Raw genomic sequence first — 57,671 nt, 5'->3', positions numbered from 1 at the left:
AATATGCTTGAGTTAGCCGGCATAAATAGCTCAATTTGGAACATATCTCGATCTGATGGTGGGAAGAATTGTTCCGTCAATGTGCCCGCGGCCCAAAATCCGAAAAGCGGTAATAACATTACCGTTAACATCACTGATTTAGCATGGCGAAGACTAAACTGTAGGCTCGCCTCAAAATAGCGACCAAGAGTAGGCAATGAAATGCCGTTGTTATACCAGGTCGATTTTTGCTGATTTTGGCGTTGTAAAAAACGACCGCCTAAACCTGCGACAATCGTGTGCGAAATTAGGTATGAAGCAATCAACGAAAAAATAACGCTTAGCGCAATACCACTGATAAATTCACCGGCAGGACCAGGCATTAATACGATTGGCATAAAAGCCAAGATGGTAGTAATTGTTGAACCTAATAACGGTAACCATAAATGCTTGACAGCATAACTAACAGAATCTAAACGCCCTGCGCCTTGTTGACGCTTTTGCTGGATGGTATCTGTCATCACAATCGCATTATCAACCATGATACCTAAGGCAACAACTAAACCGGTCACTGACATTTGGTGAATCGGTAGGCCATAGAAGTTCATAAACGCGAGCGTGAATAGCACTGATAATGGCAAAGAGAACGCAACGATAATAGCGGCTCGCCAACCAAGGGTAACCATTAACACTGCTGTGATCAGTGTGAAACCTATAATGATATTGGTGACTAAATCAGATAGTCGTTCGCTGGTATAAGCATTTTGATCAAAAAGTAATTCTAGCGAGACATTTGAAGGTAACAGTTGCTCAAATAAAGCGACTTCTTTGGCTACTTTTTCTGACCATTGGTCGATACGTACTTCTGGCAACATCCGACTACCGACAACAACAGCTCGTTGATTATTGACAAGTGCGACCTCATTAGCTGGCCATTGCAACCCCTTTTCTACCGTTGCAATGTCACCTAACCTTAAAATGCTGCCGTTTTGAGCTTCTTTGATAGGAATATTTCGAATACGCTCAACATCATTAAATGCACCGTTTAGCTCAACCTGCATCTGAGTCGCATGATTAACTAATTCACCGGCTGATACCTTGGCATCAGCGCCTAACAGGCGTTGAGAAACCTGTAAGCTTGTTAAACCGACTTGACTGGTCAATTCATGATCTAATGTTACTTGAATTTCTTCTTGGCCACGTCCATAAATACTGACGATATCTGTACCGGTAATGTTACGTAAACGGTTTTGCAATTCATTAGCATAACGGCCTAACGCCGCCAAATCGACATCACCGTTGCCTTGCCAATTAAGCGCAAAAAGTTGTGTATAGGCATAACCACGATCGTCTATCAAGGTCGAGGGGAATGAACCATTTGGCAGTTCAGGCTTTACATCATTTAATAAATCGCGCACCCGAGACCAAATAGGCTTAGTGTCAACAACTTCATCATGAAGCTGAATTTTTACCACAGAGATATTCGCTCTAGATACTGATGTTATGAGTTTAACTTCAGGTAATTTGCGTAATTTTTGTTCAATCTTTTCGGTGACGAGTACTTCAACTCGTTCGGCACTTGCGCCTGGAAATTCTGTAATTGCGCTGGCAACGCGGTTGGTAATTCTTGGATCTTCAGTTCTCGGAAGGGTCGATAAAGCACCTAAACCCGCAACAACAATGAGGGCAATAGCAAGGCTCATTAAACGCCCATTTTTTACAAATGAACGTATCATGATTGGTTCTCCGCAAGTAACGATGTGTGTTTTTCTACCACTTGATTGGGGACGAATTTATGAACGCCTTGAGCAACATAAAGTGTTGAATCTGAGTCAAAACCGGTGATAAAAGCACGTGTTTGCGTTGTAAACTCAACTTTTACCGCAACAAGTTCCAATTGATATTGCTGGCTTTTAGGGGTTGCGATTAATAAATTCCATTGCCCTCTGACGCCATCAGTTAATGCACTCATCGGAACCCAATAGCCGGGCTTGCTAATTGTTTGATTAATAATGACTTTAGCTATTTGATCGTTGTAGGCATTGACATTGCTACTTAATGCAACACGTAAATTTACCGTGCGATTGCTAGCATTAATTTGTTTGCCAATACGTAAGATGGTGCCTTGATGCAACTGATTACTAATTTGAACGTCGACCGGTTGGCCGGGTTTTAGGGTAGACGCTAACTCTGACGAGATACCTACTTTAACTTCTTGATCGTTTTGTTTGATGATTTGTAACACCGGCGCACCAGCTCGTACATTAGCACCTTGTGCCAGTTGTCGATTCGAAATAACACCGTCAAAAGGAGCAATTAATTGACTGCGATTAAGTTGGTACGCTAATGCATTGATATTTGCTGATAGTTGCTGTTTATTTGCCTCAAGAATAGCTTGCTCTGCAACTAGCTCATCGTAAGTTTGTGCGGAAGCATAGTTATCTTCTTTTAATTTATTGATACGTTTCAAATTACTTTTGTTTAAAACAACTTGAGCACTATTTTGCGCCAATTGCGCATTTAGCTCTGCGAGTTTTATTTTTGTTAATTGTGTGTTGAGTAGCGCGAGGGTGTCGCCTTTCTTAACGTGATCGCCATTATCAACCAACAGGCTGTCTAAGGTTCCGTTGTATTCAAAACTAAGCGGTGTAAATTGGTTCGTTGAAATACGGCCAATGTATGCGCGAGGGATTTGGTAACTGCTTGCTGGCTCAAGTGTAACGAGATCTGCTTTTGCATAGGTTTGCTTGCTTGGCTGTTCAGGTGAAGGTTTAGAACAACCTGTAATGACTAAGAAAGAGATAAAAATAAGACTGCGCTTTAACATGGGAGACAATTCCTAATCGCGTTTGTTAATAGTAAGTAATGTATGTTTATCAAAAGTTACTCGTAAGCTAGACTGAGAAGTCTAGTTTAATCAAACTAGACTGTCTAGTTTAATTTGATAGAATGCGTTAAATAGATAATAAATTTAGGTGAACAATGAGCCGTATACGCCCTAAAAATGAAGTGAAACGCCAGCAAATACTTGATGCGGCAACAACATTATTTACCGATAATGGTTTTGCAGAAACGAGTATGGATAACATTGCTAAGTTAGCTAATGTTTCAAAACAAACGGTATATAGCCATTTTGGCAATAAAGAAGAATTATTTTCTGCTTCTATCGAACAAAAGTGTATCGCTTATGATTTAAGCCAAATGGTTTTTCAACCTAATGATGATTTATCTAATTTTCTGCTCGACCTAGCAATACGCTTCTTCGAACTGATTAGTTCAAAAGAAGCGATGGCGGTTCACAAAATATGTGCCTTTGAATCTGAATCACATCCCCAGCTATCTGAGCTTTTCTATAAAGCTGGCCCTGAACCGTTCATCCTAGAAGTGACAGAGTTAATGGACAACATTGGTCAGTCTGGTGCGCTAGCGATAAAAGATGCTCGCGCCGCTGCGGTACAGTTTTTGTCTGTGATGAGAGGAGAAGCGTGGTTGAGACTAGAGTTCAACCTCAAAGATCAATTATCAGATGAAGAAATTCGTCGCTATTTGGAAAACAGTGTCCAGTTTTTCATTAAAGGTTACAGTGCTTAGTGGTAATTAGTGCCGCTAAATAAAAAGGGTCAGTGTTTTGAATTACACTGACCCTTTTTATTTTCTAGCTTTGTTATGCGATTACAGTTTATAAATCGCAAAACTCAGTGCTGGTAACTGTGTTGTGACATTACCTTGTTCAACCGTTGCTGTCGCTGCTTGTTCGCTTGCATAAACTGGCGTCAATGCCTTAGCTGTAAGAGCAAATGATGCATCACTTGTTGCGTTAGATGTATTAAATACCACTAAGTACTGTTCATCTTTAAGTGTGCGAGTGAATGCGAAAATTCCCGGTGTTGCTTGCGCATAAGCTGTTTTTTGCTGACCTTTTCTTAAGGCTGCGTGACTAAAGTAAACCGAGCCGTACTCAGCAAATGCTTGGTAAAATGGATGTGACTGATCAAAGTTATCATCAGCTGTAGTCTTATCGGTAGCCAACAAGTCATCGTCATTATAGCTATCAACAAAAGATGGCATCATGTCTTGGCGAGATGCCTTATCACCGCCGTCACCGACAAAACCTTGCTCATCACCATAGTAAACTACTGGAATCCCACGAGCGAAGTATAAAAGGGCATGAGCCAATTTCACACGTTGTGCGATTTCTATCATTGAATAGTTTTTATCAGAATCTTTTAGCATCCATGAGAAACGTCCCATGTCGTGGTTAGATACAAATGTCAGTAATTGGTTGGCGTCAGAATCGTCGTCTAGGTAATGACTATCTTTTGCAAATAACTCAGCTAATACATCGGTACCACTTTGGTCAACGAGTGCCGCACGCAAGCTGCCTTGCAGTGCAAAGTCTAATACTGATTGCATCTTACCGTCTGTTGTAAACACACTCAGATTTTTAGGTGAGAAGTCATATACTTCACCAAACATAAAGAAGTTAGGTATACCTTCCTTTTGACCGTGTTCAACAATCGCAGGTGCAAACGCTTGCCAAAATTCTAGGTTTACGTGTTTAACGGTATCAATTCTAAACCCGTCTGGCTTAAATTGCGTCACTAAGTTTTTGAAGATATCAATCATACCGCTTACAACTTCAGGATCATCTGTATTGACATCATCTAATCCAGCGAAGTCACCATAAACTGAGTCTTCACCTTTGAATGTCGTTTCACCTTGGTTGTGATAGTACTTAGGATCATTTAGCCATGCAGGCACTTTGACGTTCTCACTACCTGCAGGAATAACTGGCGTATACGTGCCTTTTTCTTCTACTTCAGCAAGTGTGCGGTATGTACAACTTGGGTTAGATGTTAAACCATCTTGACCATGACATTCTGTAAACTTAATCACGTCAGCAGTGTGGTTGGTTATGATATCGAAATACACTTTGATATTTTCTTTATGAGCCGTATCAATGAAGTTTTTTAAATCATCGTTAGTACCTAAATGTGGGTCAATTTCTGTAAAATCGAGTACCCAGTATCCGTGGTAGCCTGACCCGTCAGCTTGTAATGCTTGGTTTCGCAAAATTGGCGTTAACCAAATTGCGCTTATGCCCATCGCTTTTAAGTAGGGGATTTTTTCGATTAAGCCCGGTACGTCACCGCCGTGGTACATACCGTAATCGGTTTTATCGAAACCACCTTGGGAAATTAACTTTGTTTTAGAGCCGTTATCGTTGCTGGTATCACCATTGTGAAAACGATCTGGTAGCACAAAGTAGAATACTTCTTCATGCACTGTGCGTTTTAAGTAGTGGGGTAAATCACTAGCCGTTAATTTAGTAGGAGCTTGTTGCGCTTTTGTTGTTGTAACTTCTTGTTGTGATTTAGGTGCTTCTTGGCAACCTAAAAGCGCTAAAGCAATAGCGCTACAAGCGAGTGTTTTTAATGTTGTTTTAATCATTATTTACCTGCTTTTATTATTCGTTATGTTTTGGACGTGCTTCTTGCATTGCTCGACAGATGTCAGTCATCGCGTCGTTTTCCCATAGATTTTCTAGCACTACCGGTATGCGTTGTAACCAGTTAGGGTGTTCGTCTATTGTGCCTGGAATATTAACTTGCTCGACATTCTCTAAGGCGTCTTCCAGCGGAATAAGCTGAATTCTACTTGGCGCTAAAGCCATGTATTTTTGCACGGCTACGCTTAATTCACGGTTCATTATTGCAGGTGAAGTTTGCGGTGCGTTGTTTACATCGATTACTTGCATATCGCTCAATGCCGCTAATAAGTTATCTCTGTCTTGAACGCGAGAGTTTCTGTCATCTATGCCCATTTGTTCATTTGGATATAGGTTAAGCTTTTGTCGCCACTCTAAATCTCGGCCTGTCCACCAACCAGCAAGTGTTGGTAGGTCATGAGTAGACACTGTTACCATTGATTGCTCAGGGTATTGTTCTGGACGCATAAATAAGCCTGATTCCCATGTTTCAAAGAATAGAACTTTGTATGACAATAGACCAGCCGAAGCCATAATTTCGCCAAAGCCATCAGGTACAGTACCTAAATCTTCACCGATAACCACACATTTGCTGCGACGAGATTCAAGGGCAATAATGCGTAAAATGTCTTCTAGTGGGTAGGTAATAAACACACCTTCATCAGCCTTCATGCCTGGAGCAACCCAATATTGACGCATTAATCCTAGAATATGGTCAATACGCAGTGCACCGGCATATTGCATATTTGAACGCAGTGCTCGCACAAGTGGTTGATAGCCTTGTTTTTGCAGTGCAACTGGGTTAATTGGTGTTAAGCCCCAGTCTTGGCCTAATGTATTAAGTAAGTCAGGCGGCGCGCCTACCGATGCACCAGCAACGTATACGTCTTTATCTGACCAAACATCGACACCTGAACCGTCACAACCTACAGCTAAATCAAGATATAAACCAACCGGCATGCCTGATGCTTTTGCTTTGTGCTGAGCAGTCAGCAATTGGCGGTGTGCTAGCCATTGTAGGTACATGAAATAGTCAATACGCGATTGATTTTGAACTTTAAATTCTTCTACTTCTGCTGAATGAGGATTCTGATATGCTTCGGGCCACTTTGTCCAACCATAAGCATGAAAATCCAGTTTTCTAAAGTGCTCATATAATGCTTCAAAGGTTGCGTGTCTTAATAGCGCGTCACCATTTTTAGCTTTAAAGGCTGAAAATTCGGCGATTAACGCAGCATCATTGTTCTCAATAAATGCTGGGTATAACAATTCGAGGGCTTGATACTTAACATCCGCAACTGCAGGGTAGTCAATCAATGTGGTTGAACGAGCAAAATTGATTTTATCTTTAAATGCTTTCGACGTAACAAGCGTTTGAACTGCTTTAGTTTCTTGGTAAAACGGCGCTGCACTAACATCAATGTATTGCGTATTTAAAAAGCAACGACTTGTCGGCGAATAAGGGCTGCGGTGTGCTGGATTGTTTTGGTACAACGGGTGTAATGGGTTTAATCCGATAGCAGAAGCACCTTTACTTGCTGCACCTTTAACAAGCTTAGTGAGATCGGAATAATCACCCATGCCCCAGTTATTCTCACTTTGTAAAGAATATAACTGTGCGGCAAAGCCCCACATTTTGAAGTCAGCGGCTTCATTTGGGCTGAAACATTTTTGCGGTGCAAAAATGAGATGACAGGTATCGGTTTGCTCACCGTAAGTTAATGATAGTTGATGATAGCCATCTTCTATACGAGGCAGCCCTAAAAAGTATTGCGTAAATGTCGTGCCTTCAAATTGGGCACTGTCGCCCTGAGGTAAGTCGGCAAGTGCTACTTGTGCACTGTGTTGTTCACCAGACTCAGTGGTAATAAGCCAAGAAAAGTTATCAGCTAAGCCGTTAGCTAAACTTAAGGTAATTTGGTGATGGTGCTGTTCTGATTTAGCTATATGAACTTGTGGCAGTATTTTACGCCAAGCCTGTTGCTCAAGTTCAGCAATGCTTTGTTCGATTGCTTCGTCTTGATCTATGTTATATCCCATGGCCTTTAATAAAGCTTGGCGCGCTTCATCCTTGGCGTGTACCTGATTGCCAAAAGCGTCGATGTAGTTGCGATGAAAGCCAACTAAATCTGCTAGTTTCTCAATTAAGTTCATAAGTCTCGTTCTCTTTTGTAAATTCTGCAGGAGATTGGCTAAAACTCAATAATAGGCAGCTATGAGGGCTAACCTTTAACTGAGTTCTATCAATGTTCTCATTTTGTCTTGTTATTGTTTCTGCGGTATTAAAAATTACTTGCCAGTAGCCGTTTAACTGTGGCAATTGGTATTGAATGTCATGATCGTGTGCATTAAAAATGACGAGTAGAGCATCATCTTGATAAAAGTCATCACAACTAAGTTCATGCTCTGTATTAGCAAGCAACATGGCAAAACACTTAATATGGTGATCGTGCCATTGTGCTTCTTGCATTAATTCACCACGACAATTTAGCCAACTAATATCCGGTAGCCCGGTTTTCGCTGAAATCATGTTGCCGTGGTGGTAGTGGGTTCTATTGAGTAAAGGGTGTGCTTTACGTAGCGCTATAAGTGCCTGAACAAAGCCAAGCAGTTCGCTATTTTCTGATTGCTGCCAATTGAGCCAAGACGTTTTGTTATCCTGACAATAGGCGTTGTTATTACCTTGTTGTGAGTGGCTAAACTCATCACCACTTAATAGCATTGGTGTGCCTTGAGAAATAAACAAGGTTGTTAATATATTCTTCTGCTGTTGCAGGCGCAGGCTATTAATTAATTCGTCTTTAGTTTCACCTTCAACACCAAAGTTACAGCTGTAATTTGCATTGTGACCATCTTGGTTGTTTTCACCATTAGCCTGATTATGTTTGTTGTTATAACTGACAAGGTCGCGTAGCGTGTAACCGTCATGGGAGGTGATAAAGTTAACACTTGAACTAGGGCGGCGGCTTCGGTTTTCAAATAGGTCACTCGAGCCGTGAATTCGGTTAGCAAAGTCGGCAAGCATGCCTTTATCGCCGCGCCAAAATCGACGTACTGTATCGCGATAGCGATCATTCCATTCCATCCACGCATTAGGGAATCGCCCGAGCTGGTAACCGTCTTCACCAATGTCCCATGGTTCAGCAATAAGTTTGACACCTGCCAATATTGGATCTTGCTTGATGGTATTAAAGAAGTGGTTAAACTGATTAAAGTGAGGCGTTTCACGGCCTAAAATTGTCGCTAAATCGAACCTAAAGCCATCAACACCCATGGTTTCTACCCAATATCTTAGGCTATCCATGACCAGTTGCAATACGCGCGGGTGATCAATATTAAAGGTATTGCCGCAGCCAGAGAAATTTTCATAAAAGCGCTTGTCATGCTTGGCTAAACGATAATAGCTGGCATTATCAATACCCTTAAAACTGTAGGTTGGTCCTAGTTCATTGCCTTCTGCACTATGGTTATAGACGACGTCTAAGATAACCTCGATGCCTCGGTTATGTAACGTATCTACCATGGTGCGAAATTCTTCTCTGCCGTCTGTGAGTGCATATCTTGCGTCAGGTACAAAGAAGTTGATTGAGTTATAACCCCAATAGTTTGCTAAGCCTTTTTCTTTAGTAAATGGCTCATCAATAAATTGATGAATAGGCAATAACTCAACACTTGTTACACCTAAAGATGATAAGTACGCTAGGCTACTTTCTTCCATCAAAGCGGCGTATGTACCACGTACCTTTTTACGAATTTTTTTATTTAATTTACTGAAACCTTTTACGTGCATTTCATAAATAATGGTATCGCGACGTCGAATCTGTGGTTTGTTTGTTAACGCACCTAAGGAGTTAGTGACCACACATTTAGGCATGAATGTGGCGTTATCTTGGTAATCTAACGTCAGATCTTTTTGGCAGGAATTTAAGTCATAACTATAGTGTGACGGGTGATCGACAAACTCACCTTTTAACGCTTTAGCGTAAGGATCTAAAAGTAATTTTGCCGCGTTAAAGCGATGACCATTATGCGGTTCGAATGGTCCATGAACACGGTAGCCATAAAGTGCACCATCATCAATGCCTTCAATAAGAACATGCCAAACATCATCAGTAAATTCCGGCATTTCTATTTTTACAAGTTCACTCTTACCTTGGCGATCAAACAGGCATAACTCCACTTTTTCAGCATTGGCTGAAAATAGCGCAAAGTTAACCCCCTCGGGCGTAATGGTTGCACCAAGTGGGTAAGGGAAGCCTGCAGACACCTTGATATTCATATTAGCAAGCCAAGGTAAAGATTAAGGTTGCTAACGGCGGTACGGTTATATCAATACTGTTAGCTTGGTTATGCATTGATTTTTCGCTACTTGAAACTCCACCAAAATTGCCTTGGTTACTGCCACCATAAATGCCGGCATCGGTATTTAATGTTTCATGATAGTGACCGGCCTGAGGTACACCGACACAAAAATTATGGTAAACCTGATTAGAGAAGTTACATACAACAACGACTGGCGGCTGACCGTCGTTACCATAACGAATAAAGCTGTAAACGCTTTGCTCGGCATTCTCATAATCAAGCCATGCAAAGCCTTGGTGTTCGCAGTCATGTTGATAGAATGCTGGCGTTGATTGATAAACGTTATTAAGATCTTTTACCAGCTGTTTCACTTGGCTATGCCAGTGAATATCAAGCTGATGCCATTCAAGGGCTTTTTCAAAGTTCCATTCTGGACCTTGAGCAAATTCACACCCCATAAAGAGTAATTTTTTACCAGGATGTGCCCACATAAAGCCATAATATGCGCGTAAATTGGCGAATTTTTGCCAAGCATCACCAGGCATACGGTCGATCATTGAGCCTTTTCCGTGAACAACTTCGTCATGGCTTATTGGCAGAATAAAATTTTCGTCGAATGCGTAAACTAAACCAAAACTAACGTCATTATGATGATGCTGGCGATGAATAGGATCACGCTTCATATATTCCAACGTGTCGTTCATCCAACCCATGTTCCACTTATATCCAAAACCTAAACCACCTTCACTGGTTGGCTTAGACACGCCCGGCCAAGAGGTTGATTCTTCAGCAACTGAAAATGTGCCTGGGTATTCTCGATAAAGCTCTTCATTGAAGCGTTGTAAAAATGCTACCGCTTCTAAGTTTTCACGACCACCATGTTCGTTAGGAATCCATTCACCTTCTTTTCGACTGTAATCTAAATACAGCATCGAGGCGACAGCATCTACGCGAATACCATCAACGTGAAATCGATCAAGCCAATGGAGTGCGCTTGCACGCAGGAAGTTAGCAACTTCGGTTCGGCCGTAATTATAAATTAAGGTGTTCCAATCTGGATGGAAGCCTTGACGAGGATCAGCATGTTCAAAAAGGTGTGTGCCATCGAACTGAGCTAAGCCGTGCTGATCAACAGGGAAATGACCAGGCACCCAATCAATCAATACACCAAGGTTGGCTTGATGACATTGGTCAATAAAGTATTTAAAGTCGTCGGCATCGCCAAAACGGGCGGTTGGCGCGAATAAACCGACCGGTTGATAACCCCATGAACCGTCATAAGGAAATTCACTAACCGGCATCAGTTGAATATGGGTAAATCCCATATCTAAAGTGTAGGGAATAAGTTGGTCTGCAAGTTCTCGGTAATTAAGAAATTCGTTATTCTCGTCGCGTTGCCATGACCCTAAATGCACTTCATAGATGCTAATGGGGGCGTGGCGGCTATTGCGTGCTGCTCGCGCTTTTAACCAGGTTTGGTCTTGCCACTTGTAGTCTTTTTCGCTATTAACAATGGACGCAGTATCAGGGCGAAATTGTGCTTGAATGCCGTAAGGGTCTGCCTTTAATGACAATAAATTATTGTCTGAATCAACCAGTTCAAATTTGTATAAGCTGCCCGCTTCGATATTGGGCAAAAATAGCGACCAGTAACCACTGTGTGATTGGTTACTTAACGGGTGACATCTGCCATCCCATTGATTAAATTCACCAATCACTGAAACGCGTTTAGCGTTAGGTGCCCAAACAGCAAAGCTGACTCCTGACACGCCATTAATCGTCTTTTGGTGTGCACCCAAAATATTATAAGGGTGTAGGTGGTTGCCTTCGCTGAGCAAGTGAATATCGAGTTCACCTAACGTAGGTGAAAACGCGTATGGATCTTCAATACGAGATGTCGAACCGTTGATTGTGACTTCTAACAGGTATTCAAAGTGTTTTTTACGACGAAGCTTTTTACTGAAAAAACCCGAATCATCAACTTTATTAAGTTTCGCAATAACCTTTTTAGTATTTTTAGCGTAAATAGAAACCTGCTGTGCAGAAGGCATAAAGCAGCTTACTGTTAGGTAGCCTGATTCATCTGCAGATACACCAAGCACTTGATGTGGTTGGTCATGTATCGCATTTTTAATCGCTTTTACAGCGTTAGAATCTGTCATTATTTTTCCTATTGCAAAAAACACCAACGCCCCAATAAAGGGGCGTATCTAATTACATTACTTTACGCAGGGTTTTATTTGCCAAATACGATTGACATAATCATTAATTGAGCGGTCTGAGTTAAACTTGCCCATTAATGCTGTGTTGAGAATGGCCATACGTGCCCAGCGTTTTTTATCACGGTATGCTTCATCAAGTGCTTGATGTGCATCGCTGTACGATTGGTAATCTGCTAGCACTAAATACGGGTCACCCCCATCGAGTAAACTATGCTTTATCGCTGATAATTCATAAGGTTTACCTGGTGTGAAGTAATCCGTATCTAACCAATCTAATACGGCTTTAATTTCAGCATGTTGCTCGTAGTAGGTGTAAGGGTTATATCCTTGCGCTTTTAGTGCTTTTACTTGTTCAACGGTATTACCGAAAATAAAGATATTGTCGTCGCCAACTTCTTCAGCAATTTCTATGTTAGCGCCATCTAAAGTACCAATGGTTAGGGCGCCATTAAGTGCTAGCTTCATGTTACCTGTACCAGAAGCTTCTTTACCTGCAGTGGAGATTTGCTCAGATACATCAGCCGCAGGAATCATTTTCTCAGCAAGACTTACGCGGTAGTTTGGTAAGAAGACAACTTTTAGTTTGTCTTGAATGCGCGTGTCATTGTTAATTTTGTCGGCAACTTTATTAATTGCGTAAATAATTTCTTTCGCTAAATGGTAACCCGGTGCAGCTTTCGCGCCGAAAATGAAGACACGTGGGTGCATTTCTAAAGACGGGTTTTCTAATAAGCGACGGTATAAGGCAACAATATGTATAAAGTTCAAATGCTGACGCTTATATTCATGTAAACGCTTAATTTGAATATCAAAAATAGCTTCAGGGTTTACTCTAACACCTGTGCTCTCTTGAATTTCTTGCGCAAGCGCAACCTTGTTCTCTAATTTGATGTCCATAAACGCTTTTTGGAGCTTGGCATCATCGGCAAGTTTTTCTAATCCAGCAAGGCTGTCTAGATCCTTTGCCCAATCTTCTTTGATATGTTTGCTAAGCAAAGCAGAAAGCTTAGGGTTACACGCTTTTAACCAACGACGCGGTGTTATACCGTTTGTCACGTTTGTTAATTTACCAGGATAAAGCGCGTCAAATTCTGGGAATAAATCTTGTTTAACCAGCTTAGAATGAATTTCTGCAACGCCATTTACTTTATGAGCAGCGACAACACACAAGTGTGCCATACGTACTTTTCTCTCACCACCTTCTTCAATCAGTGATAACTTTGCACGCATTGCATTGTCATTTGGCCATTTAACAGCGACTTCATTATTCAGGAAATCTTCGTTTATGATGTACAAAATTTCTAAATGGCGTGGCAGCACACGTTCAAATAATGGAAGTGACCATTTTTCTAAAGCTTCTGGCAATAACGTGTGGTTTGTGTAGGCGAATACTTCACGACACAGTGTCCATGCATCAGTATAGCTAAACTGATATTCATCCATTAACACACGCATAAATTCAAGGATTGCGATAGTAGGGTGAGTATCGTTTAATTGGATAGCGGTATCTTTTGCAAATGCCTGCCAATCAACGCCATTAATTGTTTGATGGCGAGCAATGATGTCTTTAATTGAACATGCGCAGAAGAAATATTGCTGGATGAAGCGTAACTCTTTACCTGCATCATGTTCATCATTTGGGTATAAAACTTTCGATACTGTTTCAGCTTGAATGTTTTTACCGTGTGCATTTAAGAAGTCACCTTTATTGAAAAGATCCCAATCAAATGCTTGGTCAGCGCGAGACTCCCATAAACGAAGTACATTTACTGTTTCTGAGTTGTAGCCAACGATTGGAATATCCCATGGAACACCTTTTAAGGTGACGCTTGGTTGCCATTTTGAACTTGTACTGCCATCGGCGTTAGCTGCGTGTTCAATATGACCATATAAAGGAATTAATTGTGCTGATTCTGGTCGACACACTTCCCAAGGGCTACCAAATTCACGCCATAAATCAGGTGTTTCAACTTGACGACCATCAGCAAAGCTTTGTTTAAATAAACCGTGTTGGTAATGAATACCGTAACCTGTTGCCGGGTAATCTAGTGTAGCTAATGAATCGAGGAAACACGCCGCTAAACGTCCTAAACCACCATTACCTAATGCTAAATCAGCACCTTGTTCACATAAGTCTGTTAATTCAAAACCTAAATCTTTTACTGCTTTTTCAGCCTCTTGGTAAATAGAAAGGTTGTGAAGGTTGTTTGATAACAAGCGTCCCATTAAGTATTCAAGAGATAGGTAGTTAACCGTTTTAACACCAGGCTTGTCTTGACGTTCGCGAGTGGCTGTTAGTTTATCGACAACGATATCGTTAATCGCCAAACTTGTGGCTTTCCAGAAAGCTTCAGGATTCTTATCCTTGCTATGAGCTAGCGTAAATTTTAAATGGTGCTCAATAGCTTTTTTAATTGAAGAACGTTTAGTCATAAGGGAAGACTCATCCTGTTTTTTTAGAGTTTAGTCGATAAATAGTTATCTATACTGCCGAACAATTGCTAATGCGCAGTTTCGTACTCTATGTGTAATTAGTTGTAAATGATTATGCCGATGTCATTTGCTAGAGCAATAATCTACATACGTATGCATCAGGTTATGCATCAATTAAATATGGTGCATACGTATGCACCTAAGCTGAGATGCATAGCAGCCATCTAATTGTTGAAAGGACGGAATAATGAAAACGCCTCGATTGACATTTTCTTCATAGAATTTCTTTTTACGTAAAGAATAGCTAACACTTGTGTTAATGAGTTGTTAAAAATTAATTTAATAAGAAATTTTTTTATTTTTAGATGAAAAAAAATCATCTACCTTATTACGAAAATCTTCATAGTTTATTTTTGGTGTTGAAATCATTGTGTTGTATGGGTTTAAAGGGTTTGGTGCTAATTTTAAAAGTGAAATAACTATGTAATTATTTCGTACGAATTAGATCTGGTACGATCAGTTGATGGAATTCTGTGCTTTTTTTGACCGCTATTGGCTTGTAAACAGTTTGTAGCTGTTTTATAAAAGATATGTCAACAAAGACAATTACTGCTGTTCAGTAATAAAAATTTATAAAAATTAACTAGTTTAAAGCTAGTGATAATAAGAAATAATATAGGGAAGGAAACATGTCTAAAACATTTCGCACAGGCAGCTTAGCTATTGCTGTAGGCTTAGCGCTTGGCACTGTTCCAGCGTTTGCTGATGAAGCAGATGCTGCAGCAGCCAAAGATGTAGAAAAAATTGTAGTGGTAGGTTCTCGTGCCGCTCCTCGTTCAATCGCTGATTCAGCGGTTCCTGTAGATATTGTAGGCGGAGACGAACTAGGGCGCTCAGGCTCTTCTGATATGCTAGATCAATTAGCAACATCAGTACCATCGTTCAACGTACGTGCTCAGCCAATCTCTGATGCTGCAACACTTATTCGCCCGGTAAACTTACGTGGTTTATCATCGGATTCAACGTTAGTGCTATTAAACGGTAAACGTCGTCATCGTGCTTCTGTTATCGCTTTCCAAGGTGGTGGTGTTAACGATGGTGCACAAGGTCCTGATATTTCAGTGATTCCTAGTGTTGCATTGAAGCAAGTAGAAGTATTACGTGATGGTGCTGCGGCACAATACGGTTCAGATGCTATTGCTGGCGTAATGAACTTCGTATTGAAAGATGATTCTGATGGTGGTTCATTGTCAGTTAAAGCGGGTCAGTTTTATGAAGGTGACGGCGATACGGTAACGGTTGACGGTAACATTGGTTTACCATTAAGCGATGACGGTTTTGCTAACTTAAGCTTCCAATACAAAAACGCTGATGCAACTTCTCGCTCAGTTCAACGCCCTGACGCTCAAGGTTTAATTGATGCGGGTAATACTGCGGTAGGCGATCCTGCTCAAATTTGGGGTAACCCGGAAATTTCTGACGATATTACGATTTTTGGTAACTTCGGCTTAGATTTAGGCAATGATAAAGAAGCCTACATGTTTGGTAACTACTCTGAGCGTGATGTTGTAGGTGGTTTCTATTATCGTAACCCACACAACCGTAGCAACGTGTATTCAATTGATGGCGGTGAAACGTTGTTAGTAGGTGATATTGCGCAAGCAGGCGGCGCAGCGCGCACATGTGCTGTTGTTCCGGCAAATGTACCAAATGTTCTTGATACACAGGCTTATCAAGATATGGTTGCAGATCCTAACTGTTTCTCAATGAACCAAATCTTCCCTGGCGGCTATACGCCGGCATTTGGTGGTAACATTGTTGATACGTCATTAACCATGGGGACACGTGGTGATATTCATAGTGGCTTCTTAAAAGAATGGCATTACGATATTTCAGGTACTGTTGGTCGCAATGCATCTGATTTCAACTTATCAAACACATTAAACCCTTCTTTAGGTTTAGAGACACCAACATCGTTTGATACAGGTAAGTACATTCAACTTGAGAAAATGTTTAACCTTGATTTAGTTCGTGGTATCGAAATTGACTCGCTTGCTGAACCATTAAACTTAGCAATGGGTTTAGAGTGGCGTGAAGAGTCATTTGAAATTGTCGCTGGTGAAGAAGCTTCATGGAAAGCAGGTGATTTTGCTGACCAAGGTTTCAACATTGGTTCTCACGGTTTTAAAGGTTTTGGTCCAGAAGCTCAAGGTATTAATGAGCGTCGTTCTGTAGCTGCTTATATTGATACAGAAGCATACTTAACTGAAGACTTCATGGTTGGTGCTGCTATTCGTTTTGAAGATTACAGCACATTTGGTAACACAACTGACTACAAGTTAACGTTCCAATACTCTTTAACGGATGATTTATCATTACGTGGTTCAACAAGCACAGGTTTCCGTGCACCAACTGTTGGTCAAGCAAGTGTTGTTAATACGGCAACCTCGTTAGTCAATGGTGAGTTAATTCAAAGTTTCTTAGCGCCACCAACTGATCCACTTTCAGCGTTTTACGGTGGTAAAGAGTTAACACCAGAAGAGTCTACGTCTTACGCCTTTGGTGGTGTATACACAAGCGGTGATTTCTTCTTAACAGTTGATTACTACAACATTGAAGTAACTGACCGTATTGCGCAGTCTAGCCAAATCGATGTATTAGCTGAAGATTACGCTGAACTAGAAGCGTTAGGTGTACAAAACCCTGAGTTAATTTCAGCAGTAACTTACTTTGCCAATGACTTTGATACAACAACACAAGGTATCGATGTTGTAGCAAACTACTCTATGCAGTTATTTGACGGTGACACGCAATTTAGTTTTGCTTACAACTGGAATGAAACTGAAGTTGATAGCTTTAACCCTGATACTACAACATTAGGTAAAGTTCGTCGTTTAGAAGAAGGTATGCCAAATCACCGCGGTACATTAACGATGTCTCAACAGTGGGATAACGTTCAAATGTTTGTTCGCGCGAACTATTTCGGTGAGTACTTTGCAGTACATGCTGATGATGCGGAAGCTGGTGGTTGGAATGAAACAGCAGATGCTGCTGTAACATTTGATGCTGAAGTTAGCTATTTCTTCAACGAAGAATTCAGCGTAGCACTTGGTGCTAACAACTTGTTTGATCAAGAAGCACATAAGTTACCATCTAGTTCATATGGTGTGTTAGGTGCACAGTACTACGAAAGTGGTCCATTTGATTACAACGGTGGTTACTACTACGCAAAAGTTACATACAACTTCTAATTGAGTTGTTTAGATAACCTATTAAAAAGCCACTCAATTGAGTGGCTTTTTTATTGGCGTTGTTCGGCGTTTAGTTGTCTTGATAGGTTAGCGCAATGTCATTGAATTGCTCGGCAACCTCTAAAAAGCAGTCGACCATTGTTGGATCGAAATGACTACCACGACCTTCTTGAATAATAGCGACCGCCTTTTCATGAGGAAACGGTGGCTTATAAACACGTTTACTTATCAGTGCATCGTATACGTCTGCAATAGCCATTAATCTCGCTGAAAAGGGGATATCTTCGCCTGATAGACCTTCAGGATATCCACTTCCATCCCACTTTTCATGATGTGAATAGGCTATTTCTTTAGCAAAAATAAGAAAGTTGTCGGCACTGTCCATGGTTTCTTCTGCGGCAACAATCGCATCTCGACCGTAAGTTGTATGACGTTTCATGGTTTCAAACTCTTCATCAGTTAACTTGCCGGGTTTTAGCAATATACTGTCTTCAATGCCAACTTTACCAATGTCGTGTAATGGTGCTGATTTATATAAAGAAGTTATGACGTCGGGCTGCAAAAATGCTTGGTATTGCGCTAATTTTGAAATCGCTTTTGCCAGCGCTTTGACATAATACTGTGTTCGCCTAATATGATTACCTGTTTCTGGATCGCGAGACTCTGCTAACGCACCCATAGCAACCATAGCGACATCTTGTAACTCACTAAGTTGCGAGGTTCGTTTAATAACTTGTTGTTCAAGTACTTCGTTTTGACGTTCGAGGAAATCTTTTGACTGTTTAAGAATCAAATGGTTTTTAACGCGCTCTTTTAAAATAGGGGGGCTTATTGGTTTGGTAATGTAATCAACAGCGCCAAGTGATAAACCCTTAGTTTCATCATCAACCTGTGCTTTAGCCGTAAGAAAAATAACAGGAATATCTTTAGTTTCAGGTTGAGACTTTAAGCGCTGACAAACCTCATAACCATCCATTTCAGGCATCATAATATCAAGCAAGATGAGATCGGGCTGTCGTTTATCAACAATTTTAAGCGCTACCTCTCCTTTTAACGCAACTTGTACCGTATAATCTGATGACAATACGCCTTTTACAACTTCAATGTTGGCTAATGTATCATCTACAACTAGTATCGTTGCATTGTTTGCGGTGTTCATGTGTTTCTCCTTAATATTGTAACCTTCAACATATATAGATTAGTTAAGAAGCCTTAGTTATTAAAAGATTGAGTTGTTCACTTGCAGTTTCAAAGTCGTATTGACTAACCACCTCATAGATATTCTTAAGTTCATTGTTAATCTCAGTAGGTACAGCCATGCTCATAATGTATTCTAAGTCGTCAATCGCACTTGAGTCAAAACTATCTAATTTCTCATGAATAGCTAACAGTGATTCACGCAATGCATCTTCAGAAATGGCTTCTTTAGGCTTAGCCTTAAGTTGATTAACTGTTTTCGATTTGACAAGCCAGAGATTGATCGTCTCAATCATTTGATGGTGTTGACTTGAACATTGCTCTAGAAGTTTTTTAACTTGTTGTTCATCATACGGTTGACCTTTATCTTCAACGTTACACAGCAATATTTCTATTTTTTCTGCATTTTCGAGGATAAAGTTTGCACCAATGTTTGCAGCGACCCCTCTTAGGGTATGTATCGCTATAATTGCTTGTTTTAGATTATTCTCTGACAGCGCTTGGTTTGTTTTAATCAATGCGTCTTTTTGTGATTCAGCTACTCGTTCAAGGGTTCTTTGGTACAGTTTTTTGTTGCCAGCCATCCGCATTATGGCATTGCTGACATCAAAGCCAGGTAAATCAAAACTGAGTTCTTCATCGCTTGTCAGTTGTTCGTTTTCAGGTGTTGGTAATAAAGCATCATCAACGTGATTTGTCTTACCTTTAACCCACTTACTTAAGACTGAAAACACCTGCTTAGGATCGATAGGTTTAGGAAGGTGGTCGTTCATACCGACTGCGAGGCATTTATCACGATCTCCTTCCATGGCATTTGCTGTCATGGCAATAATGATAAGGCCTGCATGGTTTGGGTTTTCGCGCAATAATTCAGTAGCGGTATACCCGTCCATAACTGGCATTTGTATATCCATTAATACTGCATCGTAGGTGTTTTGATTAATTTTTTCGATTGCTTCTTCGCCGTTCCAAGCAGTGTCGACGTTAATTTTTGCCATACTTAGAAGCTCAACAGCAATTTGTTGGTTGATGTCGTTATCTTCTACAAGCAGCAAGTGTGCGCCAGCAAGACCGTAAGTTAAGTTTTCGTTGACAGGCGTAATACTTTTACGTTGTTTATGAAAAGCATTGCTCCCCATTACTGTCATAATGCTATCTAGTAACGTTGATGCATTTACTGGTTTCGTTAAAGAGCCGTCAATGTGTAAACCATCTGCTTCTGCTAACATGTCATCACGGTCATAGGCTGTGACCATTATATATTTTGGTTTATTAATTATTTCATTATTACCCTCAATAGCTTTACCTAGCTCAATGCCATTCATTTCAGGCATTTTCCAGTCGGCTAAGACAAGTGAAAAAGGCGTGTCATTTTGTTCTGCGGTAATTAACATGCTTAAAGCTTCTTGCCCACTGCTTGCCACTTCTGGCTTGTAGCTTAAGCTTGTTGCTAACGTCGCTAGAATCTGACGTGCAGCTTTTGAGTCATCAACAATTAATAGGGGTAAATGCTCTAAACTTTCAGGCGTAGCCAGGGTTTTACTTGAGGTTATCGGACTGACAGGAAAAACGGCGGTAAAAAAGAAAATGCTGCCATGACCATACTTGCTTTCTACCCATATTTTGCCGCCCATCATTTCCGTCAGCGTTTTACTAATGGTTAACCCTAAACCTGTACCACCATACTTTCTGGTTGTTGATGCATCTGCTTGGCTAAATGACTGGAATAAGCTATCAACTTGCGCTTCTGTCATACCAATGCCTGAATCTTCTACCGAAAATTCAATTAACACATCGCCTGTGTCGTGACGCTCTTTAAGTTTTGCTCTAACAATTATCTCGCCTTGCTCGGTAAATTTAACGGCATTATTGGTCAAGTTGATTAAAATTTGCCCTAAACGCAGCGGGTCACCAATCAAATTAATGGGGAGTTGAGGGTCAATATCTATGAGTAGTTCCAATTTCTTTTGTTGGCTTTTGTGAGAGGAGATTTGTACGAGATGGCCAATCGTTTCGTTTAAATCAAACGGAGTATTCTCTATCGACATTTTACCCGCTTCAATTTTTGAAAAGTCTAAAATGTCATTAATAATGCCTAGCAGTGCTTCAGCCGAGCTGTGTATTTTATTAACGTAGTCTTCTTGTTTTGTTGATAACTCTGTTTGTAGTGCTAAATAACTCATGCCGATAATCGCATTCATTGGCGTGCGAATTTCATGACTCATGTTGGCGAGAAAGTCACTTTTAGCTTGTGTTGCTTCTTCTGCTTTTGCTTTGGCTTTTTTCAGTTCTCTTTCCGCTTCTTTACGCATGGTGGTATTACGGATAAAGCCGGTATAAAAGACGTTGCCATCATTGTGAGTTTCGCTAACAGCAACTTCTATATCAATAAGGCTTTGATCATGGCGTACACCAATTAGCTCAATAAGCTTAGTTTCTTCGTTATTTTTGTTCTCTATGTATTTATGATGAAAAGGCGTGTTCATTAGTTGATAGATGTTCATCTCTAGAGCATCACTTGCTCGGTAGCCAAAAATCGCTTCGCAGGCAGGACTAAACTCAATGATTTGTCCATTGTCATCAACAACGACTATGCCATCTGACGCATTATCAATGATGCTTTGCGTACGCTCCATATTGGTTTGAAGCGCTTGAGTGCGTTCGTCGACTATTTTTTCTAATTGAGCATGTGAGCGTGCCAGTGTTTTTGTTGCGCGAGTACCCACTCGTAGCGTAAATAATGTTGAGCCAAACAATAACAACAATGTGATGAACATTACCGTCCAAATCGTGTTTTTAAAGGTGGTTAGCAAAGCAAATGACTCTTCGGCATCAATTTCAGCAACAAGGCCCATATTAATGGTTTGATCCCAAAGCCAACTACCAACAACGGTCACGCCGCGGTAGTCGTTATAACCTTCAAAGTTTTCACCCGATTTTTCTAGGGCTATTTGGTTAGCCATATAAGTAAGTGGCCAATTTGCAGCCGCTTGGGTTAGGGTACCTTTTTCTATAAGATTTTCACCAGGGTTGGCTATTCTCAGGTTCAACGAAGCACGCTGTTTTGGGTGAATCAATCCTATTTTTTTCAGATCATTTTCAAACCGAACGCTCGATAATAAAATGCCTGATTTATTTATCGCATAGGTTTCACCACTTTTGCCAATAAAGCCCGCTGAGAGAATTGATGAGAATGGCCCGTCAAAATCAATACGTTTGGCTAGAATTGCAATCACACGGTTTCTATTATTTACAATAGGTACACTGAAAAACATTGTGGGAGAATCTGCAGCGTGATGATCTTCATCGCGTAATTTTACATCTGAAGGGATGGGTGGAATAAAAACTAACTCACCTTTCTTTACTTGATTGAGTAGTGCAGGGTAGTGTTGATAAATGAGATTTTCACTACCAATATTTTCATCACGACGTGACTATAGACTTAGGTTATCGAGTGAAATGATGAAAAAACCTTTACCTTGGTTTTCTCCTTCTTTATAACGAATATGTTGCCTAATTTGTGTTTGGATAGGACTACTCGTTAACGCTTGTTTGTTATTTGGTAGTAATAAAAGCTCTTCAACCAACTCAACTAGCTGCTTATCTTTACTTAAACTATGTACATGGTTTAACTCGTATCTAGACCACTGCATCAGTCGTTGGTGTGTCGTGGTTAGCAGGGAATTTAAACTGTATTGTAACGATTGATTCGTTTGATTTTCGGCATGTTTGGTAACGAGAAAAGCTGTTAAAATCAATACGTTTGACAGTATGAGTAAACCACCCAATATTGAACGCCTAAAAAGTGGCGAACTAAACTTATTGGCAAGCTCTTTATCATTAGCTCTTAGTACAAGTGAACTGGTGATACTACCGATGATCAGTAATATGGTTAATGCACCTAGCGATAACCAGAGCATGTTTTTAGTATCATTTTGCTGCTTTATCTTAAGGGGGGCTTCTTGAGTAATCCATTTTCTTTGATTCGGGACAATATCGCTCATTTTAAGCGATTCTAGCCCTTTGACCATTATGCTGTGTAATATTGGGTGTTTATTAGTTGTTAATATATGCAGAGAATTGGGATAAATGACGTCTTCATCTATTTCTCTTAACCCACTAATATTATTGCCTTTAATATAGTCATTAACAGCAACTTTTGAATCAAGCAAAGCGTCGACTTTACCTGTTAAGACAAGCTGAATAGACGTTTCTAAGTTTGGGGTTTTAACCACGTTGATTGCTGGGAATAATTCATTCACTTTGTCTATTGTGGTGTAACCTTCAGGGATGGCGACAGTTGCATTGGTTAAATCAGTATTTGCATGAAAACTTCGGTTATCATCTTTTACGAAAAACAATTCGCGTACTAAGAAATAAGGCTTTGAAAATTGCCCATACTCTTTCCTATATTCCTGCATATAAGAATTTGGGATAACATCAATTTCGCCGGCCTTAAATTTAGAAAATATCTCATGCCAAGTGCCGACAACGATTTCAAGTTCTAATCCTGCTTTGTTGGCAATACGATTAATCAGCTCACCGCTTAAACCACTTAATTGACCGTTTTCTATCGATAGAATAGGAGGCGATAACTCAACACCTACTTTGATTTTGTTGTTAGCCGCCCAATTGGCTTCTTCTAGCGATAAGACAAAATCTGTTTCATCTTCACTAATGTTATTTTTATAAAGAGATCTATGGCTGATGCTTTCAATGAACGCGGATAACATCGACATGTAATCAGCTTTGAGCAAGTGATAATGATCGCTATTAATGAGTGCCATTGCCGACTGGCGCTGTTGCTTTTGTACAAGAGCAATCGCTTCAGTCTCGATCGCGACTAACTGTTGATTTGTTTTCTCGATACTACTAATCAGAGTGAAATCTTCGATAGACTTCTGATTTAGTAGCTGTTCAATCAGGCTTGTTAATTTTGGCTCATTTTCTTGATAGCGTGTTAACCATTTTTCGTCGCCGGAAAAAATGTAGCTTAATACTGATGAGGTGAGTACTTCGTCAATGTATTTTAATTCACCAGAAATGCGTTGAAGATCATCGTTTGAAAGCTCAGCACTTTTTTCACTAATAATATTCTCATCAGCTGATTGAGCATATGACGGCTGAATAGCAATCAATGAAATGAGATAAGTGATACACACTAATACTTTAAATAAAGCCAGCCAACTAGCTTTCATGAACTAAAATCCTTGTTATTCTTTTTACTTAAACCATATTAAATAAAGACGTGAATTTTTTGCGAGATTAATATTTAGTTAATTAAATATAACTGATGAAATCAATACTAGCTATCTGATTGTTAGAAAAATAATTAAGTAAATTAGAATTTTAGTCATAAAAAAACCACTCTTTTAGAGTGGTTTTCAATCAACATAAATTGTTGATTTAAATCGCTGGCTTTAGACCGCCTTGAATGGCAGCAATGTCAGCATCAGTGATAGTACCAGCAGCACGTTTTAACGCTAAAATTGCGTTAATGTATGCATAACGTGTTGACGATAGATTACGCTTAGCGTTGTAAAGATTACGTGTGCTATCTAGTACGTCAACGATAGTACGTGTACCTACTTCAAAACCTGCTTCTGTTGCTTTTAATGCACTTTCTGCAGAAACAACTGATTGCTCTAATGCTTTAATTGCTGAAACTGTCGCAATAACCGTGTTGTATGCGTTACGTGTGTTACGTACCACACCACGCTGCGTTGATTGTAAGCCTTGGCTTGCTGCTACATAGTTACTTTGTGCTTGACGAACAGCACTTGAAATAGCACCACCAGAGTAGATTGGTACATTAAGTTGTACACCAATAGACGACGTGTTTAGCCAAGGTTGATTTGTTTCAATATCGTTTGTTTTAATTGTACTATCAGAATCTTGGTAGCTTGCTTGTAAATCTACCGTTGGGTAATGACCTGAACGAGCAATATTGATGTTTTCTTTCGAAATATCAACAGAAACCTTTTGACCTAAAATTTCTAAATTTTTCGTTTCTGCTACTTGTTGCCATTCATCAGCACTTGCTGGTGCTGGCGCTGATGCGCTAAAACGGTTTGTATCTAAAGTGTCTAAATCGCGAGGATAAACATTGGTAATCTCACGTAATGTTTCATTAGCATTAGCGAGAGAGTTTTCAGCACGAATTACATCTGCTACAGCACTATCGTATTGAGCTTGTGCTTCGTGTACGTCGGTAATGGCTGTTAAACCAACAGAGAAACGTTGTTTAGTTTGCTCTAATTGACGTTCAATTGCTTTTTGTTCTGCATTAGCAAACTCTAAATCGTCTTGTGAACTCAAGACGCCGAAGTAAGCATCAGCAACACGTACAATTAAGTCTTGCTTTACCGATTGGTAAGCTAAATCGCTACGATGCGCCGCTTTTTTAGCATTATCAAGTGTTAACCATGTGTCGTGATGGTATAACTGCATTGAAAGGCTGGCACCCCAAGTCGTATTGTCAACATCACTTTCAATCACGTTACCGGCTAAAAATGATTCACTACTACCTGCGCTAACGCTCGCAAATGCATTGATTTGTGGTAGTAATACAGCACGTGCTTGTGTAATACCTTCTTTTGATGCTTCAAACTCTGCTTGAGCTTTTAAGATCACCGGATCGTTGGCAAGTGCTAATTGATAGTTTTCTAAAATGTCAGAAGACTGAGCTGAGAAGCCAATACTTGCACTTGCTAGACCAATCATAACTGATAGCAATTTGGTTTTCATATTTAACCTTTTCCCTTGTAGCTGATTGCTAATTAACTTTTAACGGCTATGGTAAAGTGTTTACGGCACTAACCAAAACTAATAACTGTTTAATATCTAACTGTAGTGTAACAAATTATTTTTTTTTTACATTTTTAAATCTAGGATAAAACGTATCATGTCTAAAACTAAAAGTCTTTTATTTCAATACGATAGTAATGAGTTTGAAGTGAAATCCATTACAACTTGTTACAAAGGCTTCTTCTCAATTAACAAATACGCATTAACACATCGTAATTTTGATGGTCAAAACAGTGGTTTGATCGAACGCGAGATCTTTGAACGCGGCGATGCGGTTATTCTATTGCCTTATGATCCGATAAGAGATGTTGTTGTTTTTAATGAACAATTTAGAGCTGGTGCCTTAAATCGTAGTTACTCCCCGTGGCTGTTAGAATTTGTTGCAGGCATGTTTGGTGAAAATGAAGATCCTGTTGATGTCGCAATAAGGGAAGCCAAAGAGGAAGCGAATCTCGATATTGAAAAAAACGACATCTTTCATATTATGAATTATTTATCGAGCCCTGGCGGAACGACAGAGCAATTGCATTTATATGGGGCGATTGTTGATAGTGAGGGGGTAGGTGGTGTTTATGGTTTACCAGAAGAAGGCGAAGATATAAAAGTTCATGTCATAGACAGAGAAGAGGCTATGGCATTGCTTCATACAGGCAAAATCAATAACGCTGCTACCATTATTGCGCTACAATGGCTCGCCTTAAATGTTGATGATTTGCAGGCTAAGTATGCTCGCGATAGATAGCAACAATAGGTGATTTTGTGACGTTTTTTAAAAAATATCGACCAAACCTCGTTAGTTTAATGCAACTGAGTGAAGCGAACTACATGTTAATGCTAAAACTATTAGCGGATAAACGTGTTGTGGGTGAGGTGCGTGAATTTTTTATCAATGAACATTTATCCTACCAACTGACTGTGCAAGAGGTTACAACATACACCTCAATGGTGTCTTTTATGCAGGTCAGTGATTTTGCTTCATCAGTAAGTCATCATTTTCAGCCACATATGCAAATAAGGCTTTATCATGATGCTCGTATGAGCGAAGTGATTCATAGTCAGCATATGCACAGAATTAAACCGAGATATGATTATCCTAACAAGAGGATGCATTTGCCGGATGAAAAAAGGCAAATTATGTTGTTTTTGAAAGAGTGGCTACAAATCTGTTTAAGCCAAGGAAAAACAACCTTGCATCAAACATCGCAAATATCTAAAAGTTAATTATGACAACATTTGCTCAAATCAGTGATTGCCATTTGTTTGCAACGGACACTGGAAAACACTTCGACGCGTTAGTATACCCACAGTTAATCAGCGTACTTCAACAGATAAAATGTCAGCCAGAAATTGAATTTATTATTTTCACCGGCGACTTGAGTCAAGATCATAGTGCACAGTCATATCAATGGTTTAATCAAGCTTTTGTTGATACTGGCATCACTTGCCCTGTTTATTATCTTGCTGGTAATCATGATGAGCCGAAACTTTTTAGTCGCTATCTTACTCACTCGGTGTTTGAGCCAAACAAAACGATTGAAGTAGGTCGTTGGCAACTTCAGCTACTTGATAGTAAAAGTGAAACACCAGCTGGCGTTTTATCTGATACACAGCTCGACAGAATAGCTTCTTCCAACAAGACTAAATTTCAATTCTTGTTGATGCATCATCATCCTATTGATGTGGGGTATTTTATCGACAGACATGGCCTAAAAAATCAAGAGCAACTTTGGCTGGAACTAGCTGAACTGCCCCATGTTAAAGCCATTAGTTGTGGTCACGTGCATCGCGCTATGTCACTTTCAATACCAGACGGGCATTGTCACCCATTGAAACTTTTCTCGTGCCCTGCTACTTCCATTACCTTTGGTATGCACGATAGTGAGCTCATCGCGCAATATGATCAAATTGGCTATCGTCGCTTTACCTTATATAGCGATGGCAACCTAACATCTTCAACGCACTATATCGAAGCGATTACGTCATAAAAATGAACAAACATATACTCTATATCCACGGCTTTATTTCATCTCCTCAATCTCATAAGGCGCAATTAACCAAAGCATACTTTGCTCAACACTTTCCTAGCGTTCGTTTTCATTGCCCTCAAGTAGCGTCCACACCCAAAGCAGCGATAAAGCAGCTAACTAAGATTGTTGAAGAATGTCCTGATGACGATTGGTATTTTATCGGCTCTTCATTGGGCGGTTATTTTTCGACATACTTTGCTGAAAACTTTCAGCGGCCAGCGGTATTGATAAACCCTGCTATTAAGCCTTACGAGCTGTTGATTGATTATCTTGGTGAGCAAACCAATCCCTATACACAAGAAACATTTCATGTCACGAGAAGCTTTGTTGATGATCTAAAATGTTTGGAACAGCAGCAAATTACAGAAAAAAATTATCTTGTCATGGTACAAACCCACGATGAAGTGTTAAATTATCAAGAAGCAGTAGAGAAGTTCGACAACAGCCAGTTAATTGTCCAACAAGGTGGTGATCATAGCTTTGTTGAGTTCGAGAAAATGCTCCCAACTATTGTTAATTTTTTTCAATTACCGTAAAACTATAAGTTAAGTGTGTAAACACCGCATTTAGCTTTTAGTAAACAATAACTATAACGATTAGATACCACTCATGAGTGAACAATATAATTCAGATTCTATCGAGGTACTAAGTGGTTTAGAACCAGTACGTCGACGCCCGGGTATGTATACCGATACCAACCGACCAAACCATTTAGGTCAAGAGGTTATCGATAACTCTGTTGATGAGGCATTAGCAGGCCACGCCCAAAACATTACGGTTATTTTAGATAAAGATCAGTCGCTTGAAGTGCTTGATGACGGTCGAGGCATGCCAACCGATATTCATCCTGAAGAAGGAGTGTCTGGCGTTGAGCTTATTTTTAGCAAACTGCACGCTGGTGGCAAGTTTTCCAATAAAAACTACCAATTCTCTGGTGGTTTACACGGTGTCGGTATTTCTGTTGTTAACGCGCTGTCAACTCGTGTTGAAGTGACGGTAAAACGTGACAGTAAAGTTTTTGAAATGGCCTTTGAAAGCGGCGAAAAAGTTGAAGAGCTCAAAGAAGTTGGGTCAGTAGGAAAGCGCAATACCGGGACGCGAGTAAAATTTTGGCCGGATGCCAGTTACTTTGATTCTTACAAATTTTCCGTGCTTAAACTAAAGCATTTATTAAAAGCTAAAGCGGTACTTTGTCCCGGCTTAACGATTAAATTTCAAGATAAAAACGACGGTTCTAAAGAGCAGTGGTGTTATGAAGATGGCTTGCGTGATTATTTAAAAGAGTCGGTTAAAAGTTATGTTAGTTTACCTGAAGAACCTTTTATCGGCAGTTTCTCATCTCAAAATGAAGCCGCAGATTGGGCGGTAACCTGGTTACCTGAAGGTGGTGAAGCAATTGGCGAAAGCTATGTGAATCTAATACCAACGATTCAAGGCGGTACCCATGTAAATGGTTTAAGACAAGGTTTACTTGAGTCAATGCGTGAGTTCTGTGAATTCAGAAACATGTTGCCGCGTGGGGTTAAGTTAACACCTGACGATATCTGGGATAAGTGTAGCTACATCTTGTCGGTAAAAATGCAAGATCCTCAATTTGCCGGACAGACAAAAGAACGTTTATCGTCTAGGCAATGTGCAGCGTTTGTCACTGGTGTTGTTAAAGATTCATTTAGCTTATGGCTCAATGAGCATACTGAAATTGCAGAGAGCTTAGCTGAATTCTGTATCACCAATGCACAAAAACGCTTACGCGCAAGTAAAAAGGTTGTTCGTAAGAAAGTAACTCAAGGGCCAGCGTTACCTGGTAAGTTAACCGATTGTGGTAGCCAAGATCCTACTCGCTCTGAACTGTTTTTAGTAGAGGGTGATTCAGCTGGTGGTAGTGCCAAGCAAGCGCGAGACCGCGAAATTCAAGCGGTGATGCCGTTGCGTGGTAAAATTCTTAACACCTGGGAAGTTGATTCTGGGCAAATTCTAGCCTCGCAAGAAGTACATGATATTTCAGTGGCTTTAGGCATTGACCCCGATAGCGAAGATTTAACGAACTTGCGCTATGGCAAAATTTGTATTCTTGCAGATGCCGACTCAGATGGTCTTCACATTGCAACCTTATTATGTGCATTGTTTACTCAACACTTTTTACCTTTAGTACAAGCTGGCCATGTTTATGTAGCTATGCCACCGCTTTATCGTATCGATGTTGGTAAAGAAGTATTTTATGCGCTAGATGAAGCCGAAAAAGACGGTGTTCTTGACCGCATTGAAGCAGAGAAAAAACGTGGCAAGGTCAATGTTCAACGCTTCAAAGGCTTGGGTGAGATGAACCCGATGCAATTACGAGAAACAACGATGGACCCGAATACTCGTCGCCTTGTTCAATTAACAGTAGATGAGTTTGATGAAACCATGGAAACCATGGATATGTTGTTATCGAAAAAGCGTAGTGGCGATCGTAAAGACTGGTTGCAACGCCATGGTGATATGGCGCAAATCTAGCTAATCTGTAAAGCTAGTTTGTCGGGCAAATTTAAGAAGAATAACCGGGAATTAGACACCGAATTCGCAGGCTGTAAAGGTTATTTTGTGAATAGCCATAAACTTAAATTTCAATTAGGTGCTTATTAAACAGTTACGCAAGATTCAGCGCATGATGGCGGTGAATTTAGTGGCTTAACGATTACTGCTGGTATGCGAGCTTAATGGTAATTTAAACCCGTTTATTTAGGAAGGGAGTATTTTTAATACTCCCTTTTTTCTTGGTAGCGAGCAAAACTTGCCGTTGTATAAGGCAATCAGTACACTGACTAAAACTCTAAAAACGCAGTGTATTTATGAAGCTTATACAATCTTTTATCGCTTTTATGTTCTTATTCAGTTGCTCCTCGATAGCTGATACAAATAGTCAATTAAACGCCAAACTTGCGTCCTTAAGAGGACAAGTCGTTTATGTTGATTTTTGGGCGTCTTGGTGTGGTCCATGTCGAGAATCGTTTCCTTGGTTAAATGAGATGCAAGCGATTTATAAAGATCAAGGATTTAGCGTAGTAAGTGTCAATGTCGATGCACAAAAGTCGTTTGCATTAGAGTTTTTAGCAACATTCCCTGCCGATTTCGAGGTAATCTATGATCCTAAAGGTAAAATCGCTAGAAAATATGATTTGAGGGGGATGCCGAGTAGTTTCATCGTTGATCGCCAAGGACAAGTCGTTGCAACACATGTGGGATTTAACGACACCAAAAAACAACAATATCAGCAAGAAATACTCTCTCTTTTAGCATTGGCAGAGGACAAGTAATGAGTATTGAAAATAGACTTCATCGCAGTATTTGTCATGCATCACTCGGCACCAATCAACTAGACAAAGCTATTGCATTTTATCAACAGGTACTGGCAACACTTGATATTGAAAAAGTTGCGCATTACGAACATGCGGCAGCCTTTGGTAAAGGTTACCCTGAATTTTGGATTCAATTACCTTTTAATCAGCAGCAAGCGAACGTTGGCAATGGCACCCACTTGGGTTTTGTTGCAGTAAGTAAATCGCAAGTTGATGAATTTTATGCTTTGGCTATTGAACTGGGGGCAAAATGTAATGGCAAACCGGGTCCTCGCGCCGACTATGGTGACCCGTATTACGGTTGTTTTGTTTATGACTTAGATGGCAATAGAATTGAGGCTAGTTACTGGGCTTTGACGTCTTGATTGTTAATGAAGTGTTAGCTTTTAAATCGCTGATTCATTAGTTGTTTTTGGTAATGATCGCTTTATACTAGCTAGTAATGAACAAGTATATTTAGGAATAAATGTGAGCAAAAATAAGACGATGTTTAGCGCTCTTAAAAGTATTGTATTTACGTGCACGTTTATTTTGCCTATTACCCTAACTCACCTTGTTTATGCGAACAATTCTGCGAGCTACGCTGAGTTTGAATCGCAAATTAAAGAATTAGAGAAAACTGCGCCCCAACAAGTTCCTGCACTTCTAGATGAGCTTAAAGATGATATCGAGCAATACAGCTTATCAGATCAAATTAAGTACTATTTATTGTCCGCTGATTTTTTCAATAATCGGGGCAACTTTACTACAGCTAACACGCTAGCTAACAAAGGGTTAGAGCTTGCAAAGCAGCAAATGAGTCCAAGTGCGATTATTTCTGAGTTACTGTATTCACGAGGTTTTGCGCTAGAGAATTTGGGCGATAGCAAAAGCGCAATGAGAGATTATCAGCGAGGTACACAACTTGCTGAATCGTTAAATCATAAAGTTTATACCGCATACGGCTATATCAATATTGGTGCCATGAAATATTTAGCACGCCAATATCAAGAATCGTTGCAAACCTTAAATAAAGCCAGAAACATTGCTGAACAAGCCGATGATTCCGAGTTACTGGGTTACCTTTATTCCGAGTTAGGTATTTTACATAGTTATATCAATGACGTAGAAGCATCTTTAGATTTTTATGAAATGAGCTTTAATAACTATGTTAAAGCTGGCCAAACGGTTTTTGCCTCAAATGCACGTTTGAATACGGCAAGTGCTCTAATGGAGTTAAACCGTTACGACGAAGCCATCATTGTTTTAAAAGATGTCTTAGGAAAATATGAAAATGAAATGAGTCAACGACTTGCTTATTATTTTTATACGCGCCTAGCGACTTGTTACAGTGAATTGGAAGAGCCTAATTACGAGTTAGCGTATCAATACTTAATGACTGCTGGTAAGTATATTCAAGGTACAGACGCTCATGATGTACCTGTATTTTATTTGTTAGAACGTGGCGAATTGCTACACCAACTTGATCGACATGTCGAAGTTGATGAGGTATTAGCGCAAGCTAGCGAAATGATTCCATCAATGAGTAACGTCAATCAGCTGTATTCTAATACCCACTTTTATAGCTTAAAAGCACGCTCATTGTATAAACAAGAGCAATTCGAAGATGCTTTAGCAAATCGCAAGGTTTTGCATCAACTTTTGCTTGATCGTTATGAAAAAGAGCAACAAGATGAAGTCGATGAGATGAGAATGCGCTTTGAAAGTGAGCAGGCTGATGTTGTTGAACAAATTTTACAAGAACAAAAAGCAATAAATAATATTGCTTTAGAAAAAGCTAAAACGCTTTCTCAATTTCACTGGCGTGTGGCTTTAGGTACTTGTGTCATTGCATTATTAGTTGCTTGGGGGTTTATAAAGTTAGTGCGTAAGCAAGAAGTACTTAAGCACGCTTCAGTTACCGATCCTTTAACGGGGGTGGCAAATCGATATCAGTTACTACGTGAGGCCGATAAACTCATTGATACCAATACGCCGTTTAGCATACTAATTTTAGATATTGATCATTTTAAGGTGGTCAATGATACGTTAGGTCATAGTGTGGGTGATAAAGTCATTAAAAAAGTCGCGCAACTAGGAGGAGACTCCATGCGTCAAAAAGACACCTTTGTTCGTTTAGGCGGTGAAGAATTTGTTGTGCTATTGCCTAGTGTTAACCTTAAACAAGCGCAAGAAACAGCTGAACGTTTACGCATTCTCGTTAGTCAATTCCCATGGCAAGACAAGCTCAATACACCACCAATTACTATTAGCTTAGGTGTTGCAGATTCAACAGTTGTAGAGTCAAATGTTATTGAAGAAATACTTAAGGTAGCTGATGAAAAGCTTTATGAAGCGAAGTCTCTAGGTCGAAATAGGGTGTGTAGCTAATGAGGTATTTAACCGGTATCGTGATGCTAGTTTTGCTGACTATAAGCACGTTCTTGTCAGCTAATACTTTCACAAATCTAAATGTTAAAGCCAGTAAACATCCGTTATTAGATAGCACGGTAACCTTTGTATTGCGCGATGACATTACGGCGCTTTTTGATGCTGACAATAGGTTTGTCGGTGACTTACCTCAAGTTAATGCAATGATGACGCAAAATTCGGGATTAAATGATGCCGAGTGGTACTTACTGTATTTAGGTCAGGCAATTAGTTATCAAGCCAATGGTCAAAGTGATCTTGCTCATCAAGCTTATGAAAAAGCGACAGACTATGAAGCAAATATCAGTGAGAGTCAGTCGGCGTTGCCCTTATTTAATCAACGTTACTTATTACAGTCTGAACTCTATGAGCAACAAGAGCAGTTCCAGTTGGCCTATGATCAACGCGATGAATATTTTGACCGAATGATAATTTATTACAAAGGGTTAAATAAAGCACGTGTTGAAGAGCTTAAGTTAAAGTATCGAACCGAAACAAAACAAAATAATAACGAGCTTTTGAAAAACCAAAATGCGTTAAAAGAATTACAGCTACAAAAGCTTGCACAGCGTAAGCAGCAACGTTTTTACTTAACCATTGTCATTTCGTTAATTATCTTAGTGTTCATCGTGTTGATTGTTAGGCAAGTGCAGGTTAGAAAAAAACTAAAAGTGTACGCAGAAACCGATCCGTTAACTGGGCTGTCGAACAGAAAGGTATTATTTGAGAAAGGTGCTAGAGCAGTTGAAATCGCAAAACAAGAGCAAAAACCTTTGTCAGTTATGCTCTTCGACCTAGATCATTTTAAAATGATAAACGATGAGTACGGCCATCAGCTTGGTGATGACGCGTTAAAGGTGATAACCAAGTTAGCGCAAGAAACTGTGCGTTCGAGGGATTTACTAATTCGTTTTGGTGGTGAAGAATTTATCGCTGTGTTGCCAGATGCAACGATAGAGCAAGCTAAAGCAATGGCTGAACGTTTACGTGAAAAGCTTGCTCAATATACGCCTCAGGCACCATTGAAGAATAACAGTATTACAGCCAGTATTGGTGTTGCAACACTTAAAGCCGATATGACCCTAGATCAGTTAATTCATCATGCCGATATTGCGATGTATGAAGCGAAGTTATCGGGTCGCAACCAAGTATTGATATTTAATAGTGAAATGCAGGATAAATCGATTAATTGTCGTCGAAATAACTAAATAATCCGGCTTTGCTATTTTTTCTATTTTGAGAATCATATAAGCTAACTACTGAATATGATTTTTTAATTCATACCATAATAACGATATTAAATTCAGACCAATGATTTGTTGGTTTTCTTTTGGGTGGAACTATTTTTTATGTCTGACGCGCTCGACTATAGCCTTGATGGGGTAGAACAACTGCCATTAAGACGATTTACCGAAGATGCCTATTTAAACTATTCAATGTACGTCATTATGGACCGTGCATTACCGCATATTGGTGACGGACTGAAGCCAGTTCAACGACGCATTATTTATGCGATGTCGGAGCTCGGTTTATCAGCGATGGCAAAGTATAAAAAATCTGCCAGAACGGTAGGTGATGTACTTGGTAAATTCCATCCTCATGGCGACTCAGCGTGTTATGAAGCAATGGTGTTGATGGCACAACCGTTTTCTTATCGTTACCCATTGGTTGATGGTCAAGGAAACTGGGGCGCACCTGATGACCCTAAATCCTTCGCAGCGATGCGTTATACCGAGGCGAGACTTTCTCGTTTCAGTGAAGTTTTATTGGCTGAGCTAGGTCAAGGAACAGCAGATTGGGTGCCGAACTTTGATGGCACCATGAAAGAGCCTAAAACGTTACCGGCGCGCTTACCGCATATTTTACTGAACGGTATAACTGGTATTGCCGTAGGTATGGCCACAGATATTCCACCGCACAATGCCAGAGAGATTGCCAACGCTTGTGTGCAGTTGATTGAGCAACCTAAAACTGAATTAGCCGATCTGTTGCCACTTGTTAAAGGGCCAGATTATCCAACGGATGCAGAAATTATTACGCCTGCTGCTGATATTGAAAAAATATATCAAACCGGTCGAGGCAGCATCAAAATGCGTGCCGTTTACGATATGGAGCATGGTGAAATTGTTATTACGGCGCTGCCGCATCAAGCATCGGGTAGTAAAGTTTTAGAGCAAATTGCCAGCCAAATGCAGGCGAAAAAATTGCCTATGGTTGTTGACTTGCGCGATGAGTCAGATCACGAAAACCCGATTCGAATTGTTATTGTGCCGCGCTCGAACCGCGTAGACACAGAGCAAGTTATGCAGCATTTATTTGCGACCACTGATTTAGAGAAAAACTACCGTGTTAACTTAAACATGATAGGTTTAGACGGTAGGCCAGCCGTTAAAAATTTACGTGATATTTTATCTGAATGGATAGAGTTTCGTCGTGAAGTTGTTCGCCGTCGATTACAGTACCGTTTAGATAAGGTACTTGCTCGCCTACATATTTTAGACGGCCTCTTAATTGCGTATTTAAATATTGATGAAGTTATCGAAATTATTCGTAACTTTGACGATCCAAAGGCTGAATTAATAACACGATTTAATTTATCTGAGCGCCAAGCCGACGCTATCTTAGAGATTAAATTACGCCAGTTAGCAAAGCTTGAAGAAATTAAGATTCGTGGTGAGCAAGAAGAATTAAGTAAAGAGCGCGATAAGCTTGAAAAAATCCTTAATTCAAAAGCACGCATGAATACATTGATTAAAAAAGAAATTCTTGAAGCGGCTGAAAAATACGGTGATGACCGTCGTTCAAAACTCGTTGAGCGTAGTGAGGCGAAAGCGCTTTCTGAGAAAGATTTAATGCCAAGCGAAGCTGTCACCGTTGTGCTATCAGAAAAAGGCTGGGCACGATGTGCTAAAGGCCATAACGTCGATGCGCAAGCGCTTAGTTATAAAGCAGGTGATAACTTCTTAGCAAGTGCAAATGGCCGCAGTAATCGACCGGTGGTGTTTATTGACTCATCGGGTAGGTCGTTTGCAACCGATGCTCACTCTTTGCCTACGGCACGTAGCCAAGGTGAACCGTTGTCAGGTCGTTTTAATATTGCTACTGGTGTCATGATAGAGAAAACATTGATGGCCGATGATGAGCAAAAATACTTATTATCAAGTGACGCCGGTTATGGCTTTATTGGCAGTTTTAGCGATATGGTCAGTCGTAATAAAAATGGTAAAGCATTACTGAGCTTGCCTGCTAATGCCAAAGTTGCAACGCCAATGAAGGTTGATGATCTTGAAAATGATCTTGTTTTAACCATTACCACTGAAGGGCGCATGCTAGTGTTTCCGTTAAAAGATTTGCCAATTTTAAGTAAAGGTAAAGGCAACAAAATCATTAACATACCGTCAGCTCGTGCGAAAACAAGAGAAGAGTTAGTAAAGCTAATTGAGATTGTTAAGCCAGAGCAAGCTATTACGCTGCACGCAGGTAAACGCAAGCTTACGCTTAAAGCAAGTGATGTAGAGCACTACCGTGGTGAGCGAGGGCGTCGAGGTAATAAGCTGCCAAGAGGATTGCAACGTGTAGATCGTATTGAGGTAGAATCGGTAAATGTTACCGAAGTCGCTGAAAATAACGAAGAAAGTGATGGCTAAAAACTGAATACGTATGCATGAGTTGAGTTGGCAAGCTAAACTAGCATAGTATGGACTGTTAACAGCAGATAGCTTATAGAAAGCATATTAGCCTGGCTAATATGCTTTTTTGTTATCTAGGCAATAATAAATAAATTGTTTGGCTACTTGATAGCCAAGGTTGGGGACAATAATGAAAACAAAACCACAATTAAGTTTTTGGCAGTTATGGACAGTCAGTTTTGGCTTTTTGGGGGTGCAATTTGGCTTTGCACTGCAAAATGCCAACGTAAGTCGCATATTGTCAGACCTAGGCGCTGATCTTCACTCGCTGTCTTTATTTTGGTTGGTAGCGCCAATCATGGGCTTAATTATTCAGCCAATCGTTGGTGCAGCTTCAGACCGCACTTGGACCAAACTTGGTCGAAGAAGCCCATATATTCTCGCTGGTGCAGTAGCTGCAACAGTGGGTATGTTACTCATGCCAAATGCCCCATTATTTGTCGCTTTTATGGCGCCAATGGTATTCGGTGCCTTGATGCTTGCGTTGATGGATGCATCTTTCAATGTTGCTTTCCAACCGTTTCGTTCATTGGTCTCTGATATGGTGCCTGAAGAGCAACGTAATGCCGGCTATTCAATTCAGTCGTTACTGATTAATATTGGTGCGGTTATCGGTTCTATTTTACCTTTTGTTTTGACCAATGTTGTTGGTTTAGAAAACACGGCAAAAGCAGGCGAAGTAGCACCTTCAGTTGTCTGGGCATTCTACATTGGTGCGACGGTATTACTTGGTAGTGTGCTTTGGACAGTATTTAAAACGAAAGAATATGAACCGGAAGAGTTTTACCAATACCAAGGTATGACAGCGCAAGAAGCAAAAGAGCAACTTGCTAAAGAACAAGCTAAAAGCGCTTCTTTAGGTGAGAAATTAAGTGAATTTTGGCAATTAATGAAAACAATGCCAACAACAATGCGTCAACTAGCGGTTGTACAGTTTTTCTCATGGTTTGCGTTATTCATCATGTGGGTTTATACCATGCCTGCAATTGCACAACATATTTGGGGTGTCGATGCGCGTTGGTTTGATCCTACCTATATTGAACAAATGGGTGGCGTGCCAGCCGATATAGCTGCTGCTAAAGGCGCAGCCGGAGACTGGGTTGGTATTATTTTCGCGGCCTATTCATTATTTGCAGCAATATTCTCAGTTTTTCTTTCAAAACTTGCTGATACCCTAGGTAGAAAGGCGGTGTACAGTTTATCGTTACTCGCAGGTGGCTTAGGCTATATCAGTTTTATGTTTATTCAGGCGCCGGAAATTACTACCGTAAACCTACTGATTACGACGATTGATGTGCCGCAAGGTGCCGTATCGTTATTTGTCCCTATGATTGGGGTCGGGATTGCATGGGCGGCAATTTTAGCTATGCCTTATGCGATTTTAGCGGGCTCATTACCACCGAGCAAAACTGGTGTATATATGGGGATCTTTAACTTTACTATCGCAGCACCTCAAATAGTTTCTGGTATATTTGCGGGTTGGATTTTAAGTAGCGTATTTAACAATGAAGCTATCAACATCATTATGCTAGCAGGTGGTGCAATGATCTGTGGTTCAGTAGCTGTGTTCTTTGTTAACGAGAAACAAGAATAACGTTTGATAAATACAAAAGGGCCGTGTAAAAATTACAAGGCCCTTTTTTATATTCAATATATTAGGTGTTGTTACCGCACGACTGCCTGATCACGACTGACGTAGGCATCAAGGTTGTGGAAACTTCTTCTTCTTCTTTTATTAGCTTTAAAATGCTATCAACTAATAATTCACCAGCTAATTTAGTATTTTGCCTTGCCGTAGTTAGTGGTGGATAGGTAAAGGCTGCTGTTTGAATATCATCAAAACCAGTAACCGCTACTTGCTCTGGTACTTTAATGTTGTACTCTTGCAGAGCTTGAAGTACACCAATGGCAATTAAATCACTCGCCGTGCAAATTGCATCAAAGGTTTTACCGGATGCAATTAAATCACAGGTTGCTTTATAGCCGGCTTCTTCAGTACTGATCGCTGAAAATTGCATGGCTTCGTCAATTTTGAGTTTATTATCTTTTAGCGCTTTACTGTGACCTAAGTAACGATCTAAAAATTCAGGTGCGCCGCTATTAGCGTCGCCGATAAAAGCAAAGTGCTTGTAACCATTGTGGATTACATGCTCAGTAATTTGGTAGCCACCGTGAAAATTATCACAGCCAACACTGATGATTGGGTACTGCTTTACTTCAGCGCCCCAACGAACAAATCGAGTTCCTTGCTCAATTAATTGCACAAGCTTTTCTTCGTAGTTAGTAAAGTCACCGTAACCAAGGAGAATCAAGCCATCAGCCTTGTTTGAATCTTCAAAGTCAGCATGCCAGTCACTATCCATTTGCTGAAAAGAGACCAATAAGTCATACCCTTTGTCAGAGCAAGCTTTTGTTATACTGCCTAGCATTGATAGGAAAAATGGATTGATCATTGAATCATCGCTTGTTGGATCTTCAAATAGAAGTAAAGCGATCGTGCCACTATGTTGTGAGCGCAGATTACTGGCATTTTTGTCAACTTTATAGTTGAGCTCTTTTGCAATAGCCTGCACTTTCATGCGGGTTTCTTCATTTACTAGTGGGCTATTTCGTAACGCACGAGAAACGGTAGATTGGGATACACCAGCACGATAGGCTATATCAAATGATGTAGGTTTAGATTTCAAGTGACAACATCCATCTCATTGAACTGCCTAAATATTAACTGAGAGTTTCTTTTAAGTACATCAAGTTAGCGCACTATTTGATGAGTTTTTAATTTAACTAAGAGAAAAAAGTTATTAGTTGGTAATAAAAAAGGCCAGCAATAAGTGATTGTGCTGACCTTCTAAAACATGTTTGACCTATCGATTAATCGGCAATTTGTGCGTTATGATAGATTTCTTGAACGTCATCGCTGTCGTTAGCCATATCTAAGAATTTCTCAAACATTTCAACATCTTCACCCGATAACTCGGTGTAAACCTGTGGCAACCATGTAATTTCTTCTTTGTCTAACTTAATGTCAGGCATGGTATCAGCGAATGCCGTTTTAACTTTGAAGAATTCTGTATGAGGTGCTACGACTTTTATACTGCCATCTTCTTCCGCTTCAACATCAGTTACGTCACAATCTTCCATCATTAAGTTTTCTAAAATCTCTTCTTCATCGCCGCCTTGGCAAGTAAATACAGCTACATGATCAAACATGTGGCTAGCACAGCCTTGGGCGCCAATTTTAGAATTTGTTTTCGTGAAACATTGACGAACGTCTTTAATCGTACGATTAGTATTGTCTGTTAAACAGTCAATAATAATCATGCAGTTACCTGGGCCAAAGCCTTCATAACGCATTGTCTCAAAATCTTCACCTGCACCGCCTGCTGCTTTATCAATTGCTTTATCAATAACGTGAGTTGGTACCTGATCTTTCTTCGCTTTATCAATTAAGCGACGAAGTGCTAGGTTGCCGTCTGGGTCTAAACCGCCATTTTTAGCACATACGTAAATTTCTTTACCGTATTTAGAATAAACTTTGGTTTTCATTCCTTGTGTTTTAGCCATTGAGGCCTTGCGGTTTTCAAAACTTCTGCCCATCGGGATTCTCTTTAGTCAAAAAAATAATGACCGATTTTAACGTCAATCATAGTTGTTGACTAGCCTTGAAGTCATATTAACGAAAGAATTTGATGCAATCTTAAGGAAATGGAAATATTTGTAGGGTAAATAAAATAAAGGCACAAACAGTATGAGTTGTCTGTGCCTATCGTTGATGATTAATCATAGATTATTCCTGTCGTTGTAGTTGTGCCTCCGGTAAATCAGTTTGTCGCTGATTTTCTACATCCCATTGACCAATTGATACGTGGTTTAAAAAGTCGATGAAATTTACTGCTGACATTAGAGAATTTTTAAACACTTTAAACATGACTATTTCCTTTATGATTAGTGGGTTATATGGCTGGTATTACCAGTAGCTGATGCTGTTAGAGTCGCTACATATTGCTTTTTGAAGTGTGATAAGTTGTTATTAACAAGTTTTGATTGGTTAATCAAAACAGCCGACGTGAAATCGTCTAGCGCGCCCAATGTATCTGCACTTAATGCACGACTAATGGCCCTGTTGTTATAAGCTAAAGCTGTATACTTATTGCGGTTTGAATCGCTCGATTTTAGCGTCAAACTTACTTCAACTGCGGTACTACAATTTGTTTCAGCAGCGTCTAATTGGCTTAACTTAATGTTTGCTACACACAAGCCCATTGCTTGTTCAAACTTCTCGATTAGTGTGCTTGGTGTTTGCGTCATTTTATTTAAGCTTTTCTTAAAGTTTCCTTGAATTATTTCGCTGCTTCCAGCTGCGTCTTTAATGATAGCTACTTTAAAGGAGCTGTCATCGGCATATGCCGCTGTGCTTGTGCCAAGAGCTATGGCGATTACTGAACTGTAAATGTGCTTTTTCATGTTCTTTCCTAAAGTGATTGTCAAATTGACAATGTCACTATAGGCATTGGTTTAACTTGCGACAAACGATAAAAACACACCTAATAAGTGAATTTTATTCACGTAACCGCAAACCGGTATTTATGAGAAGCGTTTAATCAGTTAACGCGAATGTTTGAGTAACCCATTGTGCAAATTTTGATAACTCAGGCACGCTCTCAATTGATTGATTTTGAATTAAGAAATAGCTATCTCGGCTTGTTAATTCATATTCAAATAATTTGATGAGTAATTGTTCGCTAAACCAAGCTCTCGAAATTGGCATTGGTACAAGCGCAATGCCCATCCCTTGTTGTGCTGCTCTTGCTACACCAAACATTGAATCGAATTGGATGATTTGTTTCGGTGAAAAGTTTGTAATATCGTTTTCATCTGCCCATTTATGCCAAGACCAAGGACGAGATTGGTGCAAAATTAGCGGCACATTTTGCAAAGCATCAAATCCTGTTGAAGCCCATTTTTTGTAGACTTTTTTATTGCACGCGGCCACGTATTTAATTGGGAATAGCTTTTGAACAATAGAACCATTGGGGCTGCCGCTTGCTAGCACGATTGATAAGTCACTAGGTTTTGGTGTTTGGCTTGCAGACTTGACTGTTTCTAATTGCAAGTTAATGTCTGGATTAAGCTCTGCCCATTCACCTAGGCGTGGCACAAATATCTCGCTTGCAAAAAACTCAGGCAAGCTTATGGTGATCGTTCTATTTTGCTGGGTATTGGTAAAGTCAGAAATAGTTGCCTCGAGCTCAGTTATCAGAGGGTAAACTTTCTGATAAAACTGTTTACCTGCGCTAGTAAGCTCAATTGAACGAGTACTGCGTTGAAATAGGCTGGTACCTAATTGCTCTTCGAGCTGTTTGATTTGGTGACTAACCGCTGACGGTGTAAGAAAAAGCTGACTAGCAGCATGTTTAAAGCTCAAACATTTTGCAGCAACACAAAATGAACGAAGACCTCTAATAGGAGTTTGAATAGCCATTGATAGTAAAGATTGATGAACCCATACTGACATTGCAACTAATGTTCCATGATGAATAACCTAGAAAAACTATCGATTTGGTAAAGTTGTTAAATAAAACTGCCTGTTGATAGGGAGTCAAATGCACCATTATGGAGCGTTGTTTATTTATTATGCGCGCTAAATTTTAGGCAAAAAAAACGCGCTACCAAATAGTAGCGCGATAGTAAGAGTCGAGTTATTCGTTAAGAAATCGGGGGAGATTTCGAAAACAAGTTCAGATTACCTAGGTTTAATTAATCGGACAAACGAGAAGAAATCACCTGTACAGGTGAATTATATTCATGCGTTTAATTAGCCCCTCACTTGTGTCTAAAAAAGTTTGCTTTTAATTGGCTTATGTTTGATTATAAAAATAAAAAAAGGACTTTTATGAAGGCAATACTCTTTTGTTTTTCTTTACTGTTTACTTCGTTTTTCACTGCTGCAAACCAACCACCACTTGAAGCCTATGGCGCCCTGCCTAATAAAAGCATGATGGTGATTTCACCAAGTGGTGATCGAATCGCTTATCGGACAACATCAGCCGAAAATGATTATATGGTCGTTTATAGCCTGACTGATAACAAACTTGTTAGTGCAGTTGATGTTAGCGAAGTAAAACCAACCTCTCTTTATTTTATTAGTGAAACCAAGCTGATTTTAGTTGTTGAAGATAACCGCAAATTATGGGGCTATAAAGGGCGTCATGATTATTCTGCGGCCTTTGTTTATAACACTGAAGATAAAAAAATATTTCAGTTAATGTCGGCGGGTTATGGAATATATGGTGGTCAAACAGCGTTAGGTCGCATATTGGCGATATCTGATGATGGCAAATATGCATATATGCCAGCTTGGCTCGATTCAGGCCGTTACAGCTTATTTCGCGTAAACCTAAAGAACAAGCGAAAGCCACAAGTGGTTAATCAAGGGAAATCTGATACCAGAGATTTCTTTATCGAGCCAAACGGAACAATACTCGCACGTTAGCGCTATAACGATGAAAAAGACTTACACCGCGTCGAGTCATACCTTAGCGGTGAATGGAAAATTATTTATCAAGAAACAACGCCAGAGCTTACAAAAGGCATTGAAGGGCTTACGCCAGATAAAAAACATCTGGTTGTTAAAAGTTTTGATGCAAAAATTGGGCGCTGGGGCTACTTTAAAATGTCACTGTCAACGGGCGAATTATCTGAACCTTTATTCATTCGAGAAGATGCAGATGTTGAGTACTTGGTTAAAGATGTTAATCGCGTAGTTCATGGCGTTGCTTATTCAGGGCTTCATCCAAGCTATGAGTTTTTCGACGACACACTAACTAAGCAGTTTAAAAATATTGCGCTTGCAATGCCAAATAATGGTTTTTACCTGCGCAATTACACACCTGATTGGTCGTCTATTTTGTTTCGTTTTGAAGGTGAGGGTACACCAGGTGATTACTATAAGTTCACGAAAGGCGGCTTTAATTTCTTAGCATCGAGTCGCGATAATATCGCACCAGAACAAGTGCATCCTATGGTGGGAAAAACATTACAGCAAGAGATGGCATAACAATCCCTACTATCATCACGACCCCTTTGGGAACAAGTGGAAAAAAGCTACCAACCATTATGTTACCCCATGGCGGTCCTGAGGCATACGACAGGCTAGCATTTGACTGGCAAGCGCAATATTTTGCTAGCCAAGGCTATTTGGTTATTCAACCGCAGTTTCGCGGTTCTTCTGGGTTTGGTATTCGTCATGTCATGCTCGGTGAAGGGCAATGGGGCCTAAAAATGCAAGACGACCTTACCGATACTCTAATGGCAATGGTAAATGAGGGATATGCTGATCAGAGTCGCGTTTGTATTGTTGGCTCAAGTTACGGTGGATACGCCGCATTAGCAGGCGTAACCTATGAGCCCGATTTGTATCAATGTGCTGTTTCTATTAATGGCGTAGCTGATGTCAATATGATGCTAAAAGACGATAAAAAAGCCTACGGTGCAGAGAGCTCAACGTATGCCTATTGGCAACGCGTATCAACTAAAGGAAATATGGATGATAAGCATCTAGAAAAAATCTCGCCAATTAATCATGTTGATAACATTAACGTTCCAGTATTACTTGTTCATGGTGAAAGAGATTCAATTGTGCCGTTAAAGCAATCTGAAGAAATGTATGAAAAATTAGTAGACGCTAGAAAGCCGGTTGAGTTAGTTGTCCTTGATGAAGGTGATCATTATTTGAGTACTTATAAAAATCGATTAGAGGCGTGGCGAAAAGTCGATAGTTTTATTAAAAAACACTTGTAGTCACAACGTCTATTTTTACTGAAAGCCATGAAAAGATTCATGGCTTTTTTATTGCTCTCTAGGGTAATCAACAGCAATTTATTGCACCTACGCACAAAGCAACATTCGAAAAAATATTTTACATTGGCTGTAAAAGGGCAATAATCACAGTCATTTAAACAATGAGGTAATTATTCGTGGAAAACTCAATTAATGAAATAGCACGCCAGAACTTCCAATGGGTTGAAGAAATGGGCTGGCACAATAAAACCGTATTAGAAGCACTGGCATTGGTCGCCTCGGAAGTTGGAGAAGCTATAAATGAATGTCGTCAACAAGAGCCTTCGCCGGAATTTGCTGAAGAGTTGGCTGATATTGTTTTACGTGTTTTAGATATTGCTCATTGGCAAGGTATTGACATGGAAAAGACGATCCTAGAAAAAATGGAAAAAAACCAATCACGTGGTGCGAGAGGCAGAGTTAAGTAATTTCGATTTTGTATTTATTGCGAATACAGCGACCTAGCGTTTGTTAATCCTTCAAGTCTCAACTATTTAGTTGAGACTTTTTTATGAGTTAGGTTATTAGGTAAGTTACTTAGTTGGTCCATAAAAGAGATCGGGTAAGTTTTTGCCAGTAAAGCTATCAGTTACGTTGACATGCTTAACGGCTTCTTGCCAGATTTTTGCCATGGTTTTATCTTTTTCAAACAACTTATCATCGGCGGCTGCAAGTTGTGCTATATGCACTTTATTTTCGCCATAAGAAACAACTGTAAAACTTCTATATTCGCCGCCAATATCATGCCAAAAAAATCGGTAAGGTTGGGTGGCTTTGTTCGCCTCACAACGCGCTTTGATCTGTTTAGCGACTTCCTTTACTTTATCATTGCTACCATGATTGAATTTATATGTTACGCCTTCAAAGTACGTATACTCTTTACCTGATTCGGGCTCGTAAGATAAGTCGCCATCGTACTTAATAATGACATCTTTTCCGCTAATTAAGCCTACACCTAGTGCTTTAAACTTGGCTTGTTGTGCTTCTGATAGATTTTCCCATACCTTATCCCAACTTTTATCAAGCATATCTATTTCGGCATAAGAACTAATCGGTGTGAACCAATAAATACGGCCTCCACTAAGTTGAGAGGCTGAGTATGAGTGATTAAAGTTACTTTCTCTGAGGATATTAAGGACTTCTTTAACATCTTTTTTATATTGGCTTAAATGAGCTAATTGAAAATGATTTTGACTCATTAAGTACATTTGTTGATTTTTTTCTTCTTCAGCTATTGCAGGGGTAGCTAAGACACCAAGAAACAAAAAGCTTATCAAGGTATTGATTACTCTGTTTCTTATGTTCATTGTTCTATTCCTTTTGGTGGGGTGCTTATAAAAGCCCTTCAAGTGTAGGTCATTTGCAATTAATTACGAATTTAGCTACCTGTGGGTAAACTGGACTGCTGAACATTGCTAAGAATTTTTAGTGGGTTTTGATGTGATGACTGTTTGGCAGTTTTGAAAGTGTGCTAGCAACGAATGATAAATCGACTAGGTATTAACCGGCAGTATCAAAAGGGAGGAATTTCAACAATATCCGGAAGAAATAAATTTAAAAAAGTCACAACAATTTAGGTGGGGCATATTATGGCTGTTGCTGATTGATGGGGGCTAACTGCCAATCGAATTTTTCTTTCGAACGATAACTTTATTGTATCAGTATTTTTCTAGGTTAACGTCACACTTTGAGTTTGCAGAACCAATTGTTAATAGGGTGACTCGAATTGCTATGTTATTCGGTTTTATTTGTTGGTAGAAGTATCATCTGAAATAAATATAATTACTAGAACAATGAATATACTAAAAAATACATTATTATTAACAGCAACAGTGAGTACGGTTTTTCTATCGGCTTGTTCAATTGACAGTACAGAAAAATCGGTTGAAGAACCGCCTTTATCCCAAATAATTACAAAAAGTTGTGCTTGGCAGGGACCCTATGTAAAAGAAAATCCTGCTACCAATATCGCCTACCCTGATGCAGGGGCTTATTATTGGTCAATGAAAGGTGCTTTGCCTGAAGGTGCGAAATTAACACTCACCGGAAAGTACCCAAAAGCGAGATACTTTTCATTTAATAGTTATAAAATGGATGGCACTATTATGCCATTTGATGCTATTAAAGATACCGAAATAGCACCTGAGTTGGGCCAACCGGCTAATCCATATATTAATGGCAATCAGAGAAATGTTGATAGTTACTACACACTTAGCTTTTCACCTATTCGTAATACCGATGAGTCAAGTATATTAGAGCAGCTTGAACAAAATACTATGGGGCTGGCTATTCACGATAGCAATCTTTATCCAGAGCCCGATGATGGTTGGCCGTTTCCAACATTTAGCACGCAAGAGAATGGTTTTGAATTAGTCTATAGAGTTTACTTACCTAATCAAGGTCTAGATGAGTTTGGTGAAGCTGGGTTGCCACAATTTGAACTAGAATATAACGGTGAAATACTGGTAAACCAAGAAGAAATCTGTGGCGTTCTTGATGTTACGGATACTACAATTCAAGTCCCTTTGGTTCCCATAGAAAGTTACCTTGGTATCAAGGCTATGGGAGGAAACCCATACGGCGACAATGCAGTCAACACACGTTTATTCGCAGGTACGCCATATTACTATGATACCTATGATGCAGCAGAATTCGATAAATCAGACCCTCTGAGCACTGCAGGCTTTACCTTAAAGGGAGCTGAAGAAATGCGTGACATCGTTTTTAGAGCCTCTTTCCCCATGACTGACTTACTGCCTTGTGCATTTTTAGGTACCTGTGATCGTTCAATGGTTAACCGCCCCGGGTTTTATGCCAATAAAGATAACTCATATGTTTCAACGTGGTTAAACAATGAGTTAGGTGATGTAGTAGTTTTTAAAGGAAAGTTACCAGTAACCCCTTTAACAATAAATAACCAAGACATGTATGATCATTCCGGCGTGCAAATGAGGTATTGGTCGTTATGTACAAATGAATTTTATTCACAACGCGTAGTTGACTGTATTTTTGATGAAGAGGTTATTATTGATGACGATCGTGACTTTGTTATTGTCACCAGTAAAGCGGTTAACCGTCCGACAAACGCAACTAAAGAGTGCGGATATAATTGGATAGAGCTTCCAGAACTAGGAGATAACGTTTCAATGGAACATGATTCAGCCAAACTTACTGGTCAAATTAACAATGACAATGATGCCTTTGTGATCATCAGGAATATGGTAGCAGAACCGGATTTTACGCAAGCAACAAGTAATATTGATTCGTTTAGAGCCGAAAAAGCAATAATGGGTGAATATTTACCAGAAGGAGAGTATATGTCAGTTGGTGATTTTGAGTTGCTCGAATGTAGATTATAAATAAGCAAAACTTAACTTTTAATAAAAAGCCGTTTTAGATCGTTATAAGTGCTGCTGTTATGTCCTTTTTTGAACGTTAACCATAGCACTAAATAAGGAAATCACTGTGAATAAGAATTTTGACTTTATAGTTGTCGGTGGAGGCTCTGCTGGTGCTGTTCTAGCTTCTCGTTTAACTGAAAACAAAGATTGTACTGTTTTATTATTGGAAGCTGGTGGTAATGATAACTCGCTTTCGATTCAAATACCGGTTGGAGCTGCCAGTATTGTACCTAGAGCCCATAAAAACTGGGCTTTTGAAACAGTTCCTCAGCCAGGGTTGAATAATCGAAAAGGCTACCAGCCACGAGGTAAGGTGCTCGGTGGTTCTAGTTCAATCAATGCAATGGTATATGTTAGAGGGCACCAGCAAGACTATGATGATTGGGGTTCATTAGGTTGGGGGTGGAAAGACGTACTACCATATTTTTTGAAGTCAGAGCACAATGAATCTATTCATGATGAGCTACATGGTCAAGGTGGTTTGTTGAATGTGGCTGATTCTCGCTCTAATAATCTTGTTGCAGATGCTTTTATCGAAGCAGCAAAAAACGCTGGATTTCCTTACTCATCTGATTTTAATGGAAAAAGACAAGAAGGAATAGGGCGGTATCAGGTAACTCAGAAAAATGGCGAACGTTGCAGTGCCGCTAAAGGCTATCTTAGTCATAGCGTTAGAGAACGTGATAATTTGACCATTATTACTAATGCCCATACGACGAAGCTACTCGTTAAGGAACTGCATTGCTATGGTGTTGAAGCCGAAATTAAAGGTAAGCGCTATCAATTCTATGCGAGTAAAGAAGTGGAGCTTGCAGCTGGTGCTTTTGGCTCTCCTCAGTTGCTGATGCTCTCAGGTATAGGCAATACTGAAGAACTTGATGCTTTGGGTATTAAATCTTTACACCATTTGCCTGGTGTAGGCGAGAACTTGCAAGATCACCCTGATTACGTGAGTGCTTATCTAGCTGATACGCATCAAGTCTTTGGACTTTCTTTAAAAGGAGGGGGGTATATGGCTAAGGAGGCAATAAAATTCTTAGGCAAAAAAGAAGGGATGTTTACTTCTAATTTTGCTGAAACGGGTGGCTTTTTAAAAACGTCGCCAGAGCTTGAACGTCCTGACATTCAGTTTCACTTTACTATTGCTCTGGTAAAAGATCATGCGAGAGACATGAAAGCATCTTTAAGTCATGGCTTTAGTAATCATGTCTGTGTATTACGACCTAAAAGTAAAGGCACATTAAAGCTGGCAAGTGCCGATCCTATGGCAGCCCCACTGATTGATCCAAACTTTTTATCAGCACCCGAAGATGTTGACGTTATGCTAAAAGGTATTCGTTTGTCCTGTCAGATCATGCAGCAACCTGAGATTAGGCAATATATTAAAAAACCTATAGATAATGAAAGTAAAATGAATGACCAGGAGTTAGTGCAACATATTAGAGATATGAGTGATACAGTCTATCACCCGGTAGGAACATGTAAAATGGGTACTGATAAAATGGCCGTTGTCACCCCTGAACTAAAAGTCCATGGTTTGACTGGTTTACGCGTTGTTGATGCTTCAATATTTCCGAATTTGATTGGCGGTAATACTAATGCACCGACCATTATGGTTGCGGAACGAGCAAGTGATTGGATAAAGCAAGAGTATTTAGCTAAGTAATTCATGGAGTATAGTCTTGCAAAGGTTTAAAACTGTTTCGAAGGTTGTTGCTATACAAAAGCACTTAAGCTTGTTGAATTATTTAAAACAACGTTTGACTACTTCTGAATTCAATACTGTTAATGCAAGTTTAATTGATATTCGAACTTTGCCTGAACAGCGTGTAGGTTTTTATGTTATTGAGCAAAATATTGAAACGGTATTAGGGGTTATAAATGAACCTTTGTTGGGCATAGAGGTAGTAGACGGTATAGACTTTGAAAGTTTGCCAGGGATATCATTACTGCTGGCAAACTTTAAATTAGCAAAATCAAAAGAACAATTAGGGGAGCTAATTATTTTGTTTGCGGAATACTTTCCGTTACTCACTCAAGCAGTTGATATCACATTAAAATGGGATGTTGATGCAATTCAAATTTATGCTAATGCCATAGACCATTCAATATCAACGATACAGGTTGAAGGTGCGTTGTATGGCGTTTTTAAAATATTAAAAATGCTTGTTAACTTATCTCCTGTGAGCATAAGCTTTACGCATTCTCCTTCAACGATAAAGGAAAGTTATCAATCGTTCTTCAACGCACCTGTGACGTTCAATGCGACTAAAAACTGTATTACTTACAAAGCAACACCAAAGTATTTCAATTTAGAGAATAGATCCCTCACTGTTGTTTCCGGCATAAACGAGCTAATGAAAAGTGAATTCCCTAATTTGAGCACAACAATACAGTGTAGTGTCATACTGAAAAGTATTCTTCACTTTGGTGAGCCCTCTCGAGCTCATGTAGCGTCAATAATGAATTTAAGTATTAGTACGTTGCAAAGAAGGCTACGGAAAGAAAACACCTGCTTTAAAGATATTTTACAAAATATCAGAAAAGAAATTTCACTAATACTACTTATTGAACATGATTTGACGTTATCAAATATTGCGTTTTTATTAGGCTACCACTCTGAATCTCAGCTTTCTAGAGCTTTTAAATGCTGGTATGGAGAAGCGCCTAGTATTTATAAAAAAACATGCATGCAATAAGGACAGTTCTCTGTTAAAACATTAAAAACGGTATGACTATTTAAATCGAACATAGTCAGGTACTGGTATAAAAATATGTTTAACTCTCTTTATACATTCAATATTTTTGGAAACAAATAAACTATGATTTAAAATCACGTCACAGTCTGTTCAGGCCAAATATCAGGTGCTTTTTTTGGGGGTATCGTTAGCTATTTTAGTCATTTTAAAATTATAGAAGAGGAAGACAAGCAACCGTTTTCTCTGGTGCTAATACCCAGTTCGGAAATTTACACCAGCAGATAATTTACCCTATCCATACCAACACCCCGCTCTTTGCTACAGGCATAGTGCGGGGTAGGGAATACCCAATTAATTCCAACTGACGGATTAAATCCTTTTTGCCCCGTAAAAACACCTGAAAAACCAGATTATCTTGATGAAGTTACCCTAATACCCAATTCGCCCTAATGGTGTTTGTTCAAAATAGGGTGGATTTTATGCCTATCAGTAACACGAAATAAATAAAAAGCTGACGTATAAACCACGAATAATGCAGGGTAGATAAAATATTGGTGTAAGTGAAAATTGCTTGAGAGTTTAACCAAACGGTTTACTAAAGACAGATACAAAAAAGCCCAGCTAATGCTGGGCTTATCTGATGAATGGTGCCGACTGCCGGAGTCGAACTGGCGACCTACTGATTACAAGTCAGTTGAACTAGGGCCCAGAGTTGCTAATTAACTAATATATCGTACTAAAACCAGCCCAAAAAATTTTACCACTGAGTTTAATACAAAGGCTATTTAGAATGCGAAAATTGATAAGTGCTAGTTTTATCTAATTGTTCGCTCAGTTTTGCACAATTAATTATTAAGAATTAGCCTATTCCAAGTCTATTATTCTTAGGGTAACTTTATAAGACGTTTTATGTTAAAAGCTTATAAGTTCAGTGGGCATAAGGCCAATGAATTTTAAACTCTGTTCCAAGCTCTTCATCGCTTTTGACAAAGACAGAGCCATTATTTTGGTTAATGATGTTTAAAACATTTGTCAAACCGAATCCGGCACCAATATGAGATTTAGTTGTATATAAAGGGTAGAAAATTCTTTCTTTAATCTCCTGCGACATGCCAATGCCAGAGTCAATTATCGACAAGCATACATATTTATTCGCATCAATTGCTACCAATGATAAATTTATGTGGATAGGTGTTGCTTTAGTGCAGCCATTCATAGCATCTTTCGCATTTGACAGTAGATTTAGAAGGACTTCATCTATTTGATTAACATCAGCCATAACCCAAAATTCTTCATTTCTATCTAACTGCACATGAATGTTTGCGTCAATTGTCGATGAATAATTTGTTAGCTTTTTCCTTATATAATTAGAGAGTTCGAGTCTTTCTAATTGCGGTATGTAATCACGACTAAAGTGCAATAATTTTTCAGTAAGCATACTAATTTTATCTGTCGCCATACATATGCGACTCAAATAGTCAGTAAACTTGTCTTTGTGGGTTAATAACTTACTATCTCGAAGCAGTAACTGCGAGTAGCCTGATATTACAGCAAGTGCATTATTAAAGTCATGAGCAACGCTAGACGCGAGCGAAGTTACATAGTCTAGGTTAGTATTTTGTGGTGAGTACTCCGTTAATCCATGATCTAGCATAAATTTATGCTCTAGTTCACTGACTTTTTCATAGCAACACAAAATGCCACACAACTGCCCTTCACTATCGTTTATAATTTGAAATGTTTCTTTTATATAAATTGTTCTTTGAGAGGAGGATATAATACTTCGAGTCAACTGCATTCTCGGTATTTTTTTTGAATAATTAGTTTTTCTACATCCATATTACAGTAAATATCTTTAGCATGTTTTGGCAATTGAGTACTTGTTTTATTAATAAGTAGTGTTTTATCTAATAAACCAATATCTGCCAAATAACGGGCGTTACAGCCTAAAAATCTCTGTGAAGTGTCCTTCCAATATATACTAAATGGTATTGCTTCAATTAAGTTATCTGTCATGAGAGTTATTGAAATAGCCCTCTTAAAAAACTAACCTTGTCATTTTTAAGGCTAATATTATGAATTTTATGCCAATCATTGAGCCAAGTTAAAAGTTCACTTTTTGCCATTGGCTTTGCAAAGACATATCCTTGAGCAATTGTGCATCCCATTCTGATTAGACTATCTATTGTGGCATTGTCTTCAACTCCTTCTGCAACTATTCTTAAATTCAATCGTGTCGCCATTTCAATAATAGATTCGACTATTACCCATGTTTGAATGCTATGATGCATGGAGCTAATAAATGCGCGGTCTATTTTTAATTCTGTAAATGGTCCATTTTGTAGCATATTGACTGAAGAGTAACCTGTGCCAAAATCATCAATGGATAGTTTAAAATCCATTAGCCTGAGGCGTGTCAAGATTTCCAACGAAAGAGTATTTTTTTCTAGCAATACGGTTTCTGTTATTTCAATAGTAATACGACTAGGGGCAATATTGTATTCGGCAGCTTTTTGCTTCAATAGATCAGGAACATCGCTTTGGCTTAATTCAAGGGCTGAGAGGTTAATAGATAAACACGATTGTTTTATCGAAGACACAAAAGTAGAAAACTGTTGTAAACTTTTATCAATAATGATGGCAGTGAGCTGACTTATCATCCCTCCTTTTTCAGCTATTGCTATAAAGCGCGTCGGAGGAATGAAGCTACCATTTAACTCCCATCTTGCTAATGCTTCAAAACCAATCACTCTGTTGGTATTTAATTCTATTTGTGGTTGGAAGAAAACATCTAAAGTTGAAGTTTCAATAGCGATCTTGAGGTGGAACATTAATTCTGTATTGTCGAACTCTACTTGGTTGATTACTTCCTTGGTTTTTTCTTCATCTGAGTTCTCCACGAAAGGCTCCAAACTAAATAATTCATCTAGGCCATCTAAACTAAAGGGTTTCTTTAATATAGAATGAAAGCGGAGCTGGTGCAGTTCACATAGCTCTTGTGCTGATTTCAGTAGTGAAATATCTTGTCCTGAAGTAAAAGAAATATGGCCTTGGTAGTCTCTTTCTTTGAGAAAACGTAATATTTGTAACCCATCATATTCAGGCATTAATAAATCAATAATAATATGTTCAAATGGCTTTAGGTCAAAAAGCATAATACTTTTAGATTCATTTATTACTTCGCAATTCATTCCCATACTTTTGGTAGCCGAAGCAAAAAAATGGGCGAACTGTTGATCATCATCTACAAGAAGCAAATTTTTCATATGAGTAACTTATGTTAAAGGGTAATTAACATTCCATTTGTTGAGTAAATTTCGTATATTCTTATCGAGGCAATATTTAGATAAGAAACCTTCGGCACCGAGCTGAGATGCTTCCTTTACAAGGTGCTCCCTTGTATCACCGGAGAACATAACAACTTTAGAGCTAGGTTGTTTGGCTTTAATCCAACTAAGTAACGTTAACCCATCTGCTTTATCTAAATTGACGTCCAAAAAGAATAAATCAGCTATTGCTAAACGCATGTTTTCTGTAAATGAATCGATAGAGTTATAAATATTAATATTCTCAAACCCAAGCTCAGCCAATATTTCAGCCGCAAGCTCTGCGATAGTATGGTCATCGTCAAGAATGACTATTTTTGAATTCTTACCTAGCATGATTTAATCGCTTAATTCTTGGAATTACTGCGGTGGAAAAATTTTCAAAATGAGATATTGGGCTTGAAAAATATTTTTTTAAACTGGTCTCTCTAATCGTAGATATATCAGCTTTTGTTTGAAGAGTATTTGATGGACGAGCGAATAGGATTTTTGGTCCAGTAAATGTGTCGCCACTAGGGGGTTGTGTAACTTGCAATAAACAGGCTTTCATTTTTAGGCATTCCTATTGCTGTTAAGCTTCCGTTATAAATGAGTCTAGTAGGTATTTGTAATATTTAGTATAAACAAACCCGACTTATTTATTTAGTAAACCGACATCCAAGACTTAGAATCTCGATTATGAGTTATTCGCAATAAAGTACTTAGGCGATTTACCGAAGTTTGACTTAAAGCTGTGGCTAAAATAGCTCTGAGAGTTAAAACCAACGCTCTGATAAGTTGTTGCAATAGAGTGACCATTTGAAAGCATTTCTCTAGCTTTATCGAGCCGGTAGCTTTTTATGAATTTTGCAGGTGCTACTTGGAATAGTCTTTTGAAATGCCTTTGAAGCTGTCGTTCAGTAATGTGCAAACTATTTTTGAGTATGTCGACTGAGAAGCCACTATCTTGATAGTTTTCAGATAATATTTGGGTAACTTTATCAATAAAATTTTTATCTTTTAAGTTGAGTAAATCAAAGTTCTTGTTGTGACTACGTCTCTCCCTTTCGAAAAATATTAACTTCTGCTGTTTATCTAGTATGTTTGTTACTTTTTTAACTAGAGGTTCGATTTCAAATGGCTTGGCGATGTAATCAATTGCTCCAAGCGATAAAGCTTTTGTGTGATCTTCTGGGCCATTTTTACCAGTCATTAGCAAAATAGGGATATGATTTGTTCTAGGGTTTTCTGTAAGTCGATTCGCTAAATCGAACCCGTCAACCAATGGCATATTAATATCTGATAAAATTATATCAGGTAAGTTTGACATTGCTAATTGAAAACATTCATACCCATTTACAGCCGTATATACAGTGAATTTTTCTTTAAAAGCGCTAAATAAAAGGTTGCGAATATCTTCATTGTCATCGCCTATTAGAATTGATTGATTTTCATCAATGTCTCTTGGTACTAAAACTTGATTGTTTATTTTCGCTATCGAATTCATTTATTAATCTGTCATTGCATCTATCGGTTCATGTCAGACAGCCTTACGAACTGAATAAGGTTTAGGTTCAATAATATTTATGTATTTAAAGTGCTACAGTTTTGCTTATTAGCTCTTCAATGCATTTCGCTGAGAAAGGTTTTATTAGATATCCAACAAATCCATACTTTTGAGGATCAGACATCACGCTGCTTGTAGAGTAACCACTCGTTACAATTGCTTTGACTTCAGGGTTAATATCAAGCAATTCTTTGATGACCTTTTCTCCACCAAAACCTCCAGGTATGGTCAAATCCATGATTACAATATCAAAAGGGTTACCGCACTCAATAGCGTTGACGTATTTTTTTATCGTTGTTTGCCCATCAAACGCAGATTCCACGTTGTGTGTCATTGATGTTAAGATCTCACTTAGTATATCTACCACCATTTCATCATCATCCATTACTAAAATATTGGCTGAAGATTTGGTGAGTATGTCATTTTTTTCTGCGCTAATATCTGCATCTGAATATTTATCGGTTATTGCATTTAAATAAAAGCTAATATTAGTACCATTACCTACTTCGGACTCTACATTAATGAAGCCGCCGTGCTTTTCGATTATTCTATGAACGGTCGCCAACCCTAACCCAGTACCCGAGGATTTCGTAGTGAAATAGGGGTCAAATATCCTTGATAATGTCGCTTCAGAAATACCAACACCCTGGTCAACAATACTGACGCAGACCATTTTTTTAGACACACCATGCAATGAAATTTCAGATGTTGGAGCAATATTTTTCGCTTCAATAATTACCGTTCCGCCTTGCGGCATAGACTGTTGAGCGTTAATTAATAAGTTTGATATAACCTGTGAGATTTGCCCTGTATCTGCATCAACATCCCATAAGCCATCGGCTAGTATGAGGTGAGGTTTAATTTTCCCACCACTGAGAGAAAGGGCGATTGAATCCTTAATTAGTATCTCGACATCTGCGGCCTCAAGTAATGGGTCGCCACCTTTTGCAAAAGTTAATAGTTGATTCGATAGGTGGCTTGCTTTGTTTATGGCATCATTCGCTGTTTCTATATGCAAGGCTGCAGGGTGGTCAGTGCTTAACTTTAGTGCTGCCAATTGCAAATGCCCATAAATACCTGTGAGGATATTGTTAAAATCGTGAGCTATACCGCCAGCTAGAAGCCCAACCGACTCTAATTTCTCTGACTTTAGCAACTCTTTCTCATGTTTTCTTTGTATCGTAATATCTTCTGTTATTCCCATAACTCTTTCAATGCTACCATCAGAGTTGAAAACAGGAGCGAAACAGGAAGTAAAAATTAGCTCTGATTTCTCCGGACTAAATTCAAAACTACTAAACTCGCCTCGGAAAGCCTTTTTTAGTAATTTATCAATTCTTTCCTTTTGATCAGAGCTAACAAAGTCCATGTAATTTACTCCACATATCTCAGCTTCTTGCTGCATTGCCATCATGCGCAAGCCTGATGTATTCATGGATATTATTTGTCCATTTAAATTAATTTCATGAATGCAAAACGGGGCTGATTGAATGAGTGTATATAACCTGCGCTCACTATTTTGTGCCTTTTCTAATTTAGCTTTTAGCAAGTCTATTAATTGATCTTTTTCGTCCATAATTACCTAAATGCCAATACTGATATGCAGTAAAATATTCTTCGCACAATATTTGAAATATCAGAAGTAAACTCATTACAGATTTTTTAGCTAGTCACCTAAAAGAAAGCGCTTACAAGAGAGTGTAATACTGCTACTTGAT

The 57,671-nt window shown here is 39.3% G+C and carries 43 protein-coding genes (1 of these 43 running past the window's edge); 20 read left to right on the top strand and 23 right to left on the bottom strand.

What is annotated here, in order from left to right:
• A protein-coding gene (locus QQK02_RS14025) for an efflux RND transporter permease subunit (RefSeq protein WP_284208711.1) crosses the window boundary here: on the bottom strand, positions 1-1,715 show its 5' portion. Its footprint begins 1,366 nt before the window's first position; only the first 1,715 of its 3,081 coding nucleotides appear in the window; the start codon lies at positions 1,713-1,715; the stop codon falls past the left edge of the window.
• The gene (locus QQK02_RS14020) at positions 1,712-2,806 is read right to left on the bottom strand and encodes an efflux RND transporter periplasmic adaptor subunit (RefSeq protein WP_284208710.1); all 1,095 of its coding nucleotides are present in this window, start codon (positions 2,804-2,806) and stop codon (positions 1,712-1,714) included. The genes QQK02_RS14025 and QQK02_RS14020 overlap by 4 nt, the downstream gene beginning before the upstream one ends.
• Positions 2,807-2,961: 155 nt before the next feature.
• Here QQK02_RS14020 and QQK02_RS14015 point away from each other — a divergent pair, with 155 nt between their 5' ends.
• Entirely contained in the window at positions 2,962-3,570 is a 609-nt protein-coding gene (locus tag QQK02_RS14015) for a TetR/AcrR family transcriptional regulator (RefSeq protein ID WP_284208709.1), read from the top strand.
• A gap of 81 nt (positions 3,571-3,651) precedes the next feature.
• On the opposite strand, the gene QQK02_RS14010 is transcribed toward QQK02_RS14015, so the two are convergent.
• From QQK02_RS14010 to QQK02_RS13990, 5 genes are read right to left on the bottom strand one after another with little or no spacing between them, the layout of a single operon-like run.
• A complete protein-coding gene (locus tag QQK02_RS14010; protein WP_284208708.1) occupies positions 3,652-5,430 on the bottom strand; it encodes an alpha-amylase family glycosyl hydrolase in 1,779 nt (592 codons plus the stop codon).
• Positions 5,431-5,446: 16 nt separating this feature from the next.
• Complete coding sequence (malQ, locus tag QQK02_RS14005; protein ID WP_284208707.1) at positions 5,447-7,621, bottom strand: 4-alpha-glucanotransferase; 2,175 nt, start codon at positions 7,619-7,621, stop codon at positions 5,447-5,449.
• A complete protein-coding gene (gene glgX / locus QQK02_RS14000) occupies positions 7,608-9,746 on the bottom strand; it encodes a glycogen debranching protein GlgX (protein WP_284208706.1) in 2,139 nt (712 codons plus the stop codon). The genes malQ and glgX overlap by 14 nt, the downstream gene beginning before the upstream one ends.
• A 1-nt stretch (position 9,747) precedes the next feature.
• Positions 9,748-11,931 (bottom strand): 1,4-alpha-glucan branching protein GlgB, encoded by a 2,184-nt coding sequence (glgB, locus tag QQK02_RS13995; protein ID WP_284208704.1) that lies wholly within the window; start codon positions 11,929-11,931, stop codon positions 9,748-9,750.
• 57 nt (positions 11,932-11,988) lie between these two features.
• The gene (locus QQK02_RS13990) at positions 11,989-14,424 is read right to left on the bottom strand and encodes a glycogen/starch/alpha-glucan phosphorylase (protein WP_284208702.1); all 2,436 of its coding nucleotides are present in this window, start codon (positions 14,422-14,424) and stop codon (positions 11,989-11,991) included.
• A 689-nt stretch (positions 14,425-15,113) separates the two neighbouring features.
• Between QQK02_RS13990 and QQK02_RS13985 the strand changes: the two genes are divergently transcribed.
• Positions 15,114-17,675 carry a TonB-dependent receptor plug domain-containing protein gene (locus QQK02_RS13985; RefSeq protein ID WP_284208700.1) on the top strand — a complete coding sequence of 854 codons (2,562 nt, stop codon included), beginning with the start codon at positions 15,114-15,116 and terminating at the stop codon, positions 17,673-17,675.
• A gap of 70 nt (positions 17,676-17,745) precedes the next feature.
• Here QQK02_RS13985 and QQK02_RS13980 read toward each other — a convergent pair whose 3' ends face one another.
• From QQK02_RS13980 to tolC, 4 genes are all read right to left on the bottom strand, one after another.
• Entirely contained in the window at positions 17,746-18,834 is a 1,089-nt protein-coding gene (locus QQK02_RS13980) for a response regulator (protein WP_284208699.1), read from the bottom strand.
• Between the two features lie 43 nt (positions 18,835-18,877).
• On the bottom strand, positions 18,878-22,108 hold the full coding sequence (locus tag QQK02_RS13975; protein WP_284208698.1) for a hybrid sensor histidine kinase/response regulator: 3,231 nt from the start codon (positions 22,106-22,108) through the stop codon (positions 18,878-18,880).
• Between the two features lie 198 nt (positions 22,109-22,306).
• Positions 22,307-24,070 carry a transporter substrate-binding domain-containing protein gene (locus QQK02_RS13970; protein ID WP_284208697.1) on the bottom strand — a complete coding sequence of 588 codons (1,764 nt, stop codon included), beginning with the start codon at positions 24,068-24,070 and terminating at the stop codon, positions 22,307-22,309.
• Between the two features lie 208 nt (positions 24,071-24,278).
• Positions 24,279-25,619: an outer membrane channel protein TolC gene (gene tolC / locus QQK02_RS13965; RefSeq protein ID WP_284208696.1), complete on the bottom strand. Its 1,341-nt coding sequence runs from the start codon at positions 25,617-25,619 to the stop codon at positions 24,279-24,281.
• 157 nt (positions 25,620-25,776) lie between these two features.
• On the opposite strand from tolC, the gene QQK02_RS13960 reads away from it, so the two are divergent.
• From QQK02_RS13960 to QQK02_RS13910, 11 genes are all read left to right on the top strand, one after another.
• Positions 25,777-26,421 carry an NUDIX domain-containing protein gene (locus tag QQK02_RS13960; RefSeq protein WP_284208695.1) on the top strand — a complete coding sequence of 215 codons (645 nt, stop codon included), beginning with the start codon at positions 25,777-25,779 and terminating at the stop codon, positions 26,419-26,421.
• Between the two features lie 17 nt (positions 26,422-26,438).
• Positions 26,439-26,900 carry a DUF1249 domain-containing protein gene (locus tag QQK02_RS13955; RefSeq protein WP_284208694.1) on the top strand — a complete coding sequence of 154 codons (462 nt, stop codon included), beginning with the start codon at positions 26,439-26,441 and terminating at the stop codon, positions 26,898-26,900.
• A gap of 2 nt (positions 26,901-26,902) precedes the next feature.
• Positions 26,903-27,664: a metallophosphoesterase gene (locus QQK02_RS13950; protein ID WP_284208693.1), complete on the top strand. Its 762-nt coding sequence runs from the start codon at positions 26,903-26,905 to the stop codon at positions 27,662-27,664.
• A 2-nt stretch (positions 27,665-27,666) separates the two neighbouring features.
• Positions 27,667-28,242: a YqiA/YcfP family alpha/beta fold hydrolase gene (locus tag QQK02_RS13945; protein ID WP_284208691.1), complete on the top strand. Its 576-nt coding sequence runs from the start codon at positions 27,667-27,669 to the stop codon at positions 28,240-28,242.
• Between the two features lie 73 nt (positions 28,243-28,315).
• The gene (gene parE, locus QQK02_RS13940) at positions 28,316-30,202 is read left to right on the top strand and encodes a DNA topoisomerase IV subunit B (protein ID WP_284208690.1); all 1,887 of its coding nucleotides are present in this window, start codon (positions 28,316-28,318) and stop codon (positions 30,200-30,202) included.
• 335 nt (positions 30,203-30,537) lie between these two features.
• The gene (locus tag QQK02_RS13935; RefSeq protein ID WP_284208688.1) at positions 30,538-31,002 is read left to right on the top strand and encodes a TlpA disulfide reductase family protein; all 465 of its coding nucleotides are present in this window, start codon (positions 30,538-30,540) and stop codon (positions 31,000-31,002) included.
• Entirely contained in the window at positions 31,002-31,409 is a 408-nt protein-coding gene (locus tag QQK02_RS13930) for a VOC family protein (RefSeq protein ID WP_284208686.1), read from the top strand. Before QQK02_RS13935 ends, QQK02_RS13930 begins: the two co-directional genes overlap by 1 nt.
• Positions 31,410-31,512: 103 nt before the next feature.
• A complete protein-coding gene (locus QQK02_RS13925; RefSeq protein ID WP_284208685.1) occupies positions 31,513-33,414 on the top strand; it encodes a tetratricopeptide repeat-containing diguanylate cyclase in 1,902 nt (633 codons plus the stop codon).
• Entirely contained in the window at positions 33,414-34,661 is a 1,248-nt protein-coding gene (locus tag QQK02_RS13920; protein WP_284208684.1) for a GGDEF domain-containing protein, read from the top strand. The genes QQK02_RS13925 and QQK02_RS13920 overlap by 1 nt, the downstream gene beginning before the upstream one ends.
• Before the next feature lie 141 nt (positions 34,662-34,802).
• Entirely contained in the window at positions 34,803-37,100 is a 2,298-nt protein-coding gene (gene parC, locus QQK02_RS13915; protein ID WP_284208683.1) for a DNA topoisomerase IV subunit A, read from the top strand.
• A 172-nt stretch (positions 37,101-37,272) separates the two neighbouring features.
• Entirely contained in the window at positions 37,273-38,736 is a 1,464-nt protein-coding gene (locus QQK02_RS13910) for an MFS transporter (RefSeq protein ID WP_407705046.1), read from the top strand.
• 61 nt (positions 38,737-38,797) lie between these two features.
• Here QQK02_RS13910 and QQK02_RS13905 read toward each other — a convergent pair whose 3' ends face one another.
• The 5 genes from QQK02_RS13905 to QQK02_RS13885 form a co-directional block, all read right to left on the bottom strand.
• The gene (locus tag QQK02_RS13905; RefSeq protein WP_284208682.1) at positions 38,798-39,829 is read right to left on the bottom strand and encodes a LacI family DNA-binding transcriptional regulator; all 1,032 of its coding nucleotides are present in this window, start codon (positions 39,827-39,829) and stop codon (positions 38,798-38,800) included.
• Between the two features lie 184 nt (positions 39,830-40,013).
• Positions 40,014-40,739, bottom strand: coding sequence for a YebC/PmpR family DNA-binding transcriptional regulator (locus QQK02_RS13900; RefSeq protein ID WP_284208681.1), 726 nt, complete (start codon positions 40,737-40,739; stop codon positions 40,014-40,016).
• A 190-nt stretch (positions 40,740-40,929) separates the two neighbouring features.
• On the bottom strand, positions 40,930-41,070 hold the full coding sequence (locus QQK02_RS13895) for a hypothetical protein (protein ID WP_284208680.1): 141 nt from the start codon (positions 41,068-41,070) through the stop codon (positions 40,930-40,932).
• Between the two features lie 17 nt (positions 41,071-41,087).
• On the bottom strand, positions 41,088-41,606 hold the full coding sequence (locus QQK02_RS13890) for a hypothetical protein (protein WP_284208679.1): 519 nt from the start codon (positions 41,604-41,606) through the stop codon (positions 41,088-41,090).
• Positions 41,607-41,739: 133 nt separating this feature from the next.
• Positions 41,740-42,618, bottom strand: coding sequence for a LysR family transcriptional regulator (locus QQK02_RS13885; protein ID WP_284208781.1), 879 nt, complete (start codon positions 42,616-42,618; stop codon positions 41,740-41,742).
• 417 nt (positions 42,619-43,035) lie between these two features.
• Here QQK02_RS13885 and QQK02_RS13880 point away from each other — a divergent pair, with 417 nt between their 5' ends.
• From QQK02_RS13880 to QQK02_RS13865, 4 genes are all read left to right on the top strand, one after another.
• Positions 43,036-43,635, top strand: coding sequence for a hypothetical protein (locus tag QQK02_RS13880; RefSeq protein ID WP_284208677.1), 600 nt, complete (start codon positions 43,036-43,038; stop codon positions 43,633-43,635).
• A 180-nt stretch (positions 43,636-43,815) separates the two neighbouring features.
• Positions 43,816-44,199: a hypothetical protein gene (locus QQK02_RS13875; protein WP_284208676.1), complete on the top strand. Its 384-nt coding sequence runs from the start codon at positions 43,816-43,818 to the stop codon at positions 44,197-44,199.
• Positions 44,200-44,225: 26 nt separating this feature from the next.
• A complete protein-coding gene (locus tag QQK02_RS13870) occupies positions 44,226-44,942 on the top strand; it encodes an alpha/beta hydrolase family protein (RefSeq protein ID WP_284208675.1) in 717 nt (238 codons plus the stop codon).
• 176 nt (positions 44,943-45,118) lie between these two features.
• Complete coding sequence (locus tag QQK02_RS13865; protein WP_284208674.1) at positions 45,119-45,409, top strand: MazG nucleotide pyrophosphohydrolase domain-containing protein; 291 nt, start codon at positions 45,119-45,121, stop codon at positions 45,407-45,409.
• Positions 45,410-45,514: 105 nt separating this feature from the next.
• Here QQK02_RS13865 and QQK02_RS13860 read toward each other — a convergent pair whose 3' ends face one another.
• On the bottom strand, positions 45,515-46,288 hold the full coding sequence (locus tag QQK02_RS13860) for a hypothetical protein (RefSeq protein ID WP_284208672.1): 774 nt from the start codon (positions 46,286-46,288) through the stop codon (positions 45,515-45,517).
• Between the two features lie 486 nt (positions 46,289-46,774).
• On the opposite strand from QQK02_RS13860, the gene QQK02_RS13855 reads away from it, so the two are divergent.
• From QQK02_RS13855 to QQK02_RS13845, 3 genes are all read left to right on the top strand, one after another.
• Entirely contained in the window at positions 46,775-48,340 is a 1,566-nt protein-coding gene (locus QQK02_RS13855) for a hypothetical protein (RefSeq protein ID WP_284208671.1), read from the top strand.
• 106 nt (positions 48,341-48,446) lie between these two features.
• Positions 48,447-50,048, top strand: coding sequence for a GMC family oxidoreductase (locus QQK02_RS13850; RefSeq protein WP_284208670.1), 1,602 nt, complete (start codon positions 48,447-48,449; stop codon positions 50,046-50,048).
• 16 nt (positions 50,049-50,064) lie between these two features.
• Positions 50,065-51,081 (top strand): AraC family transcriptional regulator, encoded by a 1,017-nt coding sequence (locus QQK02_RS13845; protein WP_284208668.1) that lies wholly within the window; start codon positions 50,065-50,067, stop codon positions 51,079-51,081.
• Positions 51,082-52,009: 928 nt separating this feature from the next.
• Here QQK02_RS13845 and QQK02_RS13840 read toward each other — a convergent pair.
• The 6 genes from QQK02_RS13840 to QQK02_RS13815 form a co-directional block, all read right to left on the bottom strand.
• Complete coding sequence (locus QQK02_RS13840) at positions 52,010-52,735, bottom strand: two-component system sensor histidine kinase NtrB (protein ID WP_284208667.1); 726 nt, start codon at positions 52,733-52,735, stop codon at positions 52,010-52,012.
• Between the two features lie 134 nt (positions 52,736-52,869).
• Positions 52,870-53,097 carry a hypothetical protein gene (locus tag QQK02_RS13835; protein WP_284208665.1) on the bottom strand — a complete coding sequence of 76 codons (228 nt, stop codon included), beginning with the start codon at positions 53,095-53,097 and terminating at the stop codon, positions 52,870-52,872.
• A gap of 5 nt (positions 53,098-53,102) precedes the next feature.
• On the bottom strand, positions 53,103-54,347 hold the full coding sequence (locus QQK02_RS13830; RefSeq protein WP_284208664.1) for an EAL domain-containing response regulator: 1,245 nt from the start codon (positions 54,345-54,347) through the stop codon (positions 53,103-53,105).
• Between the two features lie 9 nt (positions 54,348-54,356).
• Positions 54,357-54,743 (bottom strand): response regulator, encoded by a 387-nt coding sequence (locus QQK02_RS13825; RefSeq protein ID WP_284208663.1) that lies wholly within the window; start codon positions 54,741-54,743, stop codon positions 54,357-54,359.
• Positions 54,744-55,083: 340 nt separating this feature from the next.
• Entirely contained in the window at positions 55,084-55,893 is an 810-nt protein-coding gene (locus QQK02_RS13820) for a response regulator (RefSeq protein ID WP_284208662.1), read from the bottom strand.
• An 85-nt stretch (positions 55,894-55,978) separates the two neighbouring features.
• A complete protein-coding gene (locus tag QQK02_RS13815; RefSeq protein ID WP_284208661.1) occupies positions 55,979-57,529 on the bottom strand; it encodes a PAS domain-containing sensor histidine kinase in 1,551 nt (516 codons plus the stop codon).
• Positions 57,530-57,671: the final 142 nt, after the last annotated feature.

The organism is Thalassotalea eurytherma, from assembly GCF_030161415.1.
GTDB lineage: Bacteria > Pseudomonadota > Gammaproteobacteria > Enterobacterales > Alteromonadaceae > Thalassotalea_G > Thalassotalea_G eurytherma.
The sequence above is the reverse complement of the archived record's forward strand: the minus strand, read 5'-3'. Positions and strand labels throughout refer to the sequence as shown.

What these genes read in the sequence shown, in the direction of transcription:
- QQK02_RS14020 (WP_284208710.1), bottom strand. Translation starts at nt 2,806, where the DNA reads ATGTTAAAGCGCAGTCTTATTTTTATCTCTTTCTTAGTCATTACAGGT.
- QQK02_RS14015 (WP_284208709.1), top strand. Translation starts at nt 2,962, where the DNA reads ATGAGCCGTATACGCCCTAAAAATGAAGTGAAACGCCAGCAAATACTT.
- QQK02_RS14010 (WP_284208708.1), bottom strand. Translation starts at nt 5,430, where the DNA reads ATGATTAAAACAACATTAAAAACACTCGCTTGTAGCGCTATTGCTTTA.
- malQ (WP_284208707.1), bottom strand. Translation starts at nt 7,621, where the DNA reads ATGAACTTAATTGAGAAACTAGCAGATTTAGTTGGCTTTCATCGCAAC.
- glgX (WP_284208706.1), bottom strand. Translation starts at nt 9,746, where the DNA reads ATGAATATCAAGGTGTCTGCAGGCTTCCCTTACCCACTTGGTGCAACC.
- glgB (WP_284208704.1), bottom strand. Translation starts at nt 11,931, where the DNA reads ATGACAGATTCTAACGCTGTAAAAGCGATTAAAAATGCGATACATGAC.
- QQK02_RS13990 (WP_284208702.1), bottom strand. Translation starts at nt 14,424, where the DNA reads ATGACTAAACGTTCTTCAATTAAAAAAGCTATTGAGCACCATTTAAAA.
- QQK02_RS13985 (WP_284208700.1), top strand. Translation starts at nt 15,114, where the DNA reads ATGTCTAAAACATTTCGCACAGGCAGCTTAGCTATTGCTGTAGGCTTA.
- QQK02_RS13980 (WP_284208699.1), bottom strand. Translation starts at nt 18,834, where the DNA reads ATGAACACCGCAAACAATGCAACGATACTAGTTGTAGATGATACATTA.
- QQK02_RS13970 (WP_284208697.1), bottom strand. Translation starts at nt 24,070, where the DNA reads ATGAAAGCTAGTTGGCTGGCTTTATTTAAAGTATTAGTGTGTATCACT.
- tolC (WP_284208696.1), bottom strand. Translation starts at nt 25,619, where the DNA reads ATGAAAACCAAATTGCTATCAGTTATGATTGGTCTAGCAAGTGCAAGT.
- QQK02_RS13960 (WP_284208695.1), top strand. Translation starts at nt 25,777, where the DNA reads ATGTCTAAAACTAAAAGTCTTTTATTTCAATACGATAGTAATGAGTTT.
- QQK02_RS13950 (WP_284208693.1), top strand. Translation starts at nt 26,903, where the DNA reads ATGACAACATTTGCTCAAATCAGTGATTGCCATTTGTTTGCAACGGAC.
- QQK02_RS13945 (WP_284208691.1), top strand. Translation starts at nt 27,667, where the DNA reads ATGAACAAACATATACTCTATATCCACGGCTTTATTTCATCTCCTCAA.
- parE (WP_284208690.1), top strand. Translation starts at nt 28,316, where the DNA reads ATGAGTGAACAATATAATTCAGATTCTATCGAGGTACTAAGTGGTTTA.
- QQK02_RS13935 (WP_284208688.1), top strand. Translation starts at nt 30,538, where the DNA reads ATGAAGCTTATACAATCTTTTATCGCTTTTATGTTCTTATTCAGTTGC.
- QQK02_RS13930 (WP_284208686.1), top strand. Translation starts at nt 31,002, where the DNA reads ATGAGTATTGAAAATAGACTTCATCGCAGTATTTGTCATGCATCACTC.
- QQK02_RS13920 (WP_284208684.1), top strand. Translation starts at nt 33,414, where the DNA reads ATGAGGTATTTAACCGGTATCGTGATGCTAGTTTTGCTGACTATAAGC.
- parC (WP_284208683.1), top strand. Translation starts at nt 34,803, where the DNA reads ATGTCTGACGCGCTCGACTATAGCCTTGATGGGGTAGAACAACTGCCA.
- QQK02_RS13910 (WP_407705046.1), top strand. Translation starts at nt 37,273, where the DNA reads ATGAAAACAAAACCACAATTAAGTTTTTGGCAGTTATGGACAGTCAGT.
- QQK02_RS13900 (WP_284208681.1), bottom strand. Translation starts at nt 40,739, where the DNA reads ATGGGCAGAAGTTTTGAAAACCGCAAGGCCTCAATGGCTAAAACACAA.
- QQK02_RS13895 (WP_284208680.1), bottom strand. Translation starts at nt 41,070, where the DNA reads ATGTTTAAAGTGTTTAAAAATTCTCTAATGTCAGCAGTAAATTTCATC.
- QQK02_RS13890 (WP_284208679.1), bottom strand. Translation starts at nt 41,606, where the DNA reads ATGAAAAAGCACATTTACAGTTCAGTAATCGCCATAGCTCTTGGCACA.
- QQK02_RS13880 (WP_284208677.1), top strand. Translation starts at nt 43,036, where the DNA reads ATGAAGGCAATACTCTTTTGTTTTTCTTTACTGTTTACTTCGTTTTTC.
- QQK02_RS13875 (WP_284208676.1), top strand. Translation starts at nt 43,816, where the DNA reads ATGTCACTGTCAACGGGCGAATTATCTGAACCTTTATTCATTCGAGAA.
- QQK02_RS13860 (WP_284208672.1), bottom strand. Translation starts at nt 46,288, where the DNA reads ATGAACATAAGAAACAGAGTAATCAATACCTTGATAAGCTTTTTGTTT.
- QQK02_RS13855 (WP_284208671.1), top strand. Translation starts at nt 46,775, where the DNA reads ATGAATATACTAAAAAATACATTATTATTAACAGCAACAGTGAGTACG.
- QQK02_RS13840 (WP_284208667.1), bottom strand. Translation starts at nt 52,735, where the DNA reads ATGCTAGATCATGGATTAACGGAGTACTCACCACAAAATACTAACCTA.
- QQK02_RS13835 (WP_284208665.1), bottom strand. Translation starts at nt 53,097, where the DNA reads ATGACAGATAACTTAATTGAAGCAATACCATTTAGTATATATTGGAAG.
- QQK02_RS13830 (WP_284208664.1), bottom strand. Translation starts at nt 54,347, where the DNA reads ATGAAAAATTTGCTTCTTGTAGATGATGATCAACAGTTCGCCCATTTT.
- QQK02_RS13825 (WP_284208663.1), bottom strand. Translation starts at nt 54,743, where the DNA reads ATGCTAGGTAAGAATTCAAAAATAGTCATTCTTGACGATGACCATACT.
- QQK02_RS13820 (WP_284208662.1), bottom strand. Translation starts at nt 55,893, where the DNA reads ATGAATTCGATAGCGAAAATAAACAATCAAGTTTTAGTACCAAGAGAC.
- QQK02_RS13815 (WP_284208661.1), bottom strand. Translation starts at nt 57,529, where the DNA reads ATGGACGAAAAAGATCAATTAATAGACTTGCTAAAAGCTAAATTAGAA.